Below are 57,135 nucleotides of genomic sequence, written 5' to 3' on the forward strand. Positions count from 1 at the left end.
GTATGTTAAATGAATTCAGCTGTAAGAAGAAGGTAAGGCTTATCGGGATAGGTGTGTCAAGCCTGATGAAGATTGATTCCCAACAGACTACTCTGGAAGATTTCATAAGAGGGGATCAGAATGAAAATGGAAACCTGATCAAACCCAGCAAATAAAGGATCAGGATTAGGGCCGGCTGGTGCAACAGGTACATTGCAAGGGATCTTTTTCCCATTGCAGTGAGCAGTCGTATCGGAGCAATATCTGTCATCTCAGGTATATTGAATCTTCTTTCATAGACGGGATACAGGTGGTTGCTGGTGGCAATTCCTATTAGTACAAGGCCAAACCAGGGAAACAGGGGAAAGTAATCAAGTGTCTGGAATGATGTGGAATGCAGTCCCAGCCACAAAAACCAGTCATTAGTCACAGTTATTGTTTTCAGGTAAAATCCAATTAAGATTACAACTCCTGCGACAATCAGGTTGACATCTTTCTTTTCAATCAACGGATAGGCAACTATTATTGAGATTCCCAGAAAATGCAGTATCCCGAAAATGATTGGCATAGAGGGATACGCAAACCAGCTGACTAAAGTAATCAGACTTCCCCAGAGAAAGATCCGAATTCCCCTTTTTACATATTTGTGCCAGGGATTTCTGTTTTCGGGATGTTTCAAACGGTATCTTGAATAACTAAGGCTCAGGGCAATCCCTGCAGTATATATAAAAAGAACAGCTGAACTTCTGCCGATTATCCATAATTTGCCCTGGTTAACTGCGAAAGAGAAATTGCCCAGCAGGTCCAGATCATAGAATGTATGATATATAATCATGAGGACAATGGCACAGCCCCGTAAAAGGTCAACTTCCCAGAAACGTTGTTCAGGCAGTACCATTGGTTTTACCATGAAAAAGGAATAATATCATTTTTTCTTGCGCTTGCCGTGGAATGTGGAGGCGAGATCTACTGCATAGGTCCCGTTTTCCTTGATTGCCATTATGATTTCCTTGCGTTCAAGCAGGGAATCAAGGTTCAACTCATAGGACCCCGGCCCAATAATACGTACAGATTCAACTTTCTCCCCATCATCTTCTATAATGGTGCTTTCTTTATGCTCAATCCCTATGAATTCATCAACATCATGAATGAATTCTTCAGAAGGAGATGTCTTTTCTTTTCCCTCAGTAACTTCTTTGGTGGTTTCACTACCTTTCTCTACTTCATCAGTTTCCTTTTCGGACTCTTTGCTTACGTAGAGAAATTTGTTCCATCCACAGTTCGGGCAGCCATTGAGGATAACTTCGGCCCCGTCTTCAAATACAGTCTCACATTTAGTACATTTGTGAGGCATTAGTTCACCGGTTTACTATTTGGATATCTGTCTTTTAACCCTTACGAGTAAATGGCTTATTTTAGTCGCTATATTTGCCAATAAGAGCTTTTAGTCTGTACTTTGTTTCGTAAGATATCATTTCAGAATCAGTCATTATTGCTCCATCAAGAGCATGCCTGCATTCACAATCCTGCTCAATATCAAGGGATTCAAGTGCCTGATGAATAATAGTTCTAACTGCTTTTTCGTTTTTTATTACATTTGCGATGATAGTTTCCATAGTCACATCTTCTTCATGCCATACATCATAATCGGTTACAGTTGCAATGGTGCTATAACAGATTTCGGCTTCCCGTGCAAGTTTTGCCTCAGGTATGGCAGTCATTCCTATTATATCAAAACCCAGTGACCTATAAACATTTGATTCGGCTCTGGTCGAAAACTGGGGTCCTTCGATACATACGTAGGTCCCTTCCGGATGACTGTTGTAGCCGTTTGCGATTGCAATTTTATGGAGCAATTTTGACATCCCGGAACAAAAAGGATCAGCAAAACCCGTGTGAACAACTATATCCTGATCAAAGAACGTTGAAGGGCGAATTTTTGTCCTGTCATATATCTGGTAAGGGATTACAATATCCTGAGGCTTTATATCTTCTTTCAGGCTTCCAACAGCTGAGGCAGCTATTATCTGTTTGACACCAAGTTTTTTCAGGGCAAAGATGTTGGCCCTGGAATTCAGGTTGGTTGGAGATACCCTGTGTCCTGTACCATGCCGTGGTAGAAAACAGACTTTCTTTTCGCCAAAATCTCCCACTGTAATCGAGTCTGACGGTTTGCCAAAAGGTGTATCCACCTCTATCTGGCGGATGTTGTCAAATAGGCTTACGTCATATACGCCGCTTCCGCCGATGATCGCAATATCTGCATGTCCCTTCAATTTATCACCTTATTTTCAAAGTTTTTTCCAGAATGTTTTGCCCTTTGTGGTTTCGGAAGTTAAAATTCCTCTTCTTTCCATTTCCCTTAGTACTTCAACAAGACGGCCTGGTTGGGCTATTTCAAAAGATATGGATTCCACTGAATGGTGCTTATAAAGGACATGTTTCAGAGCGGGAATGTCCCAGTATTCGACTTCTTCGCGCTCCATGGTGCCGGTAATGATGTCAGTCATATCCTCGATAAAATTCCAGGGATAGACTATCCATGCCCATTCCTCCAATCTTTCACCACAATAATCGGGTTCAAGGACAGAGTTGTAGAGATACTGCAGGGTAGCGGTCCTGATCTCTTTTGGTTCCTGCTTCTGGATATAATCCTTTGCATGAAGCATACTCTGGCCACTGTCTGTTATATCGTCCACGATGAGTACCTTCTTGCCGGTAGCGGCACTTTCTGCCAGTGGGTAGCGTATCAGTGGCTCGTCTCCTGCAACGGCAGTTCCTGTGTAGTGTTCGATCTTGAGACTTGTAAGATCATCCAGTCCCAGAAAGTCACACATCACGCGACCGGCAAACCAGCCACCTCTGGCCAGTGCAATAATGATATCGGGTTCATAACCAGATTTTTTAACGTCTTCAGAAACATCCCTGCAAAGATTATAGATGTAATCCCAGTTTGTAATAACACATTTGAATTTATCAGGTAATGCCATTGATTTTCCTCCTGCTATGGGTTGGTTAACCGTGCTGTATTATATCTTTTTTCATGTAGTTTTTCCATGCACAACCTTTATGTACCATAATACCGTTATCAGGTTCCGCGACAAATGCAATATAAGCCACCCGTAGCGGGGTGGGGTAGCCAGGAGATCCCGACGGGCTCATAACCCGTAGACCGATGGTTCGAATCCATCCCCCGCTATACATCTTTTAATTGAAGATGGCTGATTTTTGCTTTATTGTGTTCGTTGAAGTATCCACCCGTAGCGGGGTGGGGTAGCCAGGAGATCCCGACGGGCTCATAACCCGTAGACCGATGGTTCGAATCCATCCCCCGCTATACACTCTTTTTTTGAACATATTAACTTTCATTTCAATTTCAAAGAGTATTACAGATATTGTCCAATATAGTCAAATTTAAGGGTCAGGAATCATTTTAGGGAGTATGTTCCCATTTCCTGCTGAATTGTTAGTCGTAGTTTTTGGTCTTGCAGCTGCTATGTCCTGGGGCACGGGGGATTTCAGTGGCGGTATTGCGACCAGAAAAACCAGTGTTTACATAGTTGTTATGATAACCCAGTTCATAGGTTTCTTCTTGCTTATTACTACAGGCCACATAACCTCGGAACCATTTCCTCTAAAAATTGATTATTTATGGGGCCTTCTGGTAGGTGTATTCGGGAATATAGGAATTCTTTCCCTTTACAAGGGACTTTCATCGGGAAAAATGGGACTTGTAGCGCCTGTTTCTGCAGTTGTCGCTGTTCTTGTTCCTGTTATTTATAGCCTTTTTACAGAAGGGGTGCCTGCATTCCATAAATTTTTGGGATTTAGCATTGCTCTTGTAGGTGTATGGCTGGTCTCAAGCAGCAGCAGTATGTCAAAAATCAATATGGGTGATCTTAAATTCCCCTTTATTGCAGGACTGGGATTTGGATTGGCTTACATATCGATTAGCAATTTCAGTGGAGTCTCAATCTTCTGGACACTGGCAGTTGCTAAAATTGAAGGTGCAGCAATATTGCTATTGTTTCTACTCTCAAAAGGCAATCTAGGCATACCGTCTAGAAAAGTGGCTCTGCCTATTCTTATCGCAGGTGTTGGTGACACTGCAGGCAGTATCTTTTTCACAGCAGCAAGTCAGGTGGGAAGGCTGGATATTGCGACGGTTACATCTGCTCTTTACCCGGCAGGCACAGTCCTGCTTTCCTGGATAGTGCTTGGCGAATATCTATCTTCCAGACAATGGATGGGAGTATTGATGGCTTTGTTTTCAGTTATTTTATTGTCTGTTTGATATGATACTGACCATTTGTCACAAAATAATTATATAAAACAATCGAGTACTATTGAAGCAGAACTTAAAAAAGGACGATCCCTATTATGGTAATGGACAAACTCAGTAATTCCCTGCAGGATGCCCTCAAAAAACTCGTAGGTGCCGGACGCATTGATGAGCGGACGGTAAACGATGTTGTAAAGGATATCCAGAGGGCACTTCTTCAATCCGATGTTAATGTCAAGATGGTGATGCAGCTTTCCAAGAGCATAAAGGAGCGAGCTCTTGATGAGGACGTGCCCCAGGGTATGAATCCCCGGGAACATGTGATACGCATCGTTTATGAGGAACTGATGAAAATTGTGGGCGAAGGTACTGATATCCCGCTAAAGCCCCAGAAAATAATGATGATTGGATTGCAGGGTAGTGGTAAGACTACAACCACGGCCAAACTTGCCCGTTATTTCCAGCGCAAAGGGCTCAAACCTGCTGTGGTCTGTGCTGATACTTTCAGGCCCGGGGCTTACCAGCAGCTGAAAACCCTCTGTGAATCCCTGAATGTGGCATTCTATGGTGAAGAAGGCAATCCTGATGCTGTGGGTATAGTCGAAAGGGGACTTGCTGAAATTGACAAATATGATGTGAAAATCATTGATACGGCAGGTCGCCACTCTCTTGAAAGCGATCTTATAGATGAGATGGAGAGAATCCACGCAATTTCCAGTCCTGATTATAAATTGCTTGTACTTGATGCCGGTATAGGTCAACAGGCAAGCGAACAGGCAAAAGCATTCAACGACTCAGTTGGAATTTCCGGTGTTGTAATCTCAAAACTTGATGGTACCGCAAAAGGTGGTGGTGCTATGTCTGCTGTTGCTGCAACCGATTCCTCGATAGCCTTCATCGGTGTTGGTGAAACACCACAAGATCTGGAAAAATTCGAGGCAGATAGGTTCATTTCCCGCCTGCTTGGGATGGGTGATCTCAGGTCCCTGATGGAAAAGGCAGAAGAATCCCTCTCAGAAGATGAACTCGATGTCGAGTCCATGATGAAGGGGAAATTTACCCTCAAGGACATGTACAAGCAGCTTGAAGCCATGAACAAGATGGGTCCCATGAAGCAGATCATGCAAATGTTGCCACTGGGTGGTATGGGTATGAAAGTTTCCGATGAGGATTATGAAGTTACGGGACAGAAAATGGCACAGTACAAAACCCTCATGGATTCAATGACAGAAGAGGAAATGACAAATCCACGCATTATCGGCAGTTCCCGCATTAAAAGGATATCCATAGGTGCTGGTTCTAATCCGGAAACAGTTCGTGAGCTGCTGAAATATCACAAACAGATGCAAAACGCCATGAAAGGTATGCGTGGCGGCAAATTCAACATGAAGAAAATGATGAAGAAAATGGGAATGTAATCATTCCCTCAGTTCTATTTTTCCGTCTTTGTAACCGATATACACCTTATCGGTATTGGTAAATATTCCGTGTTCTACGATTCCGACAACGTTTGACAGTTTATCTGCAAATTCCTGTGGGTTTGGGATCTCTCCGAAAGCAGCATCCATAATGAAATTACCATTATCGGATATAACAGGCCCATCTTTTCTGGATGCAGGGCGTATACTGGCTTTTCCGCCCATTTGAGCAACCTGTTGCTGTACAAGTTCACGGGCACATGGCAGGACTTCCAATGGAATAGCCATTGATATTGTATCGCTTATCTTTGAGTCATCCACAACTACAATGAATTTGTTGGCAGAAAGGGATACTACTTTTTCCCGAAAGTGAGCACCTCCGCCTCCCTTTACCACATTGAGATTTGAATCGACTTCATCGGCACCATCGATTGCAATATCAAGCACGGGATTTTCAGCCAGGCTTGTCAGGGGTATGCCTGCCTGTATAGCCAGCATTTCCGACTGGTATGATGTGACAACTGCCCTTATATCCAGTCCCTTTTTGACCTTTTCTCCCAGGGCCTTGATCGCGTAAGCAGTTGTGGAGCCGGTACCCAACCCCACGATAGATCCGTCCTTCACAAGTTCGGCTGCGGCCCTGCCGGCGGCTTCCTTGCCCGGATGATGACCTTTTGTGTTCCTATTTGTCATGATCCTGCCTCTTATGGGGAAAGACGCCTGCGGTCTCTGGGGAACAGTACGACGTCGCGGATGTTCTCCACTCCAAGCATGGTCATCACAAATCTTTCACAACCCAAACCCCAGCCAGAGTGTGGCGGCATTCCGTAACTGAAAGCGCGGAGATAGAAATCAAAGCCTTCAGGGTCAAGTCCCTGATCTGCTATCCTGTTTTTGAGCATTTCCGGAACGTGTATGCGCTGGGCACCGGAGGAGAGTTCCATGGTCCTGTGCATCATATCAAATGACTTGGAGAATTCAGGTTTTTCCTCGTAGGGCATGGCATAGAACGGTTTTATTTCGGTTGGCCAGTCTATGATAAAATAATGCTCTTCCCCTGTTTCCTGGAATACATGTTCCCCGATCGTGTGTTCGGAAAGGGTGGACAGGTCGTCTCCCCATTTCAATTCCTCTTCACCATGGGAGTTGACAATATCTATCGCTTCCTGATACGTCAGTTTGAGGAATGGGGTTTTTGGGACCTTGAGTTCGATTCCGAGTACTTCAAGAGCATCGGGTACGTTTTCTATGACCTGATTGTAAACATATTCCACCATGTTTTCGAGGATTTCCATTACATCGAAGTGGTCGACAAAACTCGCTTCTATATCAATAGATGTAGCTTCGTTCAAGTGGCGGCGGGTGTCATGTTCTTCTGCACGGAAAATCGGTCCAATCTCAAATACCCTGTCCATCCCACCGGACATCAGGATTTGCTTGAAAAGCTGTGGGCTCTGGTTGAGGAAAGCCTCCCTGTCGAAATATGTAATCGGGAAAAGGGCAGTGCCTCCTTCGGTTGCTGTGGCTACAACCTTGGGACTTGAAGTTTCCAGGAATCCATCATTTGCAAGATAATTCCTGACAGCATGCAGAACCTCATGTCTTATCCTGAATATGGCATTTGTTCTGCTTCTTCTCAGGTCTATGAAACGTGAATCCAGTCTTGTGTCGAGTTCAGCATCCACTTTTCCTGTGGTATCCAGGGGCAGGGGAGAGTCTGCTTCATTGAGCAGTTCTATCTCGTCGGGTATCAATTCATAACCATTAGGGGCTTTTTCTTCCGGCTTGATACTGCCTCTGACAGAGATAACTGATTCCCGGATAAGTTTTCTGGCGAAATTGAACAGTTCCCTGTCGATTTTCTTCTTCACAAGGGTAACCTGGGCTCTTCCCTGTCTGTCCCTTAATACAACAAAACAGATTCCTCCAAGGTCACGTACCTCATGTACCCAACCTGCAAGAGCAACCTTGTCGTCTCCGATTTTACCGGGGTCGATTTGTGTAGTATAATGTGTCCTTAAATTTTTCAATGACATTTGTCCACCTTGATTTAATTGATATTGTGAATATGATTTCTGGTCATTATCGGTTTTCCTCTTAAAAAACATTCCTGTAAATATATCTAACCATCTGTTTAAGGGGCCTGTAACAGATTATACTTAACTATTTAATAAATGAACACATAGAAGGAGCAAAACTCAATAGGAGACGCTAGCTACAGTTTTTGTGTTCTCTTTTTGTTTATTTTTTACATTTATTATTTAAATGGATTCATGGAGAAAGAACGCGATGAGTGACAGAGATGTCTATGATGCGACTCATATTCAGGTGTTGGAAGGACTGGAAGCCGTACGCAAGCGACCGAGCATGTATATCGGAAGCATTGATGGCCGGGGTTTACACCATCTTGTTTATGAAGTAGTGGATAACAGTATAGATGAGGCCCTTGCAGGCTATTGTACCTCAATTGACGTTTCTATAAACAGGGATGGATCGGTTACGGTCAGGGACGACGGCAGGGGAATCCCTACAGATATACATTCTAAATACAAAAAATCGGCACTTGAAGTTGTAATGACCATTCTGCATGCAGGGGGTAAATTCGATAAGAGTTCCTACAAGGTATCAGGTGGTCTTCATGGAGTAGGTGTCTCTGTTGTAAATGCCCTTTCTGAATGGAACGATGTGGAAGTTCACAGGAATGGTAAAATTTTCTACCAGCGTTATGTAAGAGGAAAACCTCTTGATGATGTTATCGAGAAAGGGGATACTGAGAGTACCGGTACATCAATGACCTTCAAACCGGATACCGACATTTTTGAAACAGTAGATTTTAATTTTGAAACCCTGGTCACAAGGTTAAGAGAACTTGCATTCTTAAATCGTGGAATTAAGATTGTCATAACCGATAAGAGGTCAGATGAGCCCCTGCAGGAAGTTTTTGAATATGACGGCGGCATCGTCTCTTTTGTTGAGTATTTGAACAAGAGCCGCAATGTACTGCATGAACAACCTATATATTTTGAGAGGGAAAAGGAAGATACACGTGTTGAAATAGCCATGCAGTATACCGACAGTTATGGTGAATATGTCTATTCCTTTGCAAATAATATCAACACTCATGAAGGTGGTACTCATCTGGCGGGGTTCAAGTCAGCCCTGACCAGGGTCGCCAATGATTATGCCAAAAGCAACAACCTTGCCAAAGGAGATATCAAACTCAGTGGTGATGATATCCGGGAAGGTCTGGCAGGGATCATCAGTGTAAAATTGATGGACCCTCAATTTGAGGGACAGACAAAGACAAAACTCGGAAACAGTGAACTTAAGGGTATTGTGGATTCCATGGTTTCTGAGGGTCTCTCGGAGTTCATGGAAGAAAATCCCAAAATAGCTTCTGCGATCCTGCAAAAAGCAATGGATGCACGCAGGGCCAGGGAAGCGGCCAAAAAGGCGCGGGAATTAACACGGCGCAAAAGTGCACTGGAAGTTAGCACTCTTCCCGGTAAACTTGCAGACTGTTCTGAAAAAGATCCTTCTGTATCTGAAATTTATCTTGTGGAAGGTGATTCTGCGGGTGGTTCAGCAAAGATGGGACGTGACAGGCGTTTCCAGGCAATTCTTCCGTTCAGGGGTAAAATATTGAATGTGGAAAAATCCCGTTTGGCCAGGATACTGAAAAATAATGAGATCCTATCCCTGATCACTGCAATGGGAACGGGGATTGGGGATGAGTATGACCTCACAAAGGCTCGCTATCACAAAGTTGTGATCATGACTGATGCCGATGTGGATGGTGCACATATACGCACTCTTATGCTTACCTTCTTTTTCCGCTACATGACCCCTTTGATAGACGCAGGCTATGTATACATCGCACAACCACCACTCTACAGTATAAAGAAAGGTAAAAACCAAAGATTTGCCTATACTGAGAGGGAAAAGGACAGAATAATTGAGGAGATTGGCGAAAAGGGTGTAAGCATACAGCGCTACAAGGGTCTTGGTGAAATGAATCCTGATCAACTGTGGGAAACAACCATGAATCCTCAGACACGCACTATTTTGCAGGTTACAATGGAGGATGCGGTCGCGGCTGATGAGATGTTTTCCGTTCTGATGGGAGATGAAGTTGCTCCCAGACGTAAATTCATACAGGAGCATGCAAAGGATGTTATCAACCTGGATGTGTGAGGTGGTAAAAAATGGCAGACTATGATGATATAAATCCTCTCGATGAAAAAATCGAACAGCATGACGGAGAAGGTGGACGTGTAGTTCCGGTGCTTATCCAGGATGAAATGAAGCGTTCATATATTGATTACTCGATGAGTGTTATTGTGGGAAGGGCACTACCTGATGCCCGTGATGGTCTGAAGCCGGTACATCGCCGTATTCTTCATTCGATGAATGAAGCCGGTATTACTCATGATAAGGCGTACAAGAAATCTGCCCGTGTAGTGGGTGATGTATTGGGTAAGTTCCATCCGCACGGTGATACTGCTGTGTATGACAGTTTGGTGCGTATGGTCCAGGACTTTTCCCTGCGTTATCCGTTAATAGATGGGCAGGGTAACTTTGGATCTGTTGATGGTGATTCTGCTGCGGCAATGCGTTATACAGAAGTCCGCATGGATAAAATAACCACTGAAATGCTTGAGGATATCAAAAAGGGAACTGTTGATTTCAAGCCTAACTATGATGGTTCCCTGGAGGAACCTGAAGTCCTGCCTTCAAAGTTGCCAAACCTGCTCTTGAATGGCTCCACCGGTATTGCTGTGGGAATGGCGACCAACATGGCTCCTCATAATCTCGGGGAGGTCGTGGATGCTACTGTCAAATTGATTGATGACCCTGAAACTGAACTTGCAGAACTTCGAAAGATCGTTAAAGGACCGGATTTTCCTACTGGTGGTATCATAATGGGTACCAGTGGGATCAAGAGTGCCTATGAGACAGGACGTTCCCCTATCTACCTGCGTGCAGTGACTGAGATAGAGGAGATGAAGAATGATAAATACCGCATAGTTGTATACGAACTTCCTTATCAGGTGAACAAGGCACGCCTTGTGGAATCCATCGCCAACCTCGTGAGGGATAAAAAAATAGAGGGTATTTCGGATCTGAGGGATGAATCCGGCAGGGAAGGTATGCGGGTGGTAATTGAACTTAAGAAGGCAGCCAACCCCAAAGTCCTGCTTAACCAGCTCTACAAACAGACCCAGCTTGAAACCACATTTGGTATCATTAACCTGGCTCTGGTTGACGGGGTCCCTCGCGTTCTTAATCTCAGGGAACTGATCCAGATATATCTCAAACATCGTATAGATGTTATCAGTAGGCGTACAGTTTTTGATCTAAGGAAAGCCGAGGAAAGAGCACATATTCTACAGGGGCTAAAGGTCGCGTTGGATAACATCGATGAAGTTATCAAATTGATACGCGGCTCTTCTACCACAGAGGAGGCAAGGGAAGGGCTTATAAGTAATTTCGATCTGGATGAAATTCAGGCCAAAGCCATTTTGGACATGAAGCTGCAGCGTCTGACTGGATTGGAGAGGCAAAAGATCGATGAAGAGTATAATGGTCTGATCGATACAATTGCCGACCTTAAAGATATCCTTGCAAACGATGAGCGTAAATATGCGATTATCAGGGATGAAGTACTGGAGTTGAAGGATAAATATGGTGATGAGCGCAGAACCCTTATTCAATCTAGCCGTGAAGAACTTGCGGATGAAGACCTGATACCCGAGGAAGAAGTGGTTGTAACCTCTACACAGAGTGGTTATATCAAGAATATCCCTCTCCAGACATATAATATGCAGCATCGGGGCGGTCGTGGTGTGAGAGGGATGGAAACAAAGGAGGATGACACTGTGGGAAGCATCTTTGTGGCTTCTACCCACGATTATATCCTCTTTTTCACAAACCGTGGTAAGGTTTACTGGCAAAAGGTCTATGATATTCCCCGGGGAAGCCGCCAGTCCAGAGGGAAGGCTATTGTGAACCTGCTGGAACTTGCTGAAGGGGAATCAGTAAATGCTATGATCCCGGTGCATGATTTTGAGAATGATCGCTACCTGTTCATGGGCACCCGTGATGGGACTGTGAAACGTTGCAGTCTTTCGGATTTCAGTAATCCCCGCAAGGCCGGTATTATTGCGATTTCCCTGAAAGAGGGGGATGAACTTGTAAATGTTCTCCAGACCGACGGAAATCAGGACATAATGCTGGCTTCAAGGCATGGTAAAGCCCTGCGTATCTCTGAAGAAGATGTGCGTGTGATGGGCAGGACTGCCCGTGGTGTGAGGGGCATGAAACTGGCAGGTCCGGATGTTATTGTAAGCCTGGATGTTGTAGATTCTGATGGTACCCTGCTGACCGTTACAGAGAATGGTTTTGGCAAACGCACGCCATTTGATGAGTACCGCACCCTTCGTCGTGGAGGGCAGGGAGTGATAACCATTTTCACTGATATGCGCAATGGTCCCGTGGTCACTGTAAAAACAGTGGAAGATGATGATGAGATCATCCTGACAAGCTCTGCCGGCATTGTGATGCGTATCCCTGTGACAGATATTAGGGTGCAGGGGCGTAACACCAAGGGTGTAAAAATTATGAATATCAGGGAGAAGGATAAATTGGTCAGTTTGGCCAGGATTAAAAAAGAGGAGTAAGTGTAGCCTTTAAGGTTACACTTATTTCCCGTAACATCTTTTTATATGTTCTGTAGGTGTCGGTTCTGTCATATAACTAACAACAACGGCTACGATTGCTGCAAGGGGTGTTGCAACGAGAATCGGGTCCACAACTGTCCAGGTGCCGGTCAGGAGAGTATCCGTTCCGAATATGAATTTGCAGATTCCCAGCGGGACTGCTTCTTTTGCATGAACAAAACCCAGCCAGAACAGGCTTGCAAAGGTTCCAACTAACAGGCTTGCAGTCGCTCCCTCTTTTGTCATGCGTGGCCAGAACAAAGCTCCTGCATACATCGGTAAAAAGGCCGCTGCACATAATCCAAAAAAGATTGCTGTGGCACGGGCGATTATACTAATAGGCAGGATGTAAGCCAATATCACACTTATCAGAATGGTTGTTGCAATTCCCAATCTTGTAATATTGACAGTTTTGCCGACTTCACCTTTCTTGACAAACTGGCGATAGAAATCATGTCCTATTGATGTTCCCATTGTATGGTACTGGGAACTTAAGGTTGACATGGCGGCTGCCAGTAAGGTTAACATGAATAGGATGACAAAAGTTTCAGGCATTGCATCGTTGATATATTGTGGAATTATCAGATCGGTATTTCCTCCCACTACAGCTACGGATATCAACCCTTCTGTTTTGTAAAAGAAAGCATTGGAAAGAGAACCGACTATAAAGGCAACCCCTGTCATCATCAAAATGAATGGCCCGCCTACAAGGACTGCCCGGTTCAATGCCCTGTCATTCTCCACTGTCATGAACCTAACAGCCAGTTGAGGTTGGGCAAGGACACCGATACCCACTCCCAGTATCAGGGTAGATACCAATGTCCACCAGATAGGCGAGCCCAAGGCGGGCATTGCCGTCCATCCCAGATGTCCCCCTGCTGCAAGTGAATCAGGAACCAGGGGTGTCATTGCTGTGAGTGTCTGATGTGCTTCAGTGATCCCTCCCAGTTTGATATAGGTAAGTGTAAGCAGGACAAGCATTCCTACGAACATGAATGCTCCCTGAAGGGCATCGGTGTACATAACTGCTATCAAACCCCCGGTGATAACGTATGCTGCAACAATTACCGTAAGTAAAAGGACTGCAACATCATAATTAATGCCCAGTGTTGCTTCAACAAAACGGGCTCCTCCAATCAGTACGATTCCTGCATAAAGGGGCATAAATACTCCAATTAGCGCACCCGAAAAACCCTGTATGAAACGTGACTGGAATCTGCGTCCTAGTAACTCAGGAAATGTAACCGCTTTTAGTCTTAATCCCATGCGGCGCGTTCTGGATCCAAAAAACACAAATGCGATGAGAATCCCGACAATGATGTTCATTACCGCAAGCCAGAGCAATCCCATTCCCAGTGCACCGGCAGCCCCGCCAAAACCAATGATTGCCGAGGTACTGATAAATGTGGCACCATAGGAAAGGGCAAGTATATAGGGATTGATGTGCCTGCCGGCGACCATATAATCGTCAATTTCCTTTGTTTTTTTGTATCCAAGCATTCCCAGATAAAAAATTATCATGAGGTAGATCAGGACAATTACACCAAGGACTGGTGTGCTTATCATGAGCATGCCTCCGTTTCTTCGCCGTCATTCCATTTCAGTATACCGTATATCATGCAGCTTATTGCACCGGCTATACACAGGATGTATGCTATCCATATTTGGGGGTCTTCTATTCCAAGCATGAGGGCACCTCTATATATGCTATATTGACACATGCTAACATATTTCATAAATATGTTTTTATTGGAATGTGTAACAGGGTTAATATCTGGAAAATACTTGTCTGTTACTTTTTTATTCAATAAAGAAAGCACCGGATGTTGCCTGATTTCTGGTAATCAGCGAGTTTCACACAAGCTATTGAATTACCCAAAAAGAATATAGGGTACGTAGGATATTTTCCATATAATTCCGCAGAAGGATGCTGTGACCAAATCTTTTTATGTAAATATACTTACTATTGACCCTATATCCGATTAAAAAAAAGAAGGCTTATGAGATGGAACTTGAAAACTTAAGGCACGGTACTGAACTCATTAAAAGAGGGTTTGCCAGAATGCAGAAAGGCGGGGTAATCATGGATGTAACCAACCCCGAACAGGCGAGAATCGCCGAAGAAGCAGGAGCTGTGGCTGTAATGGCCCTGCAGGCAGTTCCGGCTGATATCCGTAAGGCAGGTGGAGTGGCCAGGATGGCAGACCCGGAAATCGTTGCGCAGATAATTGATACCGTAACAATTCCTGTAATGGCAAAGGCCAGGATCGGGCATTTTGTGGAAGCCGAAATCCTTGAATCCCTGGGAGCTGATATGGTCGATGAGTCTGAAGTCCTGACTCCTGCAGACGAAATGTATCATATTGATAAAACCGGGTTTACTGTTCCTTTTGTATGTGGTGCAAGAAATCTTGGTGAAGCCCTGAGGCGCATCAATGAAGGTGCGGCAATGATACGTACCAAAGGTGAAGCAGGTACCGGGGATGTTCGTGAGGCTGTGCGCCACATGAAAAAGATCATGGGTGAAGTACGTGAACTTGCCGGCAAGGATAAGGAAGAACTCATCAAGGTTGCGCGTGATATCGAAGCACCCATAGAACTTGTTCTGGAATCTGCAGACTTACAGCGTTTGCCTGTGGTAAACTTTGCAGCAGGTGGTGTTGCCACTCCCGCAGATGCTGCTCTCATGATGAGACTGGGTGCGGATGGTGTTTTTGTAGGTTCTGGAATATTCAAGGCTGAGAATCCTGAAATGATGGCCAAAGCAGTTGTGGAAGCCGTTAACAATTATGATAACCCCGAAAAACTGGCAGAGATTTCCAGGGGAATTGGTTCAGGAATGAAGGGCATGAGTGCTGATACTATACCCCCTGAAGAAGCTTTGCAGACACGTGGCTGGTAAATTATCAACGGTGAAATTGATGCGTATCGGTATAATCGCCATACAGGGTGATGTTTCCGAACATATTGATGCCGTAGAACGTGCTCTTTGTGAAAAGGGCATTGAAGGAGAAGTGCTGGAAATCCGTCATGAAGGCATTGTGCCCCTGTGTGATGCCGTTATACTACCCGGCGGGGAAAGTACAACATTGGGCCGCCTGATTGAAAGAGAAGGGATTGCAGGTGAAATTCAGAATGCTGCAAAGAACGGCATCCCTGTCCTTGGCACCTGCGCCGGCTTGATCCTTGTTGCAACTCGCGGGGACGAACAGGTACATAAGACCCATCAGCATCTTCTCGGTCTGATGGATGTGAAAGTGAACCGGAATGCTTTCGGAAGGCAGAGGGAGTCCTTTGAAGTTGATTTGGATCTTCCATTCCTGGATTATCCCTATACAGCAATTTTCATCCGGGCACCTGCAATCATGGATGCGGGCCCGGAAGTTGATGTATTGTCAACAATTAATGGGAGAATTGTAGCAGCAAGACAAAACAATGTACTTGCTCTTGCTTTCCATCCCGAACTGACACCTGATCTACGGCTACATCATTATTTCCTGGATATGATTTCGGGTATCTGAAGTCAGAAATTTAAAAATCATAAATGTAATATACCTCTACCTTACTATTTTATTATCTATCAAGGAGATTTAAATATGATAAAACTCACAGAAGATATGAAAGAATCAATTGCCAGTGTCAGGCCGCTTCCTTTTGCCACCGCTTCTAAAGACGGTATACCAAATGTAATTCCTATCGGTATGTGCAAACTGGTGGATGATGCAACTATCTGGATTGTGGATAACTACTTTATGAAAACCCGCAATAATCTTGAAGAAAATCCTAAAGCATCACTTTATGTGTGGGGGGAAGGTTCAAAGGGCTGCTTCCAGATAAAAGGAGATGTTGAGATTAAGACTGAAGGTGATGAGTACGATGATGCATATGCCATGGCAAAGGAAAAAGGAGAGAAATACCCTGCCAAGGCTCTGATTGTCATGAAAATTACCGATGTCTTTGAGTGTAAAGGCGGCCCTGAAGCTGGAAAGAAGTTACTCTAAAACATGTTAGTCCTTTTTTGGGACTAACTCTGAATCTTTTTCATACCATTCATAAAGTTTGGTTGCCCATTCTATGGCTGCTTTTTCTTTACCCATAAGGTAACTGTTGTCATAACGGCATGTTTTAAACATAAGGGATAACAGGAAATATTGATCAGAAGCAATTAGTAAGGAGGGCATAACTTCTCCTTTGTAAATCAATATGCGGGAATTGTCTGAATTTTTGAGTATTTGGGTTGTTTCAGGATAATCATTTTTCATTTTTTCAAATATTGGTTCGGTCATTATCAGTGATATGTCTGCTCCCTTTGAGGCCATTTCAGAGGCAAGCGGGGGATAATCTGGATGATAAACTGCAATAAAAGCTTTAATCCAGGTAGAGGCCTTTGTAAGTGGTTTTATTTTTGCGAAAGGATCGAATGCATCTGTAAGGGATGGTACGATATATTCACTATTATTTAATTCTCCGATATGGAGCAATAATTCTTTTGGGATAGGGGTTAAATCATGTTCATTTAAATAATCAAAATGATCTTCAAGTACATCAAATGTTTTAAAGACCTCCTGGAGCATGTGCACCAGAAGCATGCCAATTCTGGTTAATGAATACATACCATTTTCCTGAACTATGAGGCCGTTTTCTTTCAATATTTTTATCTGGGGAAGAATTGAAGGCGAAGTTTCATCGAGAATTTCTTTTATTTCATCAATATCCTTTTTGCCTTCCATAAGCAGGAGAAGAAGACCCTTACGTTTTTCGGAAAAACATGTTATATCAATAAGTGAGCGCTTCATATATACTCTTCCTGCTTTACGTTTAATTGGTATAAAATATGTCCACAAATTGACTTCTTTTATATATTTTATATATGTCTGTTGGATTATATCTATTTAAACTTTTGAGTGAATACCGTTTTACTATCAGTTATCGTTTTTTATAATCTCTACCGTGTCCCTGTCATAGTACAGCTTCTTTTCAAATATTGCTATTGAAGGCGGTTTTATGGAAGGTCTGGTATCAGTTGTGAGGAAAAGATATCCTATGACATGAGTGTAATACTCAAGGTAGCCCTTTATGATACGGTTAAGTCCCTCGATTCTTCTTCCGGCAATAAGGATTATGAACCATTGAAGGACAAGACAGATTCCTGTAAATATCCCGTATATATAGAGTACAATTCCTATAAGAATGGAATAAATGATCCTGAAAAACAATTCTAGTCTGCTGGCTTTCTTCTCATAAGAGAAGAGCTGTTTCATATTTGGATTCCGGATGTCCATGCCACATCTATCCTCAATTCTCTATATATACAATATAATTAATTTTTATAAATAACTATTGTATTATAATGTAATTGAAGATATAATAATGTGTAGTCGATAACGGGTATTCAGGGGTGAAATATCAATTGAAATAAAAAAGGGCGGGAGATTTACTCTTCGGAAGTTTCTCCCTCTTCACCGCCACCAAGAATTTCGTTGATGGTTTTGTCTCCGTATCCAACAACCTTTGTGTTGATCTGGACAATATCCGGAGCGATTTCCCTTCCTCTGAGAATCTTACGGCGACGCATTCCTTTGTCTTTTGGTTTATATCCGACACCCTCGGCTATGAGTAACCTCTGCCTTTTTGGACCGGGTACGTTCTTGCGCATTACAAAACCGCTTCTGTCACTTCCTCCAGTTATCTGGATGGTGTAACCGGGAAGACCGACTACTGTTCCTTCTACAGTTTCGCCTATTGCTTTTCCTATGAACTTATTTGCCTCGGCACCACTTACATCGAACTGGTATGCTTTGGCTTTTGGATCTGATACGACAATTTTGAAATCTACCATTATTTACCTCCAACATCAATTAATATTATTACTTAGCCCAGAACGGATTATCCCTGCGTTTTATTTCAAGGAAAGCATCGAGGGTTTCCATTTCATCTGCCGAAAGTGAATCAAATATTTCCGTTTCAAGCACCTTTGCGTGTTTTTCAGGAATATTTGAGTAAAGTACATCACCTTCTTTGATCTGGCGACCTACTGTAGGTCCATCAATGGCCATTGCAACTTCCATACCTGCACTGGCTTCCTTGATGTTTTCTCCTTCTAATTGGAGTCCTTTGATTGTACCTACAACTTTACCACTGTTATCTGTAACACCGATGTTAGTTTTGACCTTTCCACCTGTGATTCTTACACCAACAACAGCAGGTTTGCTTTGTCTGAACGTACATTCCGGAAGAAGCAGGAATCTTGCAGGCTTGACTATGAGCTGAGATATCGTTTTTTCGGATTTCTCCTTCTTTTCTTGAACCCAGTCTTTATAATCATCAATAAGCCTGTAAATAACATCATTCTGGAATACTTTAAGTTCGGAGCCCTTTGCTTTTTCTTTTGCATCAGGTAACATCTTCACATTAAAGCCGATAAGAACTGCATTAAAAGGATCTTCGATAGCCGAAACTTCGATAATATCCCTCTGGGATATGTCTCCCACTTCGGCTTTTCTGATGGGTATATCCTCCTTCTGGAGTTCATTAACAAGTGCTTCCAGTGATCCGATTGTATCTGCTTTGAGAGTTATGCCTGTGGTACCCGTACTGATCTGTACCTCGTCAAGTTCCTCTTGAACCTCTTCAACAATATTTTCAATGTTTTCCGGGCTGGCTGCCCTGACAGTGGCTCCTGACAGTGCATCATCAAGATTTGGTGCAGATATCTTTACACCGATAGCAGCCGTAACTGATTCCACATTCTGGAACTTCTCCTCGGCGGATATTTCACCCATTGGATTTGGTTTTAGCAAAGCCCTCACTTTGGTCTGAATGGGCTCCCCAAGACTTCCAACTACAATCGTGTCCCCTTTTTTGAGGGTCCCATCATAGAGAATAATATCGATGGTAGTTCCCAATCCCTTTTCTTCCTTTACTTCAAGTATTGTTCCTTCACCAGGTCCACTTGCGTTATAGTGAAGATTGGATTCGAGGAATTTTTGGGCCAGTCCGAGTAATACCATAAGCAAGTCAGGTATACCTTCGCCGGTAATCGCACTTATTGGTATTATTCCTATATTTCTCTGGAAGTCAGAAACACGGTCATAGCGTTCAGAATTAAAACCACTGTTATATAGTTCCCCGACAATTTCATAGAATTTGTTATCAAGATCTGTTCTTACACGTTCACTTTGTTTGTTGTAAGTTTCCAGAAAACTAGCGCTTTCATGTGGTTGCCATCCATGTATCCTGTCAATCTTATTTGCAACAACCACAAAAGGAGTTTTGAACCGTTTGAGTATTTGCAGACTTTCTTTTGTCTGGGGCATGAAGCCCTCGTTAATGTCTACAATTACCACTGCCAGGTCTGCAAGTGCTCCTCCTCTGCTACGCAGGGATGTGAATGCATGGTGTCCCGGAGTATCTATGAATAAAAGGCCGGGTACTATGAAATTGTTCTTCATCCCGGAAGCACCACTACGTTCTATTATGGAATCGATCATTACTTCCGTTGCACCGATATGCTGGGTGATCGCACCGGCTTCTCCTGCAGCCACAGAACTACCACGTATCCTGTCTAACAGTGTGGTCTTACCGTGATCCACATGTCCCATAACGCATACAATGGGTGTCCTGAGATTTTCGTTATCGGTAATATGCATCCCTTCCTTAAGAAACAGGGGAGTGAGCAAAAGGGTACTCACTCATAGAGCCATTCTTCGTCTATACGGGTATATTCGTTTGTTTCATCATCCTTGAAATGGATGTTGATTTCTCTTTCCGCTGATTCCACTGAATCGGATGCATGTACCACATTCCTGCCGGTCTCAAGAGCAAAATCGCCCCTTATTGTACCAGGCATTGCTTCGGATGGATTGGTGGCACCATTTATTGTCCTCATGGATTTTATTGCATCCTTACCTTCAACAATCATTGAAACTGAAGGAGCGGAAGTTACATAGGATATAAGTGAACCGAAAAATGGCTTTTCGCAGTGTTCACTGTAATGTTCCTTTGCATCATTCTCATCGATAACATTCATGCGCATTGCACTTATCTTGAGACCTCTCCTCTCGATTCTTCCTATGATCTCTCCAATAAGTCCCCTCTGGACTCCGTCTGGTTTGATCATAACATATGTGCGTTCCATTGATTAATTCCTCATCAGGCTTTCTTCATGTAGTTTCTGCCCGTTTCGGTCCAGATAGTACGCCTTGGAAGTCTACCCATCTTGTAATTGTTCCTGCATTTAGAGGAGCAGAAATTGTAGGTAGAACCATCCTTTTTTGCAAAAAGGACACCAGTCCCCGGTACCAGTTTAGTTCCGCAGAAAGAGCATTTCTTGGTTTCCATTGCGCATCACCTTGTTGTAAGTTTCTTTGCCTCTCTGGAAGTCTCCATCAGCATCAGCACATCGCCGATACGAACAGGGCCCATGCAGTTACGGGTGATGATCCTGCCCTTGTCCCGACCATCCAGTACTCTGCACTGGATCTGGCTTGCTTCGCCATGCATACCGGTGTTGCCGATGACATCTATGACCTCCGCGGCATATCCTAAGTTTTCATCTGCCATGGAGAATTACTCCTTTTTTATGGATAAGTTTATTTGAGAGCACTGACTTTTTCGGCCAGGTCTTCGATGGTCTCTGCGCCCTTACCTGCATCTGTAATTACTACTGCAGCACAGCCAACGCCTATTCCACAGGCAGCTCCGAGTTCTTTCTGCTGTTTTACATAGATGTAAGGTGCATTCTTTTCTTCACAAAGAGGACCAATGTGAGCTACTACTTCTGCAGGTTCAACATCGTCTGCAATGACTGCCAGTTTTGCAATACCTCTTTCTACAGCCTTTGTAGCTTCGTTAGCTCCTTTTTTTACCTTGCCAGTATCTCTGGCAACTTCTACTGCTTCAAGAGCTTTATCTATTAGTTCATCTGGAACATCAAATTTTGCCATAATTTCTATCTCCTTCGAAATCACGGTTTAACACCGCGGTTTGTCATTATTCATTGTATAGATGCAAACAAAGGTCAATTCTACCATACTGTTTACATTCGTTGGAGTATTTGGTATGAATCGCCACTGGTACATATATAACTTGCGACAATTCGATAGCACTTCTTGAATATGCCTATCGATTATAAAACTTCTGGTACTGTCCATTCTATTCTACAAAACACCTTTTTATTAAATAAATAACTGATTTAGAAAGCATAGTACATAAAAAACTTTATATGGCACATACTACAATATTAGTAGTGTTGTATTATTATATTTTGTGAAGTGATATGATGAAATTTTGGAAAATAATAAGTGTGGTCCTTTTTATCTTAATTTTGAGTTCATTTACGGCAATTGCAGCTGAGATAAGTGAATATGAAGCTTCAAAAGTTGCTTCCTCTTATGCTTATGAAGGGGAAACATGTGAAGCCTACGGGCCTTATGAATATAACAATAACATGTATTATGTTTGGGCTCTGTAGAAACCCTTTCCTCTAACTTCCACTAATACATTATTATTTTTATAAGAAGAGGTCCCCAATGTGATTTTGACCATAAAAAACACAAAGGGGATGAATGTGTTTTGTCAAGCGATTACTTAAACTTTATCGATACAGCTATGTCTGTAGCTGGAAGATCTCATCTTCCAATCTACAGTTGTAAGTATTCCAAACGAAAATATACTCAGCATCAGTTATTGACTTTGGTATTGGTCAAAGAGTACACAGGTAAGAACTATAGAGATGTTGTTAGACTTGTTGAGTTAATGGATAGAGTTCAGTCCAAGATTGGTATAAAACACGTACCTCACTTCACAACATTACATAAATTTACCAATAGAATATCTTCTTTCTATTTCAATAGCTTACTTCACCAAACTCTGAAACTATTCTATTCACATGGTGAAAAAATACCTCTGATTGCTATTGATTCAAGTGGATTTACAGGTGGACATTGTAGTTACTATTATTCTGTGAGAACAGGAAAGAAAAGACGGTCGTATCTGAAAACAAGTATAGCTGTTGACGTTGAGAAGTTCATTGTAACTGGTTTTAAGATTTCAGGTAAGCCTGTGCATGATGCAAAGCATGCATTGACATTGCTTAGACAATGTCACAAAAGGAGAAAAGCTGATTGTTATCTGATGGATAAAGGATATGATTCTGAGAAGATACATGCTCTAATCAATGAAGAATTGAAAGCAGAAGCCATCATACCTGTAAGATGTAGAAAAAGGAAGAAGATCAAAGGAAAATATCGTCGAAAAATGAGAGATGAGTTTGATGAAGACATCTATCATTATAGAAACCTGGTAGAGACGATGTTTTCTGTTTTGAAAAGGAAGTATAGGGAAGAACTGAGGGCAACAAAATACAGAAATCAGGTCAAAGAGGTCAAGTTCAAATTATTAATTCATAATATAGATAGGGCTATCTCTGTTTCAATAATTATTCAAATGAGGATTTCTACAGAGCCTATGTTTGTACTATTTATGAGGGGGAAAGCATAAAATCCCAAATTATTATTGATGCGAACACTGGCAATCTTGTTACAAATGAAAATACGGTAAAATATCTGATAAAACATGATTTAGCTCTTTATTATCTTTTTGACGAGGATAGCTATAGCCTAAATATACAAAATGCAGATACATACAGAAAAAACATTGACACATTTGAGTCATATTTTGATTTTTGGACTGATATTCGAGATGATGCAAGTACAAAGAAACAAAAGCAAAATGCACAACAAGCTGCCGATATTTCTCTTGCTATAAAAAATATATATCAGGATAAAGTTGATGCAACCACTGAAATAATTAATATCCAAAACAGAATAAAAAAGGGTGGAACTCTCCAAGATGCTGAAGATCTTATTGAAGCTGAAAAGCAAGCTTACTACATCGAAAAACAATCTTTATCGAAGTTAAATGAAGCTATCGAAAGAACTCCTGTGATCTATAACACGATTTTGAATAGCAATTATAACTATGGTATTAGTGAATCAGAATGGAACACTTACAGAAGTGATGACTTGTCTTTTCTGATGTATGAAAAAGACACAACAGAGTCAACTATAGCATATTGGGAATCAATGGAAAATATGTTAGAAAGTGATACTCAGTGGTTTTATGAATCAATGGTAGATAGAACTGAAGAATATGAGAAATCATCAAATGCGTTGTCAGGTTTCACATTTGGAATCTCAATGTTTGTTCTATTAATTATGGGGTTGTTCTTCGGCAGAAAATATAGTAATTAAGCCTATACAACATTATTCTAATCTCTTTTTTTAATTTAATCAGACAATGTTGTACTCAATAATAAAAAATAAGAAGGAAAAAGTTACCGAGATGGTTCTTCTAAAAGTGCACCCAAATTAGATGAATTTGTAGTTATGTCCACCTTAGTAATATTTCCGTAACTTGTGATATTATATTCGAGCCCTCTTTGACTTGCATTAGAAGCTCTTTCTGTAAGTTTAGTCATTGTACTTTCTGCAGGACTGCCATAAATGGAGGTTCTTTTAAAAGTATTGTATCCGTCAATGCTCCATTCGATATAATATTCATCTGCAGATTCATCATCCACATCAATAATTTGCTGTATGGGAGCCTTCTCATTTGCAAATCTCAAAATTTGTTTGAAATTTTGGCTAGAGTTAGTATCCCCTTCGATGACATCAATGGTATCCTCGACACTCTGCTGATCTCCTAAGATGATCGGTTTTCCAATAATGGCTCTATATGTCCCTTGATTTAATAAAAGAGGTTGATATCCTTTATAGGTTTCAGGTGCCATATAATAAGGAAATGCCACTATTTGTGGATTTATATCGTGCATTTCTATCCGTGAGGAATTTCTATAACCAGCAATATACATCTTTGTAACATTTGACTTGTAAAAGTTATTGTACATTGAAATATTTGCATTAGTGTACATTTTTACATAAATATTACTTGCGAGGTACTGTAATGGTGTCCCCTTTGTGGAAGCAAAATCTATATACATGGCATTGGTAACGTTTTCTGGAGTGGCTTCCAGACCGTCATGGATGGAGTTGAAGGAAATACTTACATGTTTCCCCGGCACACTCTCAAACCCGGCTGCCTGAACATTTTCAGATGTCTGTTCATTATTGTTGTTGGTTGAACCGCCACTGAAAAAGAACATGCCGATTGATCCGACCATTATTACTGCAAGGAATATACCTACATATTTTGTATATTTTTTTTCATCTTTTTTTCTAGGACTCATGAATTCACTCCAAAGTCATCCCTGTTGAATTTAACAACGATAGTCTTTCTAATATATAAATATCTTCGGACTTTATGTATTATGACTTGAGGTTGCTGATGTATTGATATGTTCGTAGATTCCAAGTATGCAATCTTTTTCGTTCCATTTTATATTTTTAAAAGTTACTCTGCAGGGAATTTCCCTCCCGGTGCTGGAATGTAGCCTGATGTCTTCGCTATAAGTCCGGTTTTGGTTTAATGTCTCCTCTACAGAATCCAGGACATGCCTGTATCTCAGCGGATATAGGTCTGTAATGTCCATCTTTTTAAGTTCATCTGCAGAGTATCGTATCCACTTCTCAAGTATTTTATTTGTATAAAGCAACGCTCCCTTTTTATCGGTAACTATAATACCTTCCTTTACATTGTCAATCAATATCTGTAAATCATTGATCTCTTTTTGGACAGATGCCTCTTTATGCATATTTGATAGGACTTCCCCGATTTGTTTTGCTATAGTTTCGAGATCATGTCTGGATTTATCGGGGATCTCATATTCAGAATGTGAGGATAGATAGAGAGCAGCTATTATCTCGTTGTGGTATCGAATCGGAATTATTGCAGTTCCATGCAAGCCTTCATACCGTAGGTTCTTGCCACTTGTAATTGCGCTGAGTTCGGAATGATGTTTATACACTGCCTGTCCGCTCATCACCAGCCTTGTCTGTACTGAATTCCTTTCATAATGAGAGGTGCTATTCACAAACTGTTCAGACAGCCCGTGATGAGCTACCAGGTCCAGGTCTCCGGTTTTATCGTCAACAAGATACAGGGCCCCTGAATCAATAGGTGTGATTCTCAGTGCAAGGTCCAGTAGCCGGTTGAATGTCTCACGATTTGATGTGGCAGAGCTGAGAACACTGTCAAGATCATACTGCAGGTGCATGAAATCATTGGCATGTTTTCTTTCTGTGATGTCTACAATGATACCCTGCAAATACGTTACTTTCCCATCCTCATCATATTTTATGAAAGTTCTTTCATCTATCCACCGGACATCTCCAAATTTTGTCATTATTCTGTATTCCTGATTGAAATCCGTATGTCCCGCATCAATTCTTTTTGCGAGTTCTTTCTGGACCCTTTCCAGGTCATATGGATGTACTATGTCAGCATAGACCAGTTTGCCCGAAAGGAAATCATGGACAGTGTAACCAAACTGTGTTATATTCTCGGAGACGAATTCAACAGGCCAATCCTCTTCAGCCCACCATATGAATACGACTGCAGGACTGTTCTTGATGACGTCAGAAAGGACTGATTTTATTTCACTTGATCTTTTCAATTCTTCCATATACTGGTACAGTTCCTCATCAGCCAGTTTTTGCTGGATTATATTCCACATTCCCTGCATGAGTAACTTCAATTGTCTGACATCTGTAGGTGTATAATCTTCTCCCTTATTGGCAACACCCACAATCCCCGCAATTCTACCGCCTTCAAAGATGGGAACGCTCAGATTTCTCTGGATTAACTTTTGGTCTGTATCTTTATCAGCTAAATATTCATTGTTCATTATGGGGGTGCGATGGTAAAGTGCTTCATCCCATATACTGTAACTCTCTGCCGGAGCCTTGTCTGAACTCTGTTTACCGTTTGACCAGGAAATAACCGCATAGTTTGTTTCAGTTTCATCCAGGAATGCCAGAAAACCAATTTTGCTCTCAGTTAGTAAAACTGCCTGTTCACGCGCATAATCCATAATTTCCTGAATTGAGGAATCAGACATGGCATAGAGTTTTAAGAGTGCTTCATGGCGTTTTTCTTCAAGGAACAGGGCGTTTTCAACATTCTTTCTTTCTGTTATATCAACAATTATACCCTGCAGGTATGTCACATCACCTGTATCACTGTGCTGGATTTTTGTGCGTTCGTCCACCCAGCGTACATCTCCATCTTTTGTCAGGATACGATATTCTTTGTTGAACTGCCTGTTACCCTCTGCAACACACCGGGCCATCCCCTGGCGCACTTTCTCTATATCATCAGGGTGAACGATATCACCGTAAACCAGGTTATCCGATGTGAATTCTTCAACTTCATATCCGAATTGTGTAATGTTTTCCGAGACAAATTCCACGGGCCAGTCATCTTCTGCTCTCCACAGGAAAACAATTACAGGGCTTGAATTGATTACTGTCTCGAGGGCTTTTTTCATTCCCATGGCACCATCAATGATCTTTTTTTCTTCCATCTTCCTGGAAGTAATATCCATGATAATTCCTTCATAGTAGGTGTTATCCGGATCATGGTGGATTATGGTACGTTCTTCGACCCAGCGTACATCTTTTTTCCCGGTGAGGACACGATAGGTTAGGTTAAACTGTTCATCTCCACTTTCCAGATGTTTTTCCACCTCCTCAGTTACCATTTCAAGGTCATCCGGATGGATTATGTCACTGTACCTTAAGGCGCCCGAAATAAAATCATCGGGAGTATAGTCAAAAAGAGAGATATTTTTTGAGACGAACTCCACAGGCCACCTTTCCTCCTCCTTCCATACGAAAACAATTGCAGGGCTTGCATTGACGATATCTTCAAGTACACTTTTCATTGTTGGTGTGTCAATACCTGCAGAAAAAGAACTTTCATTTTTCGGGGATGAATGGTTGGGTGTTGTGATGTTACCACTTCTACTGATTGATCTTATTCATTAAAATTGGTGTCTGACCACTTATATAATATACTGTAAACGAATCAGCATTGCAATTGCTGTTTCCATATTTTTCCTCTTTCAATTCTGTTTTGTCTGTTGGCCCCACTGGAAGAGGGCAGTACTGCCGTATCGTATCCTTTTTCCTGTAACAAATACTCGTATTTTCCGGCTCTTGTTTTTCCATTGAAAAGGATTTTACGTATGTTGGGTGCTATCACTTTAAGCATGGAAAAGTCATTAATAACCTCATACCTGATTTCAGAATCACCACTTCCCTTTCTTTCTGCTTCCCTGAAAATATCCCATAGGCCTATTTTATGTTCTTTCAGAATTCTCAATTTTTCTGGATATTCCTTTTTGTCAAGTTCCTCTCCGATAGAATCACCTGTGAGTTTCCAGAAATCATTTCCTTTATTGGCATAATATCTTTGTTGTCTGAGGGATTCTTCTCCTGGCAGGGAACCCAGAATTAATATTTCTGTATCGTGGTGGATTATCGGTTCAAGTCCTTTTTTTACCATCCTCAAATTTGATGTGCCTATATTACAAAAGATATATGATACAGAGAATGCTTATTTACTGCCATGAGTTTCCTGAAAAAATGGTATGATAAAGTTTCCCGCAAAAAACAATTCACAACTCTTTATAGACGCGGTGAAGAGGTATATGGGAGTGGATATGTACTTTTTGAAATGGGCAAGTATGAAGAGGCGCTGGACAAATACAATGAGGCGGCCGCTATATGGGGTGAACTGGAAGATAAATTAAGCGAATTTGAAGATGAAATGGCAGATGATCTGGCAAATTTAAGAAAAAAATGTCAGAATGTTCTTTATAGCCGTTGTTTTGTCCTTTACAAGATGGGAAAGCATGAAGAGGCTCTTGAAGTGATTGATAGTTTCCTTGAGGATGACCCGCAAGATGCTGACAAATGGTTTGGACATGGATTTGTAATGCAATCGATAGGACAGCATCAAAAAGCGGTTGAATCCTTTTCCAAATGCCTGGATCTGAATCCTGCTTTCTCAGATGCCTGGTACTGTAAAGCCACTCTTCTTTATCACAATGATGAATTTACGCAAGCCCTTGAATGTTATGAGATGGCGGCACAACATTCAGATGTCAAGGATTTTGCATTTCCAAGATATTCATTTTTGAACATAGATCCAAAACCCAAACTTAAAAAAGATGCTGCGGGCATTTTATATGGGAAAGGTAATACTTTGTTCAAACTGGAGCGATTTGAAGAAGCTATAGAGGCCTTTAAAGGCGCCCTTGATATAGAGCCAGAATCTCCCAAGATATGGCAAGGCCTTGCAAATACTTACCTGAAAATCGGAAACGATGATAGAGCCAACAAAGCTTTTGCAAAGTTATTGGAACTTGATCCTGAAAATTCTCAGGCAAAAGAATATATAAATCCTGAAAATCCTGCTGAAGAGGGTGAGTAAGGATCTTCAGTACATATACTTGTCTTCTTTTTCTTCCCATTCGGACAGTAATTGCTGGCATATTTTGCTGTCCAGCTTTTCCATATTCATTCCTTTGCCATTATGACCTTTACACAGGGCCCTGTATATCTGTCCGTCATCAAATCCGATCTTTTCTACCTCGGTCGTTGTTGTCCCATAATAAAGCGTTTTGATGCGTGCCCAGTACAGAGCGGACATACACATGGGGCATGGATAAGAGGTAGTATATATTTCGCATTCAGACAGGTCAAATGTTCCCAGCTTTGATGAGGCTATCCTGATTGCCATTATTTCAGCATGGGCGGTGGGGTCATTAGAATCAAGTACCCTGTTATGCGCTCTGGAGATTACAGTTTCATCTTTTACAATTACAGCTCCAAAGGGCCCTCCCAGGTTATTTCTCATGCCCAGTCGGGCTTGCTCAATGGCAATTTCCATGAAATTATTCAGTGTCTTTGCCCCCGGATACAAGTTTCTTAATTTCACCAATTTCATTTAAGAGAATTTCAGCGGCATCTTTTTCCCTTTGACCTCCGCATTTGTAGGTAGTTTCCAGGCACTGGTCAATCAAGTCGAGAAATTTATCAATTCCTGTTAATTCATAACGAGTAGCATGGATGGCTGCCTCAATAACTGCTGTAAGACCCCGATTAATGGCTTTGGGTCTATGATAGTTAGCCACTGCATATATTGGGATGATTTCTGCTGTCATGGCCTGTTCTGTATGTTTTATTTCCTCGCATCTGAAAATAACACTGCTGACTGAATTTTTTAGCAATGGTATATTTTGTGAATTCAGTGGATGGTATTTGAAATTCTCATCTTCTAGATTGGAAAAAGTCGATTTTACAAAAAGTAAAGGGTCACAGGTCACATTGGCAGCAAAGATTTTCTCCAGTTTCACATTTTCATAGGTGGTAGAGCCTTTATAAAGTCTTATGAAGATCCTGTTATCTTTGCGAATCAGGCCAATTGGAGCAGCGTTGGGATTTTCTATGCCGCATGTCACTATGATCTCGGATATACCATCGCATATACCGTATTTGTCAAGTTCTGAAACTTCCATCAAAACCGCATGCCTCCCATGATTGAAAGGAAAAGCCCGCCTATAATTATATCTGCAGTTGAACCGGGGTTTATTTTCTTTTTGAGTAACTCTTCATCAAGTTCGATTATTGAAGGAATTGATGCTTCATAGCCGTATGTTTCTATATGTGTGACAATAGCGGTTGCCTTTTCTGAAACCTCGGCTGCAGTTTCCCTATTGAATTTAGTCTGTATGAATGTATCGGGATTGTTCGACAATAACTTCAGGAAAGTGTAAACAATGGAGCAATTTATGTCTGTACAAAAATCATTTCCTTCCATAAGATCAGTGATTTGTTCGCTGCACCGGCTGCACAGTTTAAAACCATGGGTCCACTCTTTAGCTATCATGTCGTAGTTTTCGGATATTTCCATCAATTCGAAAAGGCTGGTTTGATTTTTCCTTAAGTTTGTGATAGAATCCGAATCATTGAGATCAAGGTCTTTTACATCCTGTACGCAGACATTTGCTTTTTCAAACGCCAGATAAAAGTTGATAGAGTCCTCAACATCTGTGTGTTTAACTATCCAGCGGGCTCTCTCAACGGTTTTTTTCATATCAAACGTTTCGTTTTCCTGACTCAGCTGACCTGCAGCTTTTGCAAGAGGCAGGAGGAGTAAAAATGCACCAAAATGCGTGTTTCCCCCTTTTTGCCATTTATTGCTTTCAAGCACAGCTTCCTTGAGCAATTCCCCTATCTTTTCTTTTCCAGAAGCAGCCCTTTCAAATACTGGATAAACACCTGTTGCAGATGCCAGGAAATGTTCATAACGTGTATCGGCAAAATCATGTATCCTGTCGATATTTCCGGGTTTGGGTGATGCCGATACCTCCAGTATCATTGCAAGCTGGGCACTGCGGGCAACTTCGGAAGGTTGCATCTTGTAACAGGAGTCCATATCCCACCATTTATTTTTCTCTGGCTTGGTCGAGGATGTAGTCAGCCATTTGTTTTTTGAGTTCCATGTACTCTTGTGGGGGGAGGTCTATAAGATCCAGCACGCCGTCTCTCATGAAACAGGGTTTTGTGATCTTACAACACCATGCAAGGCTGCCAAAGCAGGTACTGTCACCGAATTCAAGAGGAGTACCTTTTACAAATTCCATTTTCAGGTTTGCAAATTCCCGAGGACTGAAGCCCAGTTGTTTGGCTTTGTTATGTACAGCACAGGGTTTTACCGGCAGACAACAGAAAGTCAGTCCTCGCAGGTCCCCCTGCCCCCTGCAAATATGTTTTGGTGCATTATACCAGCCGGTGGTTTCCTGAAATTCAGAAACAGCTTCTACAAGGGAGTCTACAAGTTGTGGGGAATCCATTGCCTGTCTTCCCACAGATACCATATCGCCACCTCTGGAAAACATCTCTTTTGCATCATCAAAGCTCTGTACCGAATTATTGCCTATCAGGAAAATACGTGTTGCATCCCGGATGCGGCGGATAGCGTCAAGGTCAGCACCTGCACCTTCTTTCATGGCATCGACATGGATGATATCGGCACCTGCATTTTCAATTGCTTTTGCAAGTTTTATATCATCAACAACATTTGCCCTGATCTTGACTGAAAGTACGACACCAGTTTCTTTTATCTGCCTTATCCATTCTGTAAGACGTGGGAGGTCCTCCATCAGGGCCTCTCCAACTCCTGCTTCCTTCATCTCAGGTTGGCGACAGTGTGCATCTAGTTCCATTACTGCACCTGCATCCCTGACGATTCCTGCCATTTCAATTAAGGGTTTAATTTCACTGCTGCGCAGATTTATTCCCACTACCCCATCGAAATCAACGGCATTTATCTCTTTTGTGATATATTCGATTGGCTCCTGTGATACGAATTCTTTTCTTCCTCTTTCTATGAGTTCACATGCTGCAGCATTGGTTCTCTCATCAAGGTTGTATCCGCCTATTATCACAAGTGCGGCACTTTTGCCATAACTGTTTACGAATGAGCTGTCTGTAATACCTGCCATTGGAGCGATGGCGACTGGATTTTTGAAATGGACATATCCTATATTCAGGTCAAAAAGTTCTTGGGTCACTTTGAAAGCCTCTATTTCTCGTTATTCAGGGGTCATAGAAGAGACCTTCAACATATTAATTTTACGAATTGAAAAATAGGATGAATAATGAAAAATAAAGGATTAATCAGTTCAGATCGATCCTTTCAGCAGTTGCAATGTATACGATACTTTCACATATATTGCATGTATGATCTGCAATACGTTCCAGATACCTGAGAACGAACATCATTTCCACTGCATTTTCAATAATGGTTGAGTTGTCGATCATCATATGGACCAGATCCTGCCAGCCTGCGTAAACATTCCTGTCGACGATGTCATCTTTTGCAGTGATATCTTTTGCCAGTTCACTATCCAATTCTGCATAAGCTGCAATGGACTGTTCTATCATTTCCTCACATGTGGATACAATAGGTTTACATTCAGAAATCGAAAGAGTCTTCTCCGCATCCATCTTTTTTATTCTTTTGGCCACATCTACTGCCAGATCGCCCATTCGTTCAAGATCAATTGATATCCTATAAGAAGCCGTTATCAGGCGAAGGTCACTGGCAATTGGTTGCTGTAATGCCAGCAATCTTGTGATTCGATTTTCAACTTTCTCCTCAAAATCATTTACTGTCTGGTCCATTTCAATGATTTCCTGGGCAAGTTCTTTATCGATATCTGCAAGCGCCTTTATAGATTTGCGGAACATTTCCTGGGATACGGCACTCATATCAGAGATATTTTCTTTTAATTCATTAAGTTCAGCATGGTATTTCTCACGAACCATGTAATCACCCGAATCTTCCTGTGATGTAGTCTTCAGTACGTTTTTCCCTGGGGTTTTCGAATATCTGGTTTGTTTCTCCAAACTCGATTATTTTTCCCATGAGGAAAAATGCGGTGTAGTCAGAAATTCTTGCCGCTTGCTGCATATTGTGAGTAACAATTACAATTGTGTAATCCTTTTTTAACTCAAGGATCAGGTCTTCTATCTTATTTGTAGATATGGGATCAAGGGCGCTGCATGGTTCATCAAAAAGAATGATCTCCGGTTCTACGGCCATTGTCCTTGCAATGCAGAGTCTTTGCTGCTGTCCTCCACTGAGGTCCAGGGCAGATGAATCCAGCCTGTCAGATACCTCTCCGTAAAGAGCTGAATCCTGCAGGGTTTTATCAACAATCCCTTTTATGTCCTTTTTGGGAACATTGTGGATTTTTGGACCATAGGCAATATTATCAAAAACTGACATTGGAAATGGGTTTGGTTTCTGGAAAACCATGCCCACCTTCTTTCTGAGTTCAACTACATCCACATCTTCATCGTAGATGTTTTTATTGTCGATTTTGACCCTGCCTTCGATATGACATACTTTAATAAGATCATTCATCCTGTTTATACAGCGTAAAAAAGTGGATTTTCCACATCCAGAAGGACCTATAAGAGCGGTTACACTTTTGCTGGGGATTTTAATATTTATGTCCTGGAGGGCTTGATTGGAGCCATACCATAGGTTGAGATCCTCGACCTCTATGTCTGCGAAATCATTAATTCCACTCATATCTTATCCTCGAAAAATTATCTGTTAAGCTTCTTCCTGTAATGTTTTCTGATAATAATTGCAATACTGTTTATGAGCAGTACCAATATCAGTAACACAAGACCAGTTCCGTACTGTATGGGTCTGGTTTCCATAGGGTTGAGACCGGAGGTAGCCAGTATGTACAAATGATATGGTAAAGCCATGAATTGTGAAAATACAGACTCCGGCAGACGTGGCAAAAAGTAAGCTGCACCTGTGAACATTATAGGGGCGGTTTCACCTGCAACCCTGCCGATACTCAGGATAATTCCTGTTACTATTCCGGGTAATGCTTCTGGTAATACTATGCTCCTTATGGTCTTCCATTTTGTCACACCAAGTGCAAGAGAAGCTTCCCTGTGTGCTAGGGGGACGGTTATCAGGGCTTCTTTGCTTGCTCTGATTACAACTGGCAATATCAAGAGGGAAAGAGTAAGGGATGCCGAGATAATTGACGGCTTGAATGCTAAAAATTTGACAAACAATGCCAATCCGAACAATCCGAACACTACGGAAGGGGTTCCGGCAAGATTGTTGATTGCCATTTCAATGATCCATTTTGAACGGCTTTCCTTTGCATATTCATTCAGGTAGATAGCGGAAAGAACGCCAAGGGGGATTGCTACAGCCATTGATATGCCAACAAGGTATGCTGTCCCCACCAGAGCAGGATAAATACCACCTTCAGTCATCCTGTTTTTTGGCATCTCTGTCAGGAAATCCCAGCTCATTATGTTGTATCCCTGAAATACAATGTAAAGTATAAGGACTGCTACAAATGCTACAACAACCCACATACATGCTCTGAGGAAACCAAATGCTATTTTTTCAGTAGTTCTTGAATCCAATCAGAGCCCCTCCCTGAGTTTATATTTTCTCTTAATCCTATCTGCAAGCATATTTATTATGAAAGTCGTAACAAACAATACCGAACCAACTGCAAACAATGCATGGAAATGTGGGCTGCCTTTGGGCACTTCTCCCATTTCAAGTGCAATAGTTGCTGTCATTGTCCTGACAGGATCAATAAATCCTTCAGGGAATCCAGGTATTATGGCCATATTACCTGTTACCATCAATACTGTCATTGTTTCACCGATTGCTCTGCCTACTCCCAGTATCACTGCGGCGGATATTCCGGAAAGGGCAGCCGGTAATGTAACTTTATAAATTGTCTGCCATTGTGTGCTCCCCAGGGCTAATGAACCTTCTTTAAGTGCCTGTGGTACCGCATTAATGGCATCTTCGGAAATTGAAATTATTGTGGGTAGTGCCATCATTGCAAGCATTATAGAACCTGTAAGGGCTGTTTGGCCTGTGGGTAAATCAAAAATATCTTTTATAATGGGGACCAGAACTACCAGACCAAAGAAACCGTATACAACGGAAGGTATGCCTGCAAGGATTTCAATGAATGGCTTAAGTAAGTCAGCCATTTTTGGGCTTGCCAACTCTGAAATATATATTGCTGCAGCAACGCCCATGGGTACGGCTATGGCTATTGCGCCTGCTGTGACCAGCAATGAGCCGGATAAAAGGGGCAATATTCCAAAACGTGGTGGTGTTGAAGCGGTGTACCATGAACTACCGGTTATGAAACCAGTAAAAGAACTTGTTTCAAATAACAGGTATCCATCTCTAAAAAGAAAAATACAAATGAAGAGAAGGACAACGACAGTCGTTGCCGCTGCTAGGAACAGGCCGATTTCAATGCCCTTCTCTTTAAGTCTTCTGTGAAACATCGCTCACCTCTAAGGGTTCATGCTTCAAATCATTTACTCAACAGGGAAGTATCCTACATCGTAGACGATCTCTGTGCCTTCCTCACTCAGTATAAATTCTATAAAGTCCGCTGCAAGACCTGTGGGCTGTCCGTCTGTGTAGAAGTGAAGAGGTCTGGCAAGTGGATAGTCGCCTGCAAGGATGTTTTCGGATGTTGGTGCAACCATTCCATCTCCCTTGTCGACATCAAGGCCTTTCACATTGTCAGTGAGGTAAGCAAAACCGATGTATCCGATTGCCTCTTCGTTCTGTGAAACGGACTGTAACACTGCACCGTTTGAACTTGTGGAAACTGCATCCTCACGGAATTCATTATCATCTCCAAGAACTTCTCCCTGGAAATAGCCGTATGTACCGGAGCTGCTGTCACGGTTAATAACTACTATTTCTTTATCTTCGCCACCTACATCTGCCCAGTTGCTGATGGAACCGTCATAGATTCCCTTTATCTGGTCGTAGGTCAGCTGGTCCACGGGGTTTTCCGGGTTTACTACTACTGTGAGTCCGTCCCATGCGATTACGTGTTCAACAGTGTCAATTCCGTTTGCTTCAGCATTCTTTATCTCGGCATCTTTGATCTGTCTGGAAGCCATTCCAATGTGTACGTCACCATCTATCAGGGCTGCGATGCCTGTACCGGAGCCGCCACCACTGATACTGATTGAAGCCTCAGGATGGTTTGCCATATAGGTTTCAGCTGCTGCCTGTGCGAGGGGGAGTACAGTTGTTGAACCTTTTACATTGATTTGTTCTGCTTGTGCAGTTTCTTCAGCACCGTTTGGACTTTCATCTGTTTCCTCGTCGTTGCTGGCACATCCGGCGGTGAATAACGCCAGTACCATTATTAAAGTAAGTGTTATTGAAAGTATTTTTGACCTTTCTACCATAGTTACATTATCCTTTTCCTTTTGAAGGCTTAAGCCTCGGAAAAAGTAATGGATACCGTACTTATAGTCTTTGTCGCAATATTCTATACTACACTATATTTACACATATAGTCTATATAGGTATATTGTGCATGTAAAGATAATATTTCAAAAAAAGTAAAGGATTATCAGCAGGCTTCGGTTTTAGGATATTTATGCGGGGAAGTACCCTACATCACTTATAATTATTGTACCTTCCTCACTCAGAATATATTCTATGAAGTTCGCTGCGAAACCTGTAGGCTGTCCGTCTGTGTAGAAGTGGAGGGGTCTGGCCAGTGGATATTCTCCCGGAAGGATGTTTTCAGAAGTTGGTGCAACCATTCCATTGCCGGCATCGATATCTACGACTTTCACACTATCATCCAGATATGCAAATCCTATGTATCCAATTGCTGCATCTTCCTGGGTGACTGCCTGGACAATGGCTCCATTTGAGTCCCGGGATACTAAATCCGGGCGGAATTCTTCCTCTCCTAATAATTCGTCCTTGAAATAACCATAGGTTCCGGAACTGGGGTCACGATTCTGTATTACCATTTCTTCATCCTCTCCGCCTACATTTGCCCAGTTGCTGATGGATCCATTATAGATTCCTTTTATCTGCTCATAAGTCAGCTGGTTTACAGGATTTGCAGGGTTTACAACTACTGTGAGTCCATCCCATGCAATTATATGTTCTACAGGATCAATTCCATTTGCTTCTGCTTCTTCGATTTCGGAGTCTTTGAGTTTCCTGGAAGCCATTGCAATATCCACATCACCATCTATAAAGGCTTTTATACCTGTGGTTGACCCTCCGCTAACAACATTTATTGACTTCTCAGGATGATTTTCCATATATATTTCAGCAGCTGCCTGTGCAAGGGGGAATACAGTAGTCGATCCTTCTATGTCAATATCTTCGATATTAACATCTTCTGTTAATGTTTCATCTGCCTTCTCATTTTGTGTGTTGTCACTCTCATTAAGGCAGCCTGCAGCAAACAATGCTAACAATAAAATAAGTATAATTATTAATGGCCTGTGTGATTTTATCATAGTAACCCTCTAATGTAAATTAGATTTCATTTTAAAAGAAGTGATACAGCCATTTATAAATATTTGCTATTATATAATATATATGTATATATAGTTTATATTATGGTTTTTAAACCACTATTCATTTATAAAATCTAAAAAACGTTGAGCAGCCAATATTGCTCAGTCTTTTTTTGGTATTATGTGATTGCAATTGTTGTAAAAGTATATGGCTATATTTCCCAGGTGTCTGTTCTCAAGATATGAGTTACAAAAATAACATCTTGCATTGCCTGGCACAATCCGGGCCATTGTTTTTGCGTTCATTTTCCTTCGATTCCACCTATGAGGAATCTGTAAAGGTCTATTTCTTCATTGTCAAGGTTTCCGTTGATTCTTCCTCTGTATATTGTATGGGAAATATCCGGATTATCTTTTTTGGAATTAGGCCCTTTTTCATTTTTCTCAATGCATTTCATATTGTCTATCACTTCCTCCACCAAAATAAGTAATGTATTTCATTAATATATACTTTGTCCCAAATATCTATATATAAAATTCAAATCATTATTTCCATCCAGTCGGAAGATGTAAAATGGGAAAAATAATATGCATACCTACCAATAACTAGTCGAAGGGAAGAGTATGAATGATATATTAATTAAGAACACTAAAGTTTTTTATAAAAATCAGTTGCAACCCGGCGAAGTGCTTATAGATGAGGGTAAAATAAAAAAAATTGCCAAAAATCTGAAGGGCGAGGAGGCGGACATACATATTGATGCACACGGCGGACTTACTATTCCAGCAGGCATCGATGTACATGTGCATTTCCGGGAGCCCGGTATGACTCAAAAAGAAGATTGGTATTCAGGAAGCTGTGCGGCTGCTGCAGGTGGTATCGGGACAGTTGTTGAACATCCGAATACCTTGCCGCCGGTGCTTGACAGAAAATCTTTCAGGGAAAAATTCAAACTGGCAAATCGTAAATCCATCATTGATTTTGGAATTAATGGCGGTGTGGGAAAGAATATTGAAAAACTGGAATCCCTCTGGGAACTGGGTGTTACGGCTTTTGGTGAAATTTTCATGGCAGAATCAACTGCCGGTTTGGGATTGGATTCAGAATTGCTAAAAGAGGCCCTTGGAACCATCCAGCAACTTGGAGCACTGGCCTGTGTTCATGCTGAAGATGAAAATATCAGGCGCGATAATGAAATTTTGCTCAAGAAAGATTTTACTCCTCAATCTCATTCCAGAATTCGCTCCAATCAATGTGAGGCAATGGCAGTTAAGAACGCGCTTGAATTGTCCGGTCTGGCATCCGTTAATACTCATTTTTGCCACATCAGTACCCTGGAAGCTTTTGGTCAGCTAAAAAGGGAAAAATATATTCTTGGAAAAGAGGATGTTTCGCGTCATTTAAGCTTTGAGGTAGCTCCCCATCACCTTTTCTTATCAGACCGTGATTGGGAAAGACTTGGTACTTTCGGTAAAATGAATCCTCCCCTGAGGAACAGGCAAAGTGTGAAAGCACTTGTTAATGGAATAAATGATGGTACTGTGGATGTTGTAGCTTCAGATCATGCTCCTCATAGGGAGTCAGAGAAAGAGGGGGACATTAAGAGCGCTCCTTCGGGTGTACCGGGAGTGGAAACTCTTATGCCCCTTATGATGGTGGGGGTTAAAAGAAATCTTTTCCCCCTCAAACGTCTCATTGAAGTCACAAGCAGCAATCCGGCAAGAATTTTTGGACTTGACAATCACGGAAAAGGAGTTTTTGCTGAAGGTTATGATGCTGATTTAATAATCATGGATCCAGGGAATGTGAAATCTATTAATTCAAATATGTTGCACAGTAAGGCAGGGTGGACTCCATATGAAGGAATGAAGGGCATTTTCCCTGAATATACCATTTCCCGTGGGGAAATTATATGGGATGGAGATATTGTGGGAAGGCGAGGAAGGGGTAATTTCCTTCCAGGTGGCGGCTCTGTTAAAGACGACGAATGATGTACATACTTTCTTTTTTTGTGTCCATGGTGCGCAAAATTTTATATGCACTATGGACTATATCCTTAAAGCATGGTACGTAACAAATATCCGGTTCATACGACACTCAGTTCGGATGCCATTAAAGTTCTTGATAGGTATGAAAAAGAACTTGGTGCTAAAAACCTTGTACTCGAGAAAGCTTTACTCTCGCTTGACAAGGGGCGCTTCAGGTCAAAAATGGATGCCGGTAATTTGCAATGTTCAATAAAACGGATAAGTACCGGTATTGTTGGGCTGGATGATATGCTTGAAGGAGGTATACCGGAAGGTTTCTCAGTGATTGTTACAGGTCCTCCTGGAACGGGAAAGACCACTCTTTGCATGCAATATCTTATGGAGGGTGTAACCAAAGGAGAGAAATGTGTCCTTTTTTCCTTTGAAGAACGTCTTCCACAGCTGGTGCAACAATTTATGAGATTTGGCTGGGATGTTGCAAAATACATCGATGATGGCTACCTGGAAGTTTTTGGGATGTCGATGTTGACCTTTGAAGAGATCACAGAGATTATTGAGACGTATAAGCCCCGCCGCATAGTGTTTGATTCCCTTAATGTTTTTAGCAATCCTGAAAATTTTCGCAATTCCGGAGGCTGGCGTTCGTTACACAGGACAATTAAGAATAGGAATATAACTTCATTTTTAATAACAGAAAAAAAGCATGGTATTGAAACCAAAGATTTTGATGAATATGATTTTCTGGGTGATGGTATCATATTTCTTGATTCCATGCAATTAAATGATATTGATAACACCTTGACTCCTGTTATGGCCATACAAAAAATGCGGGCCACAAAAATAGATTCCACTCCTCAATCATTCAGGTTCGGTGAGAAAGGGATTGAAAAATATCGCTCCATCCAAAAATCAAAAGTTCTGCAAAATAAAATTGGAAATCAGGGGAATGTTAGTCCTTATTCAAGGAATGAACCCGGATATTAATGCGGCCAGTAAGGTGGTTACATATATTGCCTGAAAGCAGGCTGCACCACCTATATCAATATAAGCGCTTCCTTTTTCTTCTCTTTTCAATGCCATCAGGGATGCCACAGAGCCTGCTATGATTCCTCCCGTCCCGGCGATGAATATGATAGTAGCAGCATTCTGAGGGGCCAATATCAATGCCAGTGGAATTGTAAATATCCCTGTGTATGAGGGTATTACTATCCCTACCCCATCAACAAACTCAGCCATTAATGCAACGACAACCAGTACTATGAGCATTATTTCCAATGCAACAAAATTCATTTTACTGAAAAGCAGATACAGGATTGTTAACATAGGAATTATAAATCCACCTACATTAAGTGTGATTTTTGTGTCATATATCAGGTTTGTGCCTGTTGAAAGTTCTTTTATTACGGGCACGCCGTATGTTTCCTCCAGAAGGAGGGCATCCCTGTGCATGTGCTGGTTTTTGCGAGTTCTGATCTTGGTTATCGGTATTTCTATATTTGATGCAATTGGCATCAGGAGTAGGATTAAAAAGAGAGGGTATGATGAAATTGGTCCAAGAGTTAGCTGTTGCTTGTAACACAACATGGCTATGGGAAGCAAGGCCAGTGTGTATATTATATAATCTCTCAAACCTTTTCTGTTGACGTAGGCACGCATACTTACTATTAAAATATAATATTATTTTATATATAATTTATCTGGGAATCAGAGGTCTTCAATGATTCCCTGGTATTTTGAAGGATTGCCATTCTCATCACGAATTATAAGGGTCCTTTCAGCAACTTTGCGTATCTGGCCTTCTTTTGTGTATATCCGATATTCCTGATAGAAATCATTGTATCCTTCCCGGCATCTCCTGCTCAGCTCATCCTCTACTCTTTTTAGATCGTCTTTGTGGATAATTTCCCCGTAATTAAGATTACCTGAAAGGAATTCTTCTGTTGTGTAGCCATACTTTTCAATTTCATCTGAAACGTATTCTACAGGCCACCCCTTTTGTACTTTCCAGACAAATGCTACAACAGGACTTTTTGTAGATATCATATCCACACTCATCTCTTCGGAATCCATCTGGCCTGTGATGTCCATTACAAAACCCTGGAAATGACAGGGTTCATCTTCGTTGTCCCTTTCTACAAGAGTCTTTTCCAGCACCCATCTTTCCTGGTCATCAGCAGTTAGTATCCTGTATCGATGGGTGTATTCTTTGATGCCTTCCTTACAGATGCGGCGTATGTTTTCTCTGACTTCATCGATATCATGTGGATGGATTATCTGTGCATAGGTCTTGTCCCCGGATATAAAATCATCGGCATTGTATCCGAATTGCTGAATATTATCGGATACAAATTCAACCGGCCAGTCCCTTTCTGCATTCCATAGAAAAACTATTATGGGATTTTTGTATTCTTGATTTTTGTCCTGCATAGGAATAATTTCCCCCATTATTTCTTTTGTATTTCCTTTTTAATTCAGCTTCTTTAAGTATCTGTCGAATTTTGTTTTTTGATCTGTAAATACAAATCCTTTCTGGCGACCCAATAGGTTATGAATGATGGAATTATATTGGATTGCTATGGCAGAAAATAGTAGTATTAATCATGAGACGAAGGCTTTTGGAAGGTTGAAGGTTGAAGTTCAGTCCCAGCAGGGAACCGGTGGTCAGGTGTTGATATGGGCGCCCGCTGATACCAACCAGTATAATTCAATTGTAAAAAGTGATGATGGGTTATGGGATTGTATCTTTGCACGCCTCTATTCCAGCGTTGAAGAGGCTAATAAGGCATATGATAATTTTTCTTCTGAAGAGCAAATAGACTCGATGATGTCCAGATGTGGCTTTGGGGGATCTGCCTGCCAGATGATTTGAAGTGATTTATATGTACGGGGGCAAAACAAGTGCCAAATATGCAGGATATATTCTTTTTGTAATCCTGTTTGTAATAATGGCTTTTGAATGGATATTGGATTTGGGTTATGAATCCCTAATACTGATCCCTGCAGCTTTCCTTTTTGGAATGATCGGCTATTGGCTTGGAGGGGTTACATATTCGGTTCTGCAGGAAAAATAAGTAATGGGATTAAAATATTCCCAGCCATCTTCCAAGCACAATAATGTATAAGATTAATATTACAAGTCCGGCTCCAAATTTAGCATTTTCATGTGGTATTGGTCCTTCTTTTATCACATAGTCTTCAGGTTCCATATATATCATCCATTCAAAGAATTTGATTTAGTTTTATATTTATTTTTTAGAGCAGTTCCGGTTGGTCCAATTCTACATCAAGTACCGGCAGATCTACAGGATAGCCTTCCCTGTTATAGCATTGCCAGCTGTTCTCATCGAAAGGCTCGGCAACAATTATATGCCAGTCCCCACTTTTACCAAACATTACAAGGTCGGTATTTGAGGGCCGATAACTGGGTCCCGGATGGCTGTGCACAGAGCCCACAGATTGTATATTTGGCATCATGAACAATTTGATTACTGCATTCATTTCACTGCTCTCGGTACCAGGCAGTATCATCACATTGCTTATTATGCCTTTTTCTGTTTCCAGTAAACCCACAAATTCCCGGGGATATGTTGATTCACTACTTTTCAATATAAATTCCAGTGTTTCCCGGGCAATCCCCTCTACTTTCATATGCTATATATAAGTGCGGTAAGTATATCTTTTTTGTCCTTACAGGACAAGAAGATACAGTATGCCGGATATGAGGGCACCCGTGGCAGTTGCTACAAAATTGACTCCACTATTGGACAGGTAACCTTTTTTCTGGAATGTAGCACCAAGTAAACTATCGATATTTGTTCCTCCCCATCCGCCTGCGCATGTAATAAGTATGGCAGGAACTATCTGCTCCACAAACCCAAAGGCGGCTCCAAGTATTCCTATTGCCAGTGCTCCACCAAAGGCTGCAAGTTCTCCAAGTGAAGTTACAGCTCCGTCAGTACCGGTTTTTGTAGGTTTTAAGCTTGTTATCATCCTGGGTGTCTGGCGGGCGGTTGTTCCGATTTCACTTGCGAGTGTGTCCCCTGCAGCTGTTGCTACGGTTCCCAGGAAAGCATATGTTATTAGGTTGCTATGTTGGGGATATATGCCATATGCAATGGCAAGCACAAGTGCAGCAGTACTGTTGCTGAATACATTTTCATAAGTCCGTACTCCACCCTTCTCCTGTGCGATACCCAGGCCCAGCTTATAGTTGTATTTGTATTTGGTGAATACTCCTCCGAGTATGAAAAAAGTAAGAAGTAAAACAAACCAGAGGATGTTACTAAAAACAATAATCAAAACTCCCATAAGTGTAGCACTCAACACTGCGGAAATATCGGCTATATTGGTGCGGTATGCCAGATACCCCAAAAAGAGTGCAAAAAAGAAAGCAATCAATAAATGTAAAGGTGCAACTGAGTAACCAAAGGCTGCAAGAACCCACATTGCCATTGCCGAACCCATGGTCATTGAAAAAAGCCGGTCTACGGAGGATGGTATGGATTCAAAAAGAGCTGCTGTTATTGCTCCGATTACTGCTATGAAGAATATAAGTTCGTATGATACAGTGGATGTCCAGTATGCATACCATGAACCTGCTATAAAGGCAGAAGAGGCACCTGCTATTAATAAAGCAAGGCTTGATTGGAGATTGGTAGTATTTTCTTGTGAGTCCTTGTTGGTTTTGCAGCGCACTATGGTGGCACATGTAAAGCCGATGGTAGAGATCTGGATTGCTGCTACAATTATGTATTTTGGCAGGGAATAAGAATAGATATTTGCAGTAGCACTTATCAAAAGTAACAAAACGACTGATACAATAAGATTGATTACATTCCTATTGCTATTGGTAATGTAGATATATACGCCGGCACCTGCAAAAATCAGAAATAAGATTTCCCTGCTTAAGAATGGAAATATGAGCATGGAAACTAATGCGATAGTTATGAAATAGAGGGTATAGTTTTTCCCTTCATCGTCTCCGGTAAAACATTTTGGCCAGCTCGTCATGAAAATCAGAGGTTTTTGTTTAATAAAGCACTGATTATTTATAAAAGTCATCTTTTAGTGTAATTTATTTTTTAACATGTATTTGTGCAACAAACAACAAAATTAATTGTCGATGATCTGTTTAAAGCGATTAATATTTCGGTTTGTAATCAAAACCATGCATAATAAATATATATTAATGCACTATATTTATAGTTTATAGTCCAAAAGTATATATTCATGTTCTTTCCTAAGGAAGCATTAAGGAGTGGTAGAATGAACCAAAATGACTGTCTTTTAAAAAATTGCCCGATTTGCGGAACAGATCTCAGGGAAAACAATGATTATCAGATATGTGAATGCTGTCATTACTGGACTCAAAAAGGCCAGGCTAGAATAGATTCAATTCTGATATGCTAACATGAAGGGTTACAATGTGCCAGATCGAAAAGTTTGGTTATTCTCAGGAAAACAAAGAAACGTTTTGTTCAGATTGCATAATATGGAATACTATTGGTAAATGTGCATTTTTGCAGGAATGTGAATCCAAATAGCAAAAAGCAAAATCAATAGGTGGTAACATTGATTATAGGCAAATAAGAATGTGGACCGCCAAATCCCTTTGATTACATTTTTATTGTTCTGCGATGATTTTATGTCCGGACAATAACTTTAAATTTTAGTAGATCATAGTAGTATATCAATTGATTTAGTGGACCGTGGTGGTAGGTTCAAATGAGAATGGGGCACAAAAACATTTTTTTAAGATTTACTTTAGTCTTACTTTTGGCAATTACTCTATGTCATCCAGTTGTTGCTGTAAATAATTTGAATGATGACTTTTCCTTTTATTCGGATGAAGTAAATGTTTCACAGACTAATGGTTCTCTGTCCCATTATAATGACACATATGAGAACATTTCATCTTTTTACTTATCAGGAAACTATAATCAATCATTGGCAGTTTCCAAAAGGGTTCTAGATTCCAATCCCAATTCTACTTATGCCCTTTACATGGCTGGCCTGAGTCTCGAAAAGCTGGCTAGTGAGAATAAAGCTATACAATATTATGAAAAAGCTCTTCGAAACCTAAAGGATACTGAGAATCAAAATATCACTGAACTGGTCAATAATCCTGATCTGGAAACATTGCCAGTTCTATTCCTTAAAGGAAAAATAAGCCATTTAGAGGGTAATTATAATGATTCGCTTACTTATCAGGATGCAGCATTAAGTGCTTATGGATATCATTCTGAAGACCTCTACAATAAGGGCCTGTATCACAAAAATGAAGGCAATCACGAGGATGCAATCGAACATTTCCAGGCTGCTTTGCGTATCAATCCCTCAAAAACAGATTCCTGGGCACAGCTAGGGGAATGCTATGAAGCTATTGGAGAGTACCAGACAGCACAGGATAATTATGATAAAGCCCTCCAAAGGAAACCCAATGATTCTGAATTATTATTGAAGTATGGCCTTGTTGCAGAAAAAATGGATGATCACAGCCTGGCCATTGAATATTATGACAGGGTGCTTGAGATACAGCCATACAATGTGGATTCATGGAAATATAAAGCCCGCAGTCTTGAAGCATTGGATCAGAATAATTATGCTCTAACCTGTTACAATCAGGCCCTGAAATACGATCCGGAAAATAAGGCACTATGGAACCTTAAGGGACAATTACTGGATAAAATGGGAAGATATGAGGAATCGATTGAATGCTATGATCAGGCCCTGAAATTAAATCCGGATCATGCACGTGGTATTGGACGTGTATCAGAGGCACCATCAATTATCATTTCTGCCGATTCTCATGAGGTATTCTATGAAACACCACAGTTTGATTCAGAGGCTGCCCAGACACTGTTCAATAAAGGTGAAGCATTCTACAGGCTGGAAAAATATGATGATGCACTTGAATGCTACAATGACGTAATTGAAACAGAACCTCATGCGGTCGTATGGTATCGAAAGGCCACTATTCTGAAAAACAATGGTGATTTTTCCGAAGCTATCGATAGCTATGAAGAGGCCCTTGATATTGAATCTGACGCTCCTGCGGTATGGTATGAACAGGCAGTATTACTTGACAGGATAGGCGAGTATAGAAAGGCGGTAAAGAGCTATGATGAGGCCACAGAAAGGGATGAGAACTATACCCTTGCCTGGTATGAGATGGCTGTTGACCTGAAAATACTGGGTAAATACGATCAATCTTTAGCGGCTTATGATAAGGTCTGTGAACTTGAGTCATCCTCAGCACAGGTGTGGTATGAAAGAGGGGCCGTTCTGGATGAACTTGGAAGATATGAGGAAGCTATCAATTCTTATGAAAAAGTCCTTGAACTGGATCCTGGCCACTCAGCAGCTAGTTATCAACTAAGGACTGACCAGAGTAAGTTATTAGAATCCAATCAAAAAGAATCTGATCACAAGAATAATTTTCATTACACAAGCAATTCCCCCTTCCTTGATTTCCTTAAGAGTCACGGATTTGATCTAACTTTCATGGCAAATGGGAAAGATAAGTCCGTCAATCCCCTTACATCTATTGAAGATGGTAATTTGCCAGCTCCCGAATACCTATGGTATTCACGCGCCATGACGATGTCAGCAGTAAATAATACCAATAAATCTCTCTCTTCATTTGAAATGGCTACAATGATAGAACCTGATTATGCAGCTGCCTGGGAAGGTAAAGGGGATCTTTTCAAAAAATACAATCAATGGGCCGATTCTTCAGATGCGTTTAAGCAGGCTCTTTCAGTTAATTCCGATTCTGTGCAATTGTGGCATAAATATGCAATAGTATCACAAAAGGCAGGTGACCTGCAGACTGCCCTGTATGCTTACGGAAGAGTAGTAGAGAAGGATCCGAATAATGGGGATGCTCTGTATAACAGGGGATTGATATACGACAAACTTGGAAGTTTCAGGAATGCAGCCAATGCTTACCAGAAATATCTCAATTTGGAGCCAAAAGATATGGATACATGGTATCTGCTGGCCCAATCCGCACACAAGGCAAGGATGTATGATGTATCTCTGAATGCAATTAATACTGTCATTAATGATCAGCCTTCAAATCAGGATGCTCTGTATCTCAAATCTGATAATCTTGAAAAGATGGGCCGTTTCAGTGATGCGATAGTTGTTTATGATGAGATTCTGGAGTCAGATCCCCAAAACCAGGATGCATTGTTCAATAAGGGGTTGGCTTTTGAAAATATCGGACAATACCAGAAAGCGATCGAATGCTATGAACAGTTACTTGACGTTAATCCACAGCATGTTACTGCAATGGAGCATAAAGGGTTTGATCTATACCTGCTTGGAGAGTACAATAAAGCTGATGTTGTATACAATCAGATCCTGGAGATCGAGCCCAACAACGCTGACGCTCTCTATCACAAGGCTACCATCAAGTATCTGTTGAGTAGCTATGCAGGTTCAATAATGTATTATGACCGTCTACTTGAGGTGAAACCAAATTGCATTACTGCATGGTACAACAAAGGATTTGCCAATAATATGATGGGCAATGTCGATGAGGCAATAGAATGTTACGATCAGGCCCTTTCGATTGATCCGAACAATCCTTCTGTGCTTTACAATAAGCGGTTTGCCCTTTATAGAATAGGTAAATCTTCCGAGGCAAAGACAGCCAAACTGAAGCTTGATTCCATAGATCCGGTTTTTGAAGAGGCTCTGGACAACAAGGGAACGAAATTCTTCCTGCCAAAGGAATACGATCCCAATCTGGAATATAAACTGCCTTCACGGTGGTATAATAAATAATCGGGGTTATCCCCGATTGTATCTGGTTTTTGCCATGTCAGTTTATTTAAAATTTTCAAGACCTTCAAAATCAAGTGTGGCAAAATAGTCTTCCATAGTTTCTGCTCTTCTGATTTGCACAGTGCTGCCATCTTCCCTGAGTAAAATTTCAGCAGAGCGTAATTTTCCATTATAGTTGAATCCCATTGCATGACCGTGTGCTCCGGTATCATGCATTGCCAGGATGTCACCTATTTCGATTTCAGGCAATTTCCTGTCTATGGCGAATTTGTCATTATTTTCGCAAAGAGAGCCTGTCACATCATATGTATGGTCATGAGGCTGGTTTTCCTTGCCAGGTACGGTTATATGGTGATAAGCTCCGTAAACACCCGGCCTCATAAGGTTTGCCATTGTGGCATCCATTCCTGCAAAATCCTTGTAGGTATGCTTGAGATGGCGCACTTTACTGATGAGATATCCATAGGGTCCGGTGATCACCCTTCCGCATTCAAGGTAGATCTTGAGGGGGTCAAGGCCGTTTGCAGAGATTATTTTATCATATTCTTCCTTGACACCTTTTGCTATGACATCATAGGGAACTGGTTCCTGATCAGGCTCGTAGGGTATTCCGATACCGCCTCCCAGATTCGCGAATTCGAATTTGATACCGAGTTCCTTTGAGATATCGGCTATAACTTCAAAGAGAATTCTGGCAGTCTCTATGAAATAGGTCGGATCCAGTTCATTGGATGCTACCATTGTGTGGATACCGAATCTCTTGACCCCTTTATCGGCAAGTTTTTTGTATCCTTCAAAGAGCTGCTCCCGGGTAAAACCGTATTTTGCATCTTCCGGGTTGCCTATGAACTTGTTACCTTTTTTGAGTGCACCGGGGTTATATCGGAAACAGATCATTTCAGGCAGGCTGGCATGTTTTTCAAGATAATCGATATGGCTTATGTCATCAAGGTTGATTATAGCACCCAGTTCTTTTGCCTTTACAAACTCTTCTGCTGGTGTGTCGTTGGAACTGAACATAATATTTTCGCCAACAATACCCGCTTTTTCAGCAAGTACAAGTTCGGGAAGGGAACTGCAATCGGCACCAAATCCCTTATTTTTCAGAATTTTGAGTATATATGGATTGGGGAGGGCTTTTACAGCATAGTATTCCTGAAAACCTTCCAGAATCCCGAAGGCTTCTTTAAGTTTTTCCACATTTTCCAGGATCCCCTTCTCATCATAGAGATGGAAAGGAGTGGGATATTCTTCCGTGATTTCCTGTAATTTTTCTTTAGTAAAAGGTACTTCTTTTGATACCATTTTTTCTCCTCAATAATTGTAATATAAAAACGATGCGCTATAGTGGTGCATCTTTATTAAAATGATTATTGTTATTGCTGTGATAGAGGTTTCTTATATAGTTTATCCTTATGTATAAGAAACAAAAAAGCATTATGTGGAGTGATTTATGTCCCCACTTAAAAGGTATTCCGGCATTGAATTATTTTGATCCCTGTGAAAATCCGCTTGTTTCTTCAACGAATTGTTCAACTCTCTTTTTGATGGAATCTCTCAAATTCCTCATTTGTTCCAGCTTTTCTTCATGTGTGCCTGTGAAGTTTTCAGGTTCCGGGAATGGCCAGTATAATTTTGCAAAAGGTTTTGGATATATCGGACATCTCTCCTCGTGCTCTCTGTCACAAACAGTAATTACGAAATGGAAAAATTTACCCGCCCGGAAGAGATCCCATGCATCCTGAGTATTTTTTCTTTGTGAGATCGAATCCATCCTCTTTCATTACTTTAAGGACGAGTGGATTAATCTGTCTGGGCTCAAAACTCGCACTTTCAGCTTCGAACTTCCCTTCTCCGAGTCTTTTCAGGTATTCTTCTGCGATCTGGCTTCTTGCACTGTTGTGCATACAAATGAAAAGCACTTTGATATTTTCGTTGCTTTCTTGCATGTAAATGTAGAGGAGCTGATGTGGCAACAAGTGTTACCTACATAGATTATGTAGATTCTATATCTGGCAATCCTGATGAATTGTGCCTGTGATTCATCAATAACAAATCTGTATTTTAGTTTTCGATCAACAGGTAATATTTTACTTTAAGTTTCCTGCAAGTTCCTCGCCCATCTGGAAAGCCTTTTTAAGCGCTGCTTCATCCTTTTTGATAATTCCCCTGTCAAATTGGTTGAGCACAGGTATCGCCTTATCCACTGTGTATCCCAGGGCTTCCAGGGGATAACTCATGGCTTCCAGGCTGAACCCGATATCTTCAATGATGGGTTGCTCCCCAATGCTGAAAACGCAGGCGCGTCTTCCCTGTCCTGCCAGCCGGCTGGAATACTCGCGTGGCCGGTCATCGGTGAAATTGTAGTATGGATACAGGCGGTCTATGAAGGTTTTCATAAGGGAGGTAACATTGTAATTGTAGGTAGGGGAGCCAAGCACAATACCCTTTGCTTCTTCGATCTTTGGGTACAGTAAATTCATCCCGTCATGAAAGCGGGTACAGGTCTTATCCTGGCGACATCTTTCACAGCCCACGCAGGACTCGATACTGTAATCGCGCAGATGTACTATCTCGACTGTAGCACCGTTTCTTTTTGCGCCTTCCATTACCTCATCAAGCAATACGTCGGTATTACCTGCCTTTCTGGGACTTGCACAGATTCCCAGAATATCTATTGTAATACTATATTCCTCCTCTTCTGTAATTATTCTGTGAAAACAACCTTCACTTCTTCGACATCCCAGAGTGACTCTATTTTTTCCAGAATATCCTCTTTTATAGCCGATGCGAACTGGTGGTCTGAAGGAAGGTCTATAAGTATTCTCACACTACCTTCATTGATCTCTATCTTTGTCACAAGTTCCGTCCTGATAATATCCAGTCCTGCCATGGGATTCATGACATGTTTCAGACGCCTTCTGACAACTTCTTCAGTAGTAGTTTCTTTCTCGCTCACAAGGCCATGCTTTTCTTCATAATCCCGGATTGCCGCCCTCAAGCCTTCCACAGCCAGTACTGAACAGTGTGCTTTTACGGTGGGCAGTCCTCCGAGTTCTTCGGTTGCCTGCTTCCATGAGATATTTTTAGCTTCTTCCAGGGTCTTTCCCTTGGCCATTTCCGTAATTATGGAAGCTGTAGCGATATTGGATGCACATCCATAGGATTCAAATTTTATATCCTCTATCACCAGGGTTTCGGGGTTTACATTCAGGTATACTGCCACCATGTCACCACATGCCGGACTTCCTTCCAGCCCCTTGCCATCCGGATTTTCTATTTTACCCACATTCCGGGGATTTTTAAAGTGATCAAGAACTTTTTCACTGTAAGGGAATTTCACATTAAACACCTCACTTTTTCTCGTACAATGGACTAATTTCTCTTAATTGAGCAACTATTTCCTTAATCGCATCCACAATGGCATCGGTTTCCTCAAGGGTATTGTAACGACTGAAGGTAAAGCGCAATGATCCGTGGGCCCTTTCATGATCTCCACCTATGCCCAGTATAACGTGACTTGCTTCAAGGGAGCGGCTAAAACACGCAGAACCCGTGCTGACCGCAAATCCACGCATATCCAGATGCAGGGTAAGTGATTCACCTTCTACATAATGGAACGTTATGTTGGCATTATGTGGACTCCTGTGTTCCTTACTTCCGTTTAATATTACATTTGTAATTTCACTGGATATTCTCTCTATAAGATGGTCTCTCAGTGCCTTAATCTGCCTGTTTTCCTCCTCTGTCACAAGTTCGACTGCTTTTGCAAATCCGACAGCTCCGGGTATGTTTTCAAGGCCAGCCCTTAGATTAAATTCCTGGAATCCGCCGTCCATCCATTTGTTGAGAGGGGTGTCTTTGCGTATATAGAGGCCTCCAACACCACGGGGCCCATGTATGGTATGTGATGCAATAGTTATCAGGTCCACAGGAATTTTTTGCACATCTATTGGAACGCGTGTGAAACTATGGGTGGCATCTGTATGCAGAAGTACTCCTTTCTCCCTGCATATGCCTGAAATGCTTTCCAGATCCTGCAGCGTACCTATTTCCTGATTGGCATGCTGTATCGAGACGAGAACAGTTTCGTCTGTGATCGTCTCTGCAAGTTGATCTGTATTAAGCCGACCCCTGTCGTCCACTTCAATGAAATCCACCTCAAAACCCTGTTTTTCCAGGGCTTTTGCGGTGTTCAGGACAGGGAAATCCTCGATTTTTGAGACAATAAGGTGGTTCCCTTTCTTTTTGAGTGCAGATGTTACTCCCTTTATTGCCATATTGCTTGATTCGGTGCTTCCGGATGTGAATACGATTTCTCCCGGTGAAGCATTTAAGGAATCTGCAATGGTGGATCTTGCTTTTTCAAGAGCCTCCTTTGCATCAATCCCCATCGAATAGGCAAATTCTGATGTTGCAACCGCATACGTATCAAAGTAATACGGCTTCATTGCATCTAATACTCTTTCATCCAGCCGTGTGCTTGCGGAATTATCAAAATAAGCGGTTTTGTCTTCCATACAATTCCTCAGATAAACAATGTAATCTCTGCATCCTTTGCTTCATGAACATAGGTGCCAACTGCACCATATTCATCAATCCATTCGGTACGCAGCTGTTCTTGCTTGATCCCCATAATTTCCATGGTCATTTCACAGGCAATGATTTTACCCCCCAGTTCCTTGAAATCGGTCATCATTTTTTCAAGAGGAGCTACATTGGCCTTTTTCATCCTGCCTTTGACCATCCATTTGCCAAGCCCCAGGAAATTCATTTTGGATAGTGGCCCCTTTTCAAGTCCTCCTTTTTTCAACCTTTCAAGACCCCAGAAAGTAAAATAAAGAGAAGCTTCCATTCCCATTGAAAGTGAACCATTTGCAATAATGAGTGCACTGTATAGTTTGTCCATGTCCCCGCTATGGACTATTATGACTGTTTTGTTGCTCACAGAAACCAATCCTTTTAACGCTTAATTCTGATTTTCCACTCACCAGATTCTTCATCGATACCGATAATTTCAAGCCCCATGGATTCACAGGCCATTGGTATCTCCTTCTTTGAAGCTGGATGTGTGCCGGTGACTATGACCTCATCTCCGGGTGCAGCTTTTCTCAGTGCTTTCCTGCATTCGACCAGTGGGACCGGGCAGGTCTCCCCTCTGGTATCAACTTCTATTGTTGTCATATATTTCCCCCTAATATTTCTTATATCTGCAAATCACAATTGTTAACTCTCATGTATGTTTGCAAATGTTATATAAGTTTCTCGCATAGCATAATAGGATGCATGGCTCATTTCAGGAATGTCGATCCCCATCGACATTCTTCTGGTCAGAACAACATAGCAAGGGTAATTACAAAAAGGATGATGGCGATTGCTCCCAGTATTTTCATGAGGTTTTCTTCACCTTCAAAGGTATATCTATCATCTCCTTCCTGTTTTCGGATCTGTGATAATCCGAAGGAAACACCACCAAGTGATCCTATTGCTATACCCATTAGAGTTCCAAGCCCCACACTCCCTATAGACGGTCCAAGTAACAGGTTTCCATAAAGGGCACCTGCAATAGCTCCTGCAGATACCCATATAGGCATCACTCTCTGATTTTGCTCTGATTGGTTGTCAGTTATTGTTAAGTCCCCCGATATTGTTTATATAGAAATATCACACAGGTTAATGATATTCTTTGTGTCTGTATGTTGTTGGATTCTCTGAAGGGTAATTCCCGTTTCATTAAACGTTTCTTCAATAGTATTTTCCAGGATTTTGACTACTTCATCCTGTCTGATATTTGTCACAGCTGCCAATGCTCTAACTTTTGGTTTTGCAACATTTTCCCTCTCAAAAATTTCTATTTCAGGCTTGTTTGTGGAGGATGTGAGACTGATTTTCAGGAAAGTTTCCGGTAGGTCCATGGATATCTTTATGTGGCCTATGAAATCCGGATTCAATTGAATGAACTGGCTGAGGATTGAATCAACAATATCATTTGCCAGTTCATGTCCTTTCTTGAATTCCAGATCATTTGTCTCTATTGCATATTCAATGGCATGGGAGGATACATTAGATTCTGCAATAGAATTTTGTTTTACGGAATGGTCTCTTTGTTTTCCTTCTCCGCTTATGGTTTCTATTAATTCTTCAAAATTCCCTGCATTTTCCTTTGCCGAAAATTCCAGTATTTTTGCATCTGTATTATAGTGTTGCAACAAAGCTTTGACCTTACTGACCTGTTCATCTGTCGCAACGTCTATCTTGTTAATGCCCAGGATGTCTGCATCCTCGATCTGGGTCTTTATGAATTTTGGAATCTGTTCAATTTCCAGATCGAACCTGCTGCCATCTATCAGATTTATTATTGGGGAAAACTCCATATCTGCGATCTTCATAAGTTCTATTTCTTCTTTGATCTGCCGGGGGAATGCAACGCCGGTCGGTTCAATAATTACCGTGTCCGGCCTATATTCCTCAGCAAGGGAGTCAAGCGCCTGTTCCATATCGATTTTTAAAGTGCAGCAAATACATCCGTTGGTGATCTCCCTGGTTTCCACTCCTTCTATATCCAGTGTTGTCCCGTCAACTCCGATTTCACCTATCTCATTTACAATAATAGCGATCTTTTCGCCTTTATCATTGAGATATTTGCCCACCTTAAGCAGGGTGGTAGTTTTACCACTGCCCAGGAATCCGCCAATGATTATTACTTTCATTCATTACACCTTTTAAGAATTAGATTTCTTGATACGTTTTTATTTTTCCTCGCAGAATTCATTCCGTGTTTGTGCAAGAGCCTGCATGTTCTTTATGGGTGACTGGGGTGCGATTCCACAACCAGGGGCCAGTATATCCACGCCTGCCTCCAGACATTTCAACGCTTCTGCTTTTACTTCTTCAGCAGTTTTATTGTATATGGTCACTGAAGTTGAGACATTGCCTATCAGTGCAGCACCGCCTTCATGTGCCATTTTTATGGCGTATTGCAGATCTTCAACACTTTCTTCAACACTTATACCACAAAATCCACATTCTGCAATATCTTTTATTATGGGATCGGCTTTCCCGCATACATGGATTACACATTTCCCGTTAACAGAATCTGCAAGTTGTTTATAGTGTGGTTTTATGACGGACTTAAACATAGCCGGTGGAATAATGTCGGGGGAAACAACTGCTTCTCCGAAACATATCACATCTGCTCCTGCTTTCAGGCTTTCATTAGCAGCTTTGATGCATGCCCGGGTAGTGACTTCCATTAATCTTTCTAGTTTATGTGGTTCTTTCAGTATTTTTAACAGGAAAGGCTTCATACCCATCAGATTAACAGCAAGGTCCACAGGGCCGGCAAAACCACATATAAGTGGAACTTCATCCCCTACTTGCCTTTTTATAATATGTGTGGCTTCAAGAATTGCAGGCATTCTTCCTTTTTGCATCAAATCTTCAGGGACCTCTATGTCTTCAATATTGATCTCCAGTCCTTCGAGTACAGCGGGAGGTATGTCCTTTGATCCTCTGTGAATCTTGCAGCCGAAACTTTCTGCCAGGGCGGTTAAGTCAAAGGGGTAACGTATTGTCTCAAATCCGGGGATGCTCTGGGTGGCTATTGCCAGCTCAGCCATCTTTTCAGGATCAAAGTCAGCTTCGGGTCTGGCAACACCGCATGAATCCATAATTTCCAGTGGAGCAGCGGTTGTGAACAATCCTGCAGGAATTTTATCTACCGGTTTACGTTCCAGTGCATTGATGATTCTCTGTTTTTGTTGCATGGTTGACCTTTGTATAAGATATTTTATTCTCTATTTCCTTTAGCTTTAGTTCGTTTAGTACTTCAGTGTTATCCTTCCATCTTTTTGTTTTTAGTGTCATTGACAGGATTTCGTCGGTGTGACATTCCCGGCATGATGAGTGGCCAGTTGATAGCCGGAGCGTCACCGATTCTGGCGATCAAATACCAGATTGCTGTAATGATTTCTGTTTATGTATTCGCTGTTAATCTGTTTGAAACTTACAATTTTCCTCACATCACGTATATTTTTTGATGAATACGGGATATTGAAGGATCAGGTGTTCCGAAACATACCGGGTGTTTCATGAAGAAATCTGTATGGAAAACGGTTAAGTAGATTATATTTATGTCCTGTTTATCACAAATACAGACATATAAAGAGAAAATCTTTTAAAGTAGTTTACCTTTTCACCTCCCTTGTGCCCGACGATAATATACGTGTCAGTTTGAGCAGGGACCTTACACTTTTTGACATTACTATGATAGGTCTTGCCGGTATGATAGGAGCCGGTATTTTTGCCCTTACCGGCATAGCTACGGGTATAGCGGGTCCGGCAGTGATGCTAGCGTTTCTCTTAAATGGTGTAGTGGCAACCTTTACAGGTCTGGCATACGCTGAACTTGGTTCTGCAATGCCTGAAGCAGGTGGTAGTTACCTGTGGGTAAGGGAAGGCATGGGCAACCATCTGGGTTTTCTTTCCGGCTGGGTTGACTGGGCAGCACATACTATCGCATGTGCCCTGTATGCAGTAACCTTCGGTGCATTCTTTTCAGAACTCATTGTTAATTTCCTGGGATATGAGCAGTTCGATCAGGGAATGCTGATAAAATTATCAGCTCTTGTTATTGTTTCCCTTATGGCTCTCATAAATTTCATGGGGGCCAAAGAAAGTGGTCGTCTAGGTGGTTTTGTCACACTTTTTAAAATTGCGATTCTGGTAGTTTTTGCCGGTTTTGGCATCTATAAAACAATTAGCCAGCCCGACTGGACATTTTCATTTTTCAGTGACCCTTCTTTTGCACCCAATGGTTTTATCGGTATCCTGGTAGCTATGGGTTTGACTTTTATTGCTTTTGAAGGATATGAAATCATAGTACAGAGTGGAGAGGAGGTCAAAAGACCGGAGCATAACATTCCCAAAGCTGTTCTTATCTCCCTGTGGACAGCTGTTATCATTTACATCATAGTCGCTTTTGCTTTGATAGGTGGCATTGAAGTAGGCATTCCCAACTGGATTTATCTGGGTGAACTTGGTGAATTCAGTATGATACGGGTGGCAAACCAGATAGTATCTTTCGGTTCGGTGCTGATTTTGGTGGGAGGTTTCGT

The 57,135-nt window shown here is 41.6% G+C and carries 64 protein-coding genes and 2 tRNA genes (2 of these 66 only partly in view); 20 read left to right on the forward strand and 46 right to left on the reverse strand.

Going from position 1 to position 57,135, the window contains the following annotated elements:
- A protein-coding gene (dinB, locus tag MMAH_RS04245; protein WP_342626789.1) for a DNA polymerase IV crosses the window boundary here: on the forward strand, positions 1-155 show its end. It extends 970 nt beyond the left edge of the window; the window shows 155 of its 1,125 coding nt (coding positions 971-1,125); its start codon lies off the left edge, out of view; it ends in the stop codon at positions 153-155.
- Here dinB and MMAH_RS04250 read toward each other — a convergent pair.
- From MMAH_RS04250 to MMAH_RS04265, 4 genes are all read right to left on the reverse strand, one after another.
- A complete protein-coding gene (locus MMAH_RS04250; RefSeq protein ID WP_157198695.1) occupies positions 116-877 on the reverse strand; it encodes a heparan-alpha-glucosaminide N-acetyltransferase in 762 nt (253 codons plus the stop codon). The two genes, dinB and MMAH_RS04250, sit on opposite strands and share 40 nt — an antisense overlap.
- A 27-nt stretch (positions 878-904) precedes the next feature.
- Positions 905-1,333 (reverse strand): Zn-ribbon domain-containing protein, encoded by a 429-nt coding sequence (locus MMAH_RS04255; protein ID WP_013037309.1) that lies wholly within the window; start codon positions 1,331-1,333, stop codon positions 905-907.
- Between the two features lie 61 nt (positions 1,334-1,394).
- Positions 1,395-2,255, reverse strand: a complete 861-nt coding sequence (gene mtnP, locus MMAH_RS04260) for an S-methyl-5'-thioadenosine phosphorylase (protein WP_013037310.1) — start codon at positions 2,253-2,255, stop codon at positions 1,395-1,397.
- 15 nt (positions 2,256-2,270) lie between these two features.
- Positions 2,271-2,969: a phosphoribosyltransferase gene (locus MMAH_RS04265; protein ID WP_013037311.1), complete on the reverse strand. Its 699-nt coding sequence runs from the start codon at positions 2,967-2,969 to the stop codon at positions 2,271-2,273.
- Between the two features lie 134 nt (positions 2,970-3,103).
- On the opposite strand from MMAH_RS04265, the gene MMAH_RS04270 reads away from it, so the two are divergent.
- The 4 genes from MMAH_RS04270 to MMAH_RS04285 all read left to right on the forward strand — a co-directional run bounded on the left by MMAH_RS04270 (position 3,104) and on the right by MMAH_RS04285 (position 5,679).
- Positions 3,104-3,178: transfer RNA gene (locus MMAH_RS04270), tRNA-Met, on the forward strand.
- 63 nt (positions 3,179-3,241) lie between these two features.
- A tRNA-Met gene (locus tag MMAH_RS04275) sits at positions 3,242-3,316 on the forward strand.
- 105 nt (positions 3,317-3,421) lie between these two features.
- Positions 3,422-4,273 carry an EamA family transporter gene (locus MMAH_RS04280; protein ID WP_013037312.1) on the forward strand — a complete coding sequence of 284 codons (852 nt, stop codon included), beginning with the start codon at positions 3,422-3,424 and terminating at the stop codon, positions 4,271-4,273.
- 86 nt (positions 4,274-4,359) lie between these two features.
- Entirely contained in the window at positions 4,360-5,679 is a 1,320-nt protein-coding gene (locus MMAH_RS04285; protein ID WP_013037313.1) for a signal recognition particle protein Srp54, read from the forward strand.
- On the opposite strand, the gene rpiA is transcribed toward MMAH_RS04285, so the two are convergent.
- Entirely contained in the window at positions 5,680-6,372 is a 693-nt protein-coding gene (gene rpiA / locus MMAH_RS04290) for a ribose-5-phosphate isomerase RpiA (RefSeq protein WP_013037314.1), read from the reverse strand.
- Positions 6,373-6,383: 11 nt separating this feature from the next.
- The gene (gene aspS / locus MMAH_RS04295) at positions 6,384-7,715 is read right to left on the reverse strand and encodes an aspartate--tRNA(Asn) ligase (protein WP_013037315.1); all 1,332 of its coding nucleotides are present in this window, start codon (positions 7,713-7,715) and stop codon (positions 6,384-6,386) included.
- Between the two features lie 253 nt (positions 7,716-7,968).
- Here aspS and gyrB point away from each other — a divergent pair, with 253 nt between their 5' ends.
- Together gyrB and gyrA are read left to right on the forward strand one after the other, a co-directional pair.
- Entirely contained in the window at positions 7,969-9,873 is a 1,905-nt protein-coding gene (gene gyrB, locus MMAH_RS04300; RefSeq protein WP_013037316.1) for a DNA topoisomerase (ATP-hydrolyzing) subunit B, read from the forward strand.
- An 11-nt stretch (positions 9,874-9,884) separates the two neighbouring features.
- A complete protein-coding gene (gene gyrA / locus MMAH_RS04305; RefSeq protein ID WP_013037317.1) occupies positions 9,885-12,359 on the forward strand; it encodes a DNA gyrase subunit A in 2,475 nt (824 codons plus the stop codon).
- Between the two features lie 21 nt (positions 12,360-12,380).
- Here gyrA and MMAH_RS04310 read toward each other — a convergent pair whose 3' ends face one another.
- Together MMAH_RS04310 and MMAH_RS10745 are read right to left on the reverse strand one after the other, a co-directional pair.
- Entirely contained in the window at positions 12,381-13,964 is a 1,584-nt protein-coding gene (locus tag MMAH_RS04310) for a sodium:solute symporter family protein (RefSeq protein ID WP_013037318.1), read from the reverse strand.
- Positions 13,961-14,086: a symporter small accessory protein gene (locus MMAH_RS10745; RefSeq protein WP_013037319.1), complete on the reverse strand. Its 126-nt coding sequence runs from the start codon at positions 14,084-14,086 to the stop codon at positions 13,961-13,963. The genes MMAH_RS04310 and MMAH_RS10745 overlap by 4 nt, the downstream gene beginning before the upstream one ends.
- Positions 14,087-14,403: 317 nt before the next feature.
- On the opposite strand from MMAH_RS10745, the gene pdxS reads away from it, so the two are divergent.
- The 3 genes from pdxS (at position 14,404) to MMAH_RS04325 (ending at position 16,399) form a co-directional block, all read left to right on the forward strand.
- Positions 14,404-15,300: a pyridoxal 5'-phosphate synthase lyase subunit PdxS gene (pdxS, locus tag MMAH_RS04315; RefSeq protein WP_013037320.1), complete on the forward strand. Its 897-nt coding sequence runs from the start codon at positions 14,404-14,406 to the stop codon at positions 15,298-15,300.
- Between the two features lie 19 nt (positions 15,301-15,319).
- Positions 15,320-15,919: a pyridoxal 5'-phosphate synthase glutaminase subunit PdxT gene (gene pdxT / locus MMAH_RS04320; RefSeq protein ID WP_013037321.1), complete on the forward strand. Its 600-nt coding sequence runs from the start codon at positions 15,320-15,322 to the stop codon at positions 15,917-15,919.
- Positions 15,920-15,994: 75 nt separating this feature from the next.
- Positions 15,995-16,399, forward strand: a complete 405-nt coding sequence (locus tag MMAH_RS04325; RefSeq protein WP_013037322.1) for a pyridoxamine 5'-phosphate oxidase family protein — start codon at positions 15,995-15,997, stop codon at positions 16,397-16,399.
- 6 nt (positions 16,400-16,405) lie between these two features.
- Here the strand turns inward: MMAH_RS04325 and MMAH_RS04330 are convergent, their stop codons facing one another.
- From MMAH_RS04330 to rpl7ae, 8 genes are all read right to left on the reverse strand, one after another.
- Positions 16,406-17,194, reverse strand: coding sequence for a helix-turn-helix transcriptional regulator (locus MMAH_RS04330; protein ID WP_013037323.1), 789 nt, complete (start codon positions 17,192-17,194; stop codon positions 16,406-16,408).
- Between the two features lie 126 nt (positions 17,195-17,320).
- A complete protein-coding gene (locus MMAH_RS04335) occupies positions 17,321-17,680 on the reverse strand; it encodes a DUF4389 domain-containing protein (RefSeq protein WP_013037324.1) in 360 nt (119 codons plus the stop codon).
- A 152-nt stretch (positions 17,681-17,832) separates the two neighbouring features.
- A complete protein-coding gene (locus tag MMAH_RS04340; RefSeq protein WP_013037325.1) occupies positions 17,833-18,237 on the reverse strand; it encodes a 30S ribosomal protein S6e in 405 nt (134 codons plus the stop codon).
- A 28-nt stretch (positions 18,238-18,265) separates the two neighbouring features.
- Entirely contained in the window at positions 18,266-20,041 is a 1,776-nt protein-coding gene (gene infB / locus MMAH_RS04345) for a translation initiation factor IF-2 (RefSeq protein ID WP_048902256.1), read from the reverse strand.
- 44 nt (positions 20,042-20,085) lie between these two features.
- Positions 20,086-20,535, reverse strand: coding sequence for a nucleoside-diphosphate kinase (gene ndk, locus MMAH_RS04350; RefSeq protein ID WP_013037327.1), 450 nt, complete (start codon positions 20,533-20,535; stop codon positions 20,086-20,088).
- 14 nt (positions 20,536-20,549) lie between these two features.
- Positions 20,550-20,738 carry a 50S ribosomal protein L24e gene (locus MMAH_RS04355; protein ID WP_048902116.1) on the reverse strand — a complete coding sequence of 63 codons (189 nt, stop codon included), beginning with the start codon at positions 20,736-20,738 and terminating at the stop codon, positions 20,550-20,552.
- 6 nt (positions 20,739-20,744) lie between these two features.
- Complete coding sequence (locus MMAH_RS04360; protein WP_013037328.1) at positions 20,745-20,960, reverse strand: 30S ribosomal protein S28e; 216 nt, start codon at positions 20,958-20,960, stop codon at positions 20,745-20,747.
- A gap of 29 nt (positions 20,961-20,989) precedes the next feature.
- Positions 20,990-21,352: a 50S ribosomal protein L7Ae gene (gene rpl7ae, locus MMAH_RS04365; protein WP_096711624.1), complete on the reverse strand. Its 363-nt coding sequence runs from the start codon at positions 21,350-21,352 to the stop codon at positions 20,990-20,992.
- Positions 21,353-21,971: 619 nt separating this feature from the next.
- Between rpl7ae and MMAH_RS04375 the strand changes: the two genes are divergently transcribed.
- Together MMAH_RS04375 and MMAH_RS04380 are read left to right on the forward strand one after the other, a co-directional pair.
- Positions 21,972-22,898 carry an IS5-like element ISMem1 family transposase gene (locus MMAH_RS04375; RefSeq protein ID WP_157198696.1) on the forward strand — a complete coding sequence of 309 codons (927 nt, stop codon included), beginning with the start codon at positions 21,972-21,974 and terminating at the stop codon, positions 22,896-22,898.
- A gap of 536 nt (positions 22,899-23,434) precedes the next feature.
- Complete coding sequence (locus tag MMAH_RS04380; protein WP_013037332.1) at positions 23,435-23,650, forward strand: hypothetical protein; 216 nt, start codon at positions 23,435-23,437, stop codon at positions 23,648-23,650.
- An 83-nt stretch (positions 23,651-23,733) separates the two neighbouring features.
- On the opposite strand, the gene MMAH_RS04385 is transcribed toward MMAH_RS04380, so the two are convergent.
- The 3 genes from MMAH_RS04385 to MMAH_RS04395 form a co-directional block, all read right to left on the reverse strand.
- Complete coding sequence (locus tag MMAH_RS04385; protein WP_013037333.1) at positions 23,734-24,645, reverse strand: hypothetical protein; 912 nt, start codon at positions 24,643-24,645, stop codon at positions 23,734-23,736.
- 72 nt (positions 24,646-24,717) lie between these two features.
- Complete coding sequence (locus MMAH_RS04390; RefSeq protein ID WP_013037334.1) at positions 24,718-27,240, reverse strand: PAS domain-containing protein; 2,523 nt, start codon at positions 27,238-27,240, stop codon at positions 24,718-24,720.
- Positions 27,241-27,383: 143 nt separating this feature from the next.
- Complete coding sequence (locus MMAH_RS04395) at positions 27,384-27,863, reverse strand: DNA-deoxyinosine glycosylase (protein ID WP_013037335.1); 480 nt, start codon at positions 27,861-27,863, stop codon at positions 27,384-27,386.
- 63 nt (positions 27,864-27,926) lie between these two features.
- Here MMAH_RS04395 and MMAH_RS04400 point away from each other — a divergent pair, with 63 nt between their 5' ends.
- Positions 27,927-28,793, forward strand: a complete 867-nt coding sequence (locus MMAH_RS04400) for a tetratricopeptide repeat protein (RefSeq protein WP_013037336.1) — start codon at positions 27,927-27,929, stop codon at positions 28,791-28,793.
- Between the two features lie 6 nt (positions 28,794-28,799).
- Here the strand turns inward: MMAH_RS04400 and MMAH_RS04405 are convergent, their stop codons facing one another.
- The 11 genes from MMAH_RS04405 to MMAH_RS10470 form a co-directional block, all read right to left on the reverse strand.
- The gene (locus MMAH_RS04405; RefSeq protein ID WP_245526251.1) at positions 28,800-29,285 is read right to left on the reverse strand and encodes a nucleoside deaminase; all 486 of its coding nucleotides are present in this window, start codon (positions 29,283-29,285) and stop codon (positions 28,800-28,802) included.
- A complete protein-coding gene (locus MMAH_RS04410) occupies positions 29,257-29,880 on the reverse strand; it encodes a DUF447 domain-containing protein (protein ID WP_013037338.1) in 624 nt (207 codons plus the stop codon). The genes MMAH_RS04405 and MMAH_RS04410 overlap by 29 nt, the downstream gene beginning before the upstream one ends.
- Positions 29,880-30,800 (reverse strand): triphosphoribosyl-dephospho-CoA synthase, encoded by a 921-nt coding sequence (locus MMAH_RS04415; RefSeq protein ID WP_013037339.1) that lies wholly within the window; start codon positions 30,798-30,800, stop codon positions 29,880-29,882. The genes MMAH_RS04410 and MMAH_RS04415 overlap by 1 nt, the downstream gene beginning before the upstream one ends.
- A gap of 10 nt (positions 30,801-30,810) precedes the next feature.
- The gene (locus tag MMAH_RS04420) at positions 30,811-31,938 is read right to left on the reverse strand and encodes a methanogenesis marker 9 domain-containing protein (RefSeq protein WP_013037340.1); all 1,128 of its coding nucleotides are present in this window, start codon (positions 31,936-31,938) and stop codon (positions 30,811-30,813) included.
- 106 nt (positions 31,939-32,044) lie between these two features.
- On the reverse strand, positions 32,045-32,695 hold the full coding sequence (phoU, locus tag MMAH_RS04425; protein WP_013037341.1) for a phosphate signaling complex protein PhoU: 651 nt from the start codon (positions 32,693-32,695) through the stop codon (positions 32,045-32,047).
- Between the two features lie 4 nt (positions 32,696-32,699).
- Entirely contained in the window at positions 32,700-33,467 is a 768-nt protein-coding gene (gene pstB, locus MMAH_RS04430) for a phosphate ABC transporter ATP-binding protein PstB (RefSeq protein ID WP_013037342.1), read from the reverse strand.
- A gap of 17 nt (positions 33,468-33,484) precedes the next feature.
- On the reverse strand, positions 33,485-34,336 hold the full coding sequence (gene pstA / locus MMAH_RS04435) for a phosphate ABC transporter permease PstA (protein WP_013037343.1): 852 nt from the start codon (positions 34,334-34,336) through the stop codon (positions 33,485-33,487).
- Positions 34,337-35,230, reverse strand: coding sequence for a phosphate ABC transporter permease subunit PstC (gene pstC, locus MMAH_RS04440; protein ID WP_013037344.1), 894 nt, complete (start codon positions 35,228-35,230; stop codon positions 34,337-34,339).
- Between the two features lie 33 nt (positions 35,231-35,263).
- Entirely contained in the window at positions 35,264-36,157 is an 894-nt protein-coding gene (locus MMAH_RS04445) for a PstS family phosphate ABC transporter substrate-binding protein (RefSeq protein WP_013037345.1), read from the reverse strand.
- Between the two features lie 192 nt (positions 36,158-36,349).
- Complete coding sequence (locus tag MMAH_RS04450) at positions 36,350-37,237, reverse strand: PstS family phosphate ABC transporter substrate-binding protein (protein ID WP_013037346.1); 888 nt, start codon at positions 37,235-37,237, stop codon at positions 36,350-36,352.
- 302 nt (positions 37,238-37,539) lie between these two features.
- Positions 37,540-37,695 carry a hypothetical protein gene (locus MMAH_RS10470; protein ID WP_013037347.1) on the reverse strand — a complete coding sequence of 52 codons (156 nt, stop codon included), beginning with the start codon at positions 37,693-37,695 and terminating at the stop codon, positions 37,540-37,542.
- Positions 37,696-37,861: 166 nt separating this feature from the next.
- On the opposite strand from MMAH_RS10470, the gene MMAH_RS04455 reads away from it, so the two are divergent.
- Positions 37,862-39,229, forward strand: coding sequence for a dihydroorotase (locus MMAH_RS04455; RefSeq protein WP_013037348.1), 1,368 nt, complete (start codon positions 37,862-37,864; stop codon positions 39,227-39,229).
- 72 nt (positions 39,230-39,301) lie between these two features.
- The gene (locus tag MMAH_RS04460) at positions 39,302-40,210 is read left to right on the forward strand and encodes an RAD55 family ATPase (RefSeq protein ID WP_013037349.1); all 909 of its coding nucleotides are present in this window, start codon (positions 39,302-39,304) and stop codon (positions 40,208-40,210) included.
- Here MMAH_RS04460 and MMAH_RS04465 read toward each other — a convergent pair.
- Both MMAH_RS04465 and MMAH_RS04470 read right to left on the reverse strand, forming a co-directional pair.
- Positions 40,187-40,738: a DUF1614 domain-containing protein gene (locus MMAH_RS04465; RefSeq protein ID WP_245526253.1), complete on the reverse strand. Its 552-nt coding sequence runs from the start codon at positions 40,736-40,738 to the stop codon at positions 40,187-40,189. The genes MMAH_RS04460 and MMAH_RS04465 overlap by 24 nt on opposite strands.
- 192 nt (positions 40,739-40,930) lie before the next feature.
- Positions 40,931-41,653 carry a PAS domain-containing protein gene (locus MMAH_RS04470; protein WP_172632573.1) on the reverse strand — a complete coding sequence of 241 codons (723 nt, stop codon included), beginning with the start codon at positions 41,651-41,653 and terminating at the stop codon, positions 40,931-40,933.
- Between the two features lie 148 nt (positions 41,654-41,801).
- Here MMAH_RS04470 and MMAH_RS04475 point away from each other — a divergent pair, with 148 nt between their 5' ends.
- Positions 41,802-42,095: a hypothetical protein gene (locus MMAH_RS04475; RefSeq protein WP_157198697.1), complete on the forward strand. Its 294-nt coding sequence runs from the start codon at positions 41,802-41,804 to the stop codon at positions 42,093-42,095.
- 10 nt (positions 42,096-42,105) lie between these two features.
- Entirely contained in the window at positions 42,106-42,297 is a 192-nt protein-coding gene (locus MMAH_RS04480; RefSeq protein ID WP_013037353.1) for a hypothetical protein, read from the forward strand.
- 9 nt (positions 42,298-42,306) lie between these two features.
- On the opposite strand, the gene MMAH_RS10750 is transcribed toward MMAH_RS04480, so the two are convergent.
- From MMAH_RS10750 to MMAH_RS04490, 3 genes are read right to left on the reverse strand one after another with little or no spacing between them, the layout of a single operon-like run.
- Entirely contained in the window at positions 42,307-42,432 is a 126-nt protein-coding gene (locus tag MMAH_RS10750; protein ID WP_013037354.1) for a hypothetical protein, read from the reverse strand.
- Between the two features lie 46 nt (positions 42,433-42,478).
- Positions 42,479-42,874: a Mov34/MPN/PAD-1 family protein gene (locus MMAH_RS04485; protein WP_013037355.1), complete on the reverse strand. Its 396-nt coding sequence runs from the start codon at positions 42,872-42,874 to the stop codon at positions 42,479-42,481.
- Positions 42,875-42,913: 39 nt separating this feature from the next.
- Positions 42,914-44,236, reverse strand: a complete 1,323-nt coding sequence (locus MMAH_RS04490) for a DUF92 domain-containing protein (RefSeq protein ID WP_245526254.1) — start codon at positions 44,234-44,236, stop codon at positions 42,914-42,916.
- A gap of 765 nt (positions 44,237-45,001) precedes the next feature.
- On the opposite strand from MMAH_RS04490, the gene MMAH_RS04495 reads away from it, so the two are divergent.
- Positions 45,002-48,019 (forward strand): tetratricopeptide repeat protein, encoded by a 3,018-nt coding sequence (locus MMAH_RS04495; RefSeq protein WP_172632574.1) that lies wholly within the window; start codon positions 45,002-45,004, stop codon positions 48,017-48,019.
- 42 nt (positions 48,020-48,061) lie between these two features.
- Here the strand turns inward: MMAH_RS04495 and MMAH_RS04500 are convergent, their stop codons facing one another.
- The 11 genes from MMAH_RS04500 to mtaA all read right to left on the reverse strand — a co-directional run bounded on the left by MMAH_RS04500 (position 48,062) and on the right by mtaA (position 55,785).
- Complete coding sequence (locus tag MMAH_RS04500) at positions 48,062-49,324, reverse strand: diaminopimelate decarboxylase family protein (RefSeq protein ID WP_013037358.1); 1,263 nt, start codon at positions 49,322-49,324, stop codon at positions 48,062-48,064.
- A gap of 181 nt (positions 49,325-49,505) precedes the next feature.
- The gene (locus tag MMAH_RS10655) at positions 49,506-49,793 is read right to left on the reverse strand and encodes a low molecular weight phosphatase family protein (protein ID WP_245526255.1); all 288 of its coding nucleotides are present in this window, start codon (positions 49,791-49,793) and stop codon (positions 49,506-49,508) included.
- A complete protein-coding gene (locus MMAH_RS10660) occupies positions 49,732-49,968 on the reverse strand; it encodes an arsenate reductase/protein-tyrosine-phosphatase family protein (protein WP_245526256.1) in 237 nt (78 codons plus the stop codon). The genes MMAH_RS10655 and MMAH_RS10660 overlap by 62 nt, the downstream gene beginning before the upstream one ends.
- 141 nt (positions 49,969-50,109) lie before the next feature.
- Positions 50,110-50,730 carry a flavodoxin family protein gene (locus tag MMAH_RS04510; protein ID WP_342626793.1) on the reverse strand — a complete coding sequence of 207 codons (621 nt, stop codon included), beginning with the start codon at positions 50,728-50,730 and terminating at the stop codon, positions 50,110-50,112.
- The gene (locus tag MMAH_RS04515) at positions 50,727-51,362 is read right to left on the reverse strand and encodes an iron-sulfur cluster assembly scaffold protein (RefSeq protein ID WP_013037360.1); all 636 of its coding nucleotides are present in this window, start codon (positions 51,360-51,362) and stop codon (positions 50,727-50,729) included. The genes MMAH_RS04510 and MMAH_RS04515 overlap by 4 nt, the downstream gene beginning before the upstream one ends.
- Before the next feature lie 10 nt (positions 51,363-51,372).
- A complete protein-coding gene (locus MMAH_RS04520) occupies positions 51,373-52,539 on the reverse strand; it encodes a cysteine desulfurase family protein (protein WP_013037361.1) in 1,167 nt (388 codons plus the stop codon).
- 8 nt (positions 52,540-52,547) lie between these two features.
- Entirely contained in the window at positions 52,548-52,967 is a 420-nt protein-coding gene (locus MMAH_RS04525; RefSeq protein WP_013037362.1) for a DsrE/DsrF/DrsH-like family protein, read from the reverse strand.
- A 14-nt stretch (positions 52,968-52,981) separates the two neighbouring features.
- Entirely contained in the window at positions 52,982-53,203 is a 222-nt protein-coding gene (locus tag MMAH_RS04530; protein WP_013037363.1) for a sulfurtransferase TusA family protein, read from the reverse strand.
- 146 nt (positions 53,204-53,349) lie between these two features.
- Positions 53,350-53,613 (reverse strand): hypothetical protein, encoded by a 264-nt coding sequence (locus MMAH_RS04535; RefSeq protein ID WP_013037364.1) that lies wholly within the window; start codon positions 53,611-53,613, stop codon positions 53,350-53,352.
- A 57-nt stretch (positions 53,614-53,670) separates the two neighbouring features.
- The gene (locus MMAH_RS04540; RefSeq protein WP_013037365.1) at positions 53,671-54,729 is read right to left on the reverse strand and encodes a CobW family GTP-binding protein; all 1,059 of its coding nucleotides are present in this window, start codon (positions 54,727-54,729) and stop codon (positions 53,671-53,673) included.
- A 39-nt stretch (positions 54,730-54,768) separates the two neighbouring features.
- A complete protein-coding gene (mtaA, locus tag MMAH_RS04545) occupies positions 54,769-55,785 on the reverse strand; it encodes a methylcobamide:CoM methyltransferase MtaA (RefSeq protein ID WP_013037366.1) in 1,017 nt (338 codons plus the stop codon).
- A 135-nt stretch (positions 55,786-55,920) separates the two neighbouring features.
- Between mtaA and MMAH_RS10835 the strand changes: the two genes are divergently transcribed.
- Positions 55,921-56,058, forward strand: coding sequence for an ABC transporter permease (locus tag MMAH_RS10835; protein ID WP_394295764.1), 138 nt, complete (start codon positions 55,921-55,923; stop codon positions 56,056-56,058).
- A gap of 166 nt (positions 56,059-56,224) precedes the next feature.
- Positions 56,225-57,135, forward strand: the 5' portion of a protein-coding gene (locus MMAH_RS04550) for an amino acid permease (RefSeq protein WP_013037367.1). The gene runs 1,339 nt beyond the window's last position; only the first 911 of its 2,250 coding nucleotides appear in the window; its start codon is at positions 56,225-56,227; its stop codon lies off the right edge, out of view.

It is taken from the genome of Methanohalophilus mahii DSM 5219, from assembly GCF_000025865.1.
GTDB lineage: Archaea > Halobacteriota > Methanosarcinia > Methanosarcinales > Methanosarcinaceae > Methanohalophilus > Methanohalophilus mahii.

Coding starts and splice junctions, on each gene's coding strand:
- MMAH_RS04390 (WP_013037334.1), bottom strand. CDS start 27,240: ATGAAAAGTGTACTTGAAGATATCGTCAATGCAAGCCCTGCAATTGTT.
- MMAH_RS10750 (WP_013037354.1), bottom strand. CDS start 42,432: ATGGAACCTGAAGACTATGTGATAAAAGAAGGACCAATACCACATGAA.
- ndk (WP_013037327.1), bottom strand. CDS start 20,535: ATGGAACGCACATATGTTATGATCAAACCAGACGGAGTCCAGAGGGGA.
- MMAH_RS04330 (WP_013037323.1), bottom strand. CDS start 17,194: ATGAAGCGCTCACTTATTGATATAACATGTTTTTCCGAAAAACGTAAG.
- MMAH_RS04475 (WP_157198697.1), top strand. CDS start 41,802: ATGGCAGAAAATAGTAGTATTAATCATGAGACGAAGGCTTTTGGAAGG.
- MMAH_RS04385 (WP_013037333.1), bottom strand. CDS start 24,645: ATGAGTCCTAGAAAAAAAGATGAAAAAAAATATACAAAATATGTAGGT.
- MMAH_RS10655 (WP_245526255.1), bottom strand. CDS start 49,793: ATGGATTCGATCTCACAAAGAAAAAATACTCAGGATGCATGGGATCTC.
- phoU (WP_013037341.1), bottom strand. CDS start 32,695: ATGGTTCGTGAGAAATACCATGCTGAACTTAATGAATTAAAAGAAAAT.
- MMAH_RS04445 (WP_013037345.1), bottom strand. CDS start 36,157: ATGGTAGAAAGGTCAAAAATACTTTCAATAACACTTACTTTAATAATG.
- MMAH_RS04540 (WP_013037365.1), bottom strand. CDS start 54,729: ATGAAAGTAATAATCATTGGCGGATTCCTGGGCAGTGGTAAAACTACC.
- MMAH_RS04490 (WP_245526254.1), bottom strand. CDS start 44,236: ATGACGAGCTGGCCAAAATGTTTTACCGGAGACGATGAAGGGAAAAAC.
- MMAH_RS04400 (WP_013037336.1), top strand. CDS start 27,927: ATGAGTTTCCTGAAAAAATGGTATGATAAAGTTTCCCGCAAAAAACAA.
- MMAH_RS04355 (WP_048902116.1), bottom strand. CDS start 20,738: ATGGAAACCAAGAAATGCTCTTTCTGCGGAACTAAACTGGTACCGGGG.
- MMAH_RS04480 (WP_013037353.1), top strand. CDS start 42,106: ATGTACGGGGGCAAAACAAGTGCCAAATATGCAGGATATATTCTTTTT.
- MMAH_RS04470 (WP_172632573.1), bottom strand. CDS start 41,653: ATGCAGGACAAAAATCAAGAATACAAAAATCCCATAATAGTTTTTCTA.
- aspS (WP_013037315.1), bottom strand. CDS start 7,715: ATGTCATTGAAAAATTTAAGGACACATTATACTACACAAATCGACCCC.
- MMAH_RS04530 (WP_013037363.1), bottom strand. CDS start 53,203: ATGACAACAATAGAAGTTGATACCAGAGGGGAGACCTGCCCGGTCCCA.
- MMAH_RS04465 (WP_245526253.1), bottom strand. CDS start 40,738: ATGCCAATTGCATCAAATATAGAAATACCGATAACCAAGATCAGAACT.
- pdxT (WP_013037321.1), top strand. CDS start 15,320: ATGCGTATCGGTATAATCGCCATACAGGGTGATGTTTCCGAACATATT.
- MMAH_RS04255 (WP_013037309.1), bottom strand. CDS start 1,333: ATGCCTCACAAATGTACTAAATGTGAGACTGTATTTGAAGACGGGGCC.
- MMAH_RS04395 (WP_013037335.1), bottom strand. CDS start 27,863: ATGGTAAAAAAAGGACTTGAACCGATAATCCACCACGATACAGAAATA.
- MMAH_RS04250 (WP_157198695.1), bottom strand. CDS start 877: ATGGTACTGCCTGAACAACGTTTCTGGGAAGTTGACCTTTTACGGGGC.
- pstB (WP_013037342.1), bottom strand. CDS start 33,467: ATGAGTGGAATTAATGATTTCGCAGACATAGAGGTCGAGGATCTCAAC.
- MMAH_RS10745 (WP_013037319.1), bottom strand. CDS start 14,086: ATGCTTGGAATAGAAGACCCCCAAATATGGATAGCATACATCCTGTGT.
- MMAH_RS04325 (WP_013037322.1), top strand. CDS start 15,995: ATGATAAAACTCACAGAAGATATGAAAGAATCAATTGCCAGTGTCAGG.
- MMAH_RS04535 (WP_013037364.1), bottom strand. CDS start 53,613: ATGCCTATATGGGTATCTGCAGGAGCTATTGCAGGTGCCCTTTATGGA.
- MMAH_RS04310 (WP_013037318.1), bottom strand. CDS start 13,964: ATGATAAGCACACCAGTCCTTGGTGTAATTGTCCTGATCTACCTCATG.
- rpiA (WP_013037314.1), bottom strand. CDS start 6,372: ATGACAAATAGGAACACAAAAGGTCATCATCCGGGCAAGGAAGCCGCC.
- mtaA (WP_013037366.1), bottom strand. CDS start 55,785: ATGCAACAAAAACAGAGAATCATCAATGCACTGGAACGTAAACCGGTA.
- MMAH_RS04340 (WP_013037325.1), bottom strand. CDS start 18,237: ATGGTAGATTTCAAAATTGTCGTATCAGATCCAAAAGCCAAAGCATAC.
- MMAH_RS04500 (WP_013037358.1), bottom strand. CDS start 49,324: ATGGTATCAAAAGAAGTACCTTTTACTAAAGAAAAATTACAGGAAATC.
- MMAH_RS04280 (WP_013037312.1), top strand. CDS start 3,422: ATGTTCCCATTTCCTGCTGAATTGTTAGTCGTAGTTTTTGGTCTTGCA.
- pdxS (WP_013037320.1), top strand. CDS start 14,404: ATGGAACTTGAAAACTTAAGGCACGGTACTGAACTCATTAAAAGAGGG.
- pstC (WP_013037344.1), bottom strand. CDS start 35,230: ATGTTTCACAGAAGACTTAAAGAGAAGGGCATTGAAATCGGCCTGTTC.
- MMAH_RS04285 (WP_013037313.1), top strand. CDS start 4,360: ATGGTAATGGACAAACTCAGTAATTCCCTGCAGGATGCCCTCAAAAAA.
- MMAH_RS04360 (WP_013037328.1), bottom strand. CDS start 20,960: ATGGCAGATGAAAACTTAGGATATGCCGCGGAGGTCATAGATGTCATC.
- MMAH_RS10835 (WP_394295764.1), top strand. CDS start 55,921: ATGAGTGGCCAGTTGATAGCCGGAGCGTCACCGATTCTGGCGATCAAA.
- MMAH_RS04265 (WP_013037311.1), bottom strand. CDS start 2,969: ATGGCATTACCTGATAAATTCAAATGTGTTATTACAAACTGGGATTAC.
- MMAH_RS04455 (WP_013037348.1), top strand. CDS start 37,862: ATGAATGATATATTAATTAAGAACACTAAAGTTTTTTATAAAAATCAG.
- MMAH_RS04520 (WP_013037361.1), bottom strand. CDS start 52,539: ATGGAAGACAAAACCGCTTATTTTGATAATTCCGCAAGCACACGGCTG.
- MMAH_RS04460 (WP_013037349.1), top strand. CDS start 39,302: ATGGTACGTAACAAATATCCGGTTCATACGACACTCAGTTCGGATGCC.
- MMAH_RS04450 (WP_013037346.1), bottom strand. CDS start 37,237: ATGATAAAATCACACAGGCCATTAATAATTATACTTATTTTATTGTTA.
- MMAH_RS04415 (WP_013037339.1), bottom strand. CDS start 30,800: ATGGACTCCTGTTACAAGATGCAACCTTCCGAAGTTGCCCGCAGTGCC.
- gyrB (WP_013037316.1), top strand. CDS start 7,969: ATGAGTGACAGAGATGTCTATGATGCGACTCATATTCAGGTGTTGGAA.
- MMAH_RS10660 (WP_245526256.1), bottom strand. CDS start 49,968: ATGCAAGAAAGCAACGAAAATATCAAAGTGCTTTTCATTTGTATGCAC.
- MMAH_RS04380 (WP_013037332.1), top strand. CDS start 23,435: ATGTATGAAAAAGACACAACAGAGTCAACTATAGCATATTGGGAATCA.
- gyrA (WP_013037317.1), top strand. CDS start 9,885: ATGGCAGACTATGATGATATAAATCCTCTCGATGAAAAAATCGAACAG.
- MMAH_RS04485 (WP_013037355.1), bottom strand. CDS start 42,874: ATGAAAGTAGAGGGGATTGCCCGGGAAACACTGGAATTTATATTGAAA.
- MMAH_RS04335 (WP_013037324.1), bottom strand. CDS start 17,680: ATGGACATCCGGAATCCAAATATGAAACAGCTCTTCTCTTATGAGAAG.
- MMAH_RS10470 (WP_013037347.1), bottom strand. CDS start 37,695: ATGAAATGCATTGAGAAAAATGAAAAAGGGCCTAATTCCAAAAAAGAT.
- MMAH_RS04410 (WP_013037338.1), bottom strand. CDS start 29,880: ATGGAAGTTTCAGAACTTGACAAATACGGTATATGCGATGGTATATCC.